The sequence below is a fragment of the Brevundimonas sp. genome (assembly GCF_016742135.1).
In the GTDB taxonomy this organism is placed as follows: domain Bacteria; phylum Pseudomonadota; class Alphaproteobacteria; order Caulobacterales; family Caulobacteraceae; genus Brevundimonas.
Genome location: NZ_JACVCG010000007.1, coordinates 1 through 54,374, shown reverse-complemented (window position 1 = coordinate 54,374; position 54,374 = coordinate 1). Strand labels below are relative to the sequence as shown.

At 66.7% G+C, this 54,374-nt stretch carries 56 protein-coding genes, 3 tRNA genes and 1 riboswitch (1 of these 60 running past the window's edge); of the genes, 26 read left to right on the top strand and 33 right to left on the bottom strand.

All coding sequences use genetic code 11. The features are described from left to right. The 8 genes from IBJ06_RS13215 to infA form a co-directional block, all read right to left on the bottom strand. Positions 1–207, bottom strand: partial view of an energy transducer TonB gene (locus IBJ06_RS13215; RefSeq protein ID WP_292161151.1) — the start only. The gene continues 513 nt to the left of window position 1, outside the view; only the first 207 of its 720 coding nucleotides appear in the window; it begins with the start codon at positions 205–207; the stop codon falls past the left edge of the window. 12 nt (positions 208–219) lie between these two features. Continuing rightward, positions 220–660, bottom strand: coding sequence for a biopolymer transporter ExbD (locus tag IBJ06_RS13210; protein WP_292161149.1), 441 nt, complete (start codon positions 658–660; stop codon positions 220–222). A gap of 5 nt (positions 661–665) precedes the next feature. Then, positions 666–1,550: a MotA/TolQ/ExbB proton channel family protein gene (locus IBJ06_RS13205; RefSeq protein ID WP_292161148.1), complete on the bottom strand. Its 885-nt coding sequence runs from the start codon at positions 1,548–1,550 to the stop codon at positions 666–668. Between the two features lie 376 nt (positions 1,551–1,926). Beyond that, positions 1,927–2,002 (bottom strand) — tRNA-Phe (locus IBJ06_RS13200). Between the two features lie 63 nt (positions 2,003–2,065). Further along, positions 2,066–2,242 carry a DNA gyrase inhibitor YacG gene (gene yacG / locus IBJ06_RS13195; protein WP_292161146.1) on the bottom strand — a complete coding sequence of 59 codons (177 nt, stop codon included), beginning with the start codon at positions 2,240–2,242 and terminating at the stop codon, positions 2,066–2,068. Beyond that, a complete protein-coding gene (locus tag IBJ06_RS13190) occupies positions 2,243–3,259 on the bottom strand; it encodes an RNA-binding protein (RefSeq protein WP_292161145.1) in 1,017 nt (338 codons plus the stop codon). It lies immediately after the preceding gene. Further along, positions 3,256–3,834: a nucleoside triphosphate pyrophosphatase gene (locus tag IBJ06_RS13185; RefSeq protein ID WP_292161143.1), complete on the bottom strand. Its 579-nt coding sequence runs from the start codon at positions 3,832–3,834 to the stop codon at positions 3,256–3,258. Before IBJ06_RS13185 ends, IBJ06_RS13190 begins: the two co-directional genes overlap by 4 nt. A gap of 11 nt (positions 3,835–3,845) precedes the next feature. After that, positions 3,846–4,064: a translation initiation factor IF-1 gene (gene infA / locus IBJ06_RS13180; protein WP_003164348.1), complete on the bottom strand. Its 219-nt coding sequence runs from the start codon at positions 4,062–4,064 to the stop codon at positions 3,846–3,848. 400 nt (positions 4,065–4,464) lie between these two features. Here infA and IBJ06_RS13175 point away from each other — a divergent pair, with 400 nt between their 5' ends. The 3 genes from IBJ06_RS13175 (at position 4,465) to IBJ06_RS13165 (ending at position 9,544) form a co-directional block, all read left to right on the top strand. After that, positions 4,465–4,650 (top strand): hypothetical protein, encoded by a 186-nt coding sequence (locus IBJ06_RS13175; protein WP_292161141.1) that lies wholly within the window; start codon positions 4,465–4,467, stop codon positions 4,648–4,650. Next, the gene (locus tag IBJ06_RS13170; RefSeq protein WP_292161139.1) at positions 4,643–4,840 is read left to right on the top strand and encodes a hypothetical protein; all 198 of its coding nucleotides are present in this window, start codon (positions 4,643–4,645) and stop codon (positions 4,838–4,840) included. The genes IBJ06_RS13175 and IBJ06_RS13170 overlap by 8 nt, the downstream gene beginning before the upstream one ends. 171 nt (positions 4,841–5,011) lie before the next feature. Further along, positions 5,012–9,544: an AAA family ATPase gene (locus tag IBJ06_RS13165; RefSeq protein WP_292161137.1), complete on the top strand. Its 4,533-nt coding sequence runs from the start codon at positions 5,012–5,014 to the stop codon at positions 9,542–9,544. Between the two features lie 54 nt (positions 9,545–9,598). On the opposite strand, the gene IBJ06_RS13160 is transcribed toward IBJ06_RS13165, so the two are convergent. Further along, positions 9,599–10,156 carry a DUF6471 domain-containing protein gene (locus IBJ06_RS13160; RefSeq protein ID WP_292161135.1) on the bottom strand — a complete coding sequence of 186 codons (558 nt, stop codon included), beginning with the start codon at positions 10,154–10,156 and terminating at the stop codon, positions 9,599–9,601. 155 nt (positions 10,157–10,311) lie between these two features. Here IBJ06_RS13160 and IBJ06_RS13155 point away from each other — a divergent pair, with 155 nt between their 5' ends. After that, the gene (locus tag IBJ06_RS13155) at positions 10,312–11,496 is read left to right on the top strand and encodes a hypothetical protein (protein ID WP_292161133.1); all 1,185 of its coding nucleotides are present in this window, start codon (positions 10,312–10,314) and stop codon (positions 11,494–11,496) included. A 21-nt stretch (positions 11,497–11,517) separates the two neighbouring features. Here IBJ06_RS13155 and IBJ06_RS13150 read toward each other — a convergent pair whose 3' ends face one another. From IBJ06_RS13150 to IBJ06_RS13130, 5 genes are all read right to left on the bottom strand, one after another. Beyond that, a complete protein-coding gene (locus IBJ06_RS13150) occupies positions 11,518–12,006 on the bottom strand; it encodes an HD domain-containing protein (protein WP_292161131.1) in 489 nt (162 codons plus the stop codon). A gap of 5 nt (positions 12,007–12,011) precedes the next feature. Continuing rightward, a complete protein-coding gene (locus tag IBJ06_RS13145) occupies positions 12,012–12,488 on the bottom strand; it encodes a UPF0262 family protein (RefSeq protein ID WP_292161129.1) in 477 nt (158 codons plus the stop codon). Further along, the gene (locus IBJ06_RS13140) at positions 12,485–12,967 is read right to left on the bottom strand and encodes a DUF2948 family protein (protein ID WP_292161127.1); all 483 of its coding nucleotides are present in this window, start codon (positions 12,965–12,967) and stop codon (positions 12,485–12,487) included. Before IBJ06_RS13140 ends, IBJ06_RS13145 begins: the two co-directional genes overlap by 4 nt. Next, entirely contained in the window at positions 12,957–14,246 is a 1,290-nt protein-coding gene (gene murA, locus IBJ06_RS13135) for a UDP-N-acetylglucosamine 1-carboxyvinyltransferase (protein WP_292161125.1), read from the bottom strand. The genes IBJ06_RS13140 and murA overlap by 11 nt, the downstream gene beginning before the upstream one ends. A gap of 102 nt (positions 14,247–14,348) precedes the next feature. After that, positions 14,349–14,519 (bottom strand): hypothetical protein, encoded by a 171-nt coding sequence (locus IBJ06_RS13130; protein WP_292161123.1) that lies wholly within the window; start codon positions 14,517–14,519, stop codon positions 14,349–14,351. A gap of 100 nt (positions 14,520–14,619) precedes the next feature. On the opposite strand from IBJ06_RS13130, the gene IBJ06_RS13125 reads away from it, so the two are divergent. Next, positions 14,620–14,694 (top strand) — tRNA-Thr (locus tag IBJ06_RS13125). A 20-nt stretch (positions 14,695–14,714) separates the two neighbouring features. On the opposite strand, the gene IBJ06_RS13120 is transcribed toward IBJ06_RS13125, so the two are convergent. The 3 genes from IBJ06_RS13120 to IBJ06_RS13110 form a co-directional block, all read right to left on the bottom strand. Further along, a complete protein-coding gene (locus IBJ06_RS13120; protein ID WP_292161122.1) occupies positions 14,715–15,314 on the bottom strand; it encodes a hypothetical protein in 600 nt (199 codons plus the stop codon). An 88-nt stretch (positions 15,315–15,402) separates the two neighbouring features. Then, on the bottom strand, positions 15,403–15,882 hold the full coding sequence (gene msrB, locus IBJ06_RS13115) for a peptide-methionine (R)-S-oxide reductase MsrB (RefSeq protein ID WP_292161120.1): 480 nt from the start codon (positions 15,880–15,882) through the stop codon (positions 15,403–15,405). A gap of 125 nt (positions 15,883–16,007) precedes the next feature. After that, positions 16,008–17,495 carry a hypothetical protein gene (locus IBJ06_RS13110; RefSeq protein WP_292161119.1) on the bottom strand — a complete coding sequence of 496 codons (1,488 nt, stop codon included), beginning with the start codon at positions 17,493–17,495 and terminating at the stop codon, positions 16,008–16,010. 212 nt (positions 17,496–17,707) lie between these two features. On the opposite strand from IBJ06_RS13110, the gene IBJ06_RS13105 reads away from it, so the two are divergent. Further along, a complete protein-coding gene (locus IBJ06_RS13105) occupies positions 17,708–19,690 on the top strand; it encodes an acetyl/propionyl/methylcrotonyl-CoA carboxylase subunit alpha (RefSeq protein ID WP_292161118.1) in 1,983 nt (660 codons plus the stop codon). Between the two features lie 3 nt (positions 19,691–19,693). Here the strand turns inward: IBJ06_RS13105 and IBJ06_RS13100 are convergent, their stop codons facing one another. The 5 genes from IBJ06_RS13100 to lipB form a co-directional block, all read right to left on the bottom strand. After that, on the bottom strand, positions 19,694–21,025 hold the full coding sequence (locus IBJ06_RS13100) for an MFS transporter (protein ID WP_292161117.1): 1,332 nt from the start codon (positions 21,023–21,025) through the stop codon (positions 19,694–19,696). Positions 21,026–21,056: 31 nt separating this feature from the next. Beyond that, entirely contained in the window at positions 21,057–21,761 is a 705-nt protein-coding gene (locus IBJ06_RS13095) for a carboxypeptidase-like regulatory domain-containing protein (RefSeq protein ID WP_292161116.1), read from the bottom strand. A gap of 77 nt (positions 21,762–21,838) precedes the next feature. Then, positions 21,839–22,111: a YdeI/OmpD-associated family protein gene (locus IBJ06_RS13090; protein WP_292161115.1), complete on the bottom strand. Its 273-nt coding sequence runs from the start codon at positions 22,109–22,111 to the stop codon at positions 21,839–21,841. After that, positions 22,108–23,709, bottom strand: a complete 1,602-nt coding sequence (locus IBJ06_RS13085; RefSeq protein ID WP_292161114.1) for an ATP-binding protein — start codon at positions 23,707–23,709, stop codon at positions 22,108–22,110. The genes IBJ06_RS13090 and IBJ06_RS13085 overlap by 4 nt, the downstream gene beginning before the upstream one ends. 47 nt (positions 23,710–23,756) lie before the next feature. Next, positions 23,757–24,464 carry a lipoyl(octanoyl) transferase LipB gene (gene lipB / locus IBJ06_RS13080; RefSeq protein WP_292161113.1) on the bottom strand — a complete coding sequence of 236 codons (708 nt, stop codon included), beginning with the start codon at positions 24,462–24,464 and terminating at the stop codon, positions 23,757–23,759. A gap of 91 nt (positions 24,465–24,555) precedes the next feature. Here lipB and IBJ06_RS13075 point away from each other — a divergent pair, with 91 nt between their 5' ends. Next, positions 24,556–24,807 (top strand): FliM/FliN family flagellar motor switch protein, encoded by a 252-nt coding sequence (locus tag IBJ06_RS13075; RefSeq protein ID WP_292161112.1) that lies wholly within the window; start codon positions 24,556–24,558, stop codon positions 24,805–24,807. A gap of 15 nt (positions 24,808–24,822) precedes the next feature. Here the strand turns inward: IBJ06_RS13075 and IBJ06_RS13070 are convergent, their stop codons facing one another. Beyond that, entirely contained in the window at positions 24,823–25,401 is a 579-nt protein-coding gene (locus tag IBJ06_RS13070) for a fasciclin domain-containing protein (RefSeq protein WP_292161110.1), read from the bottom strand. A gap of 18 nt (positions 25,402–25,419) precedes the next feature. Next, positions 25,420–26,394, bottom strand: coding sequence for a hypothetical protein (locus tag IBJ06_RS13065; protein ID WP_292161108.1), 975 nt, complete (start codon positions 26,392–26,394; stop codon positions 25,420–25,422). 160 nt (positions 26,395–26,554) lie between these two features. On the opposite strand from IBJ06_RS13065, the gene IBJ06_RS13060 reads away from it, so the two are divergent. The 7 genes from IBJ06_RS13060 to IBJ06_RS13030 all read left to right on the top strand — a co-directional run bounded on the left by IBJ06_RS13060 (position 26,555) and on the right by IBJ06_RS13030 (position 32,443). Next, positions 26,555–26,639, top strand: a tRNA-Leu gene (locus IBJ06_RS13060). Positions 26,640–26,747: 108 nt separating this feature from the next. Continuing rightward, positions 26,748–26,996, top strand: a complete 249-nt coding sequence (locus IBJ06_RS13055) for a GIY-YIG nuclease family protein (protein ID WP_292161106.1) — start codon at positions 26,748–26,750, stop codon at positions 26,994–26,996. A 101-nt stretch (positions 26,997–27,097) separates the two neighbouring features. Next, positions 27,098–28,510 (top strand): magnesium transporter, encoded by a 1,413-nt coding sequence (mgtE, locus tag IBJ06_RS13050; RefSeq protein ID WP_365812763.1) that lies wholly within the window; start codon positions 27,098–27,100, stop codon positions 28,508–28,510. Between the two features lie 98 nt (positions 28,511–28,608). Beyond that, positions 28,609–30,030, top strand: a complete 1,422-nt coding sequence (locus IBJ06_RS13045) for a lysozyme (protein ID WP_292161105.1) — start codon at positions 28,609–28,611, stop codon at positions 30,028–30,030. Positions 30,031–30,087: 57 nt separating this feature from the next. Then, positions 30,088–31,251 carry an isovaleryl-CoA dehydrogenase gene (locus IBJ06_RS13040; RefSeq protein ID WP_292161102.1) on the top strand — a complete coding sequence of 388 codons (1,164 nt, stop codon included), beginning with the start codon at positions 30,088–30,090 and terminating at the stop codon, positions 31,249–31,251. Positions 31,252–31,615: 364 nt separating this feature from the next. Next, positions 31,616–32,197: a phosphohydrolase gene (locus IBJ06_RS13035; RefSeq protein ID WP_292161100.1), complete on the top strand. Its 582-nt coding sequence runs from the start codon at positions 31,616–31,618 to the stop codon at positions 32,195–32,197. A 60-nt stretch (positions 32,198–32,257) separates the two neighbouring features. Then, complete coding sequence (locus IBJ06_RS13030) at positions 32,258–32,443, top strand: DUF3008 family protein (RefSeq protein ID WP_292161098.1); 186 nt, start codon at positions 32,258–32,260, stop codon at positions 32,441–32,443. Positions 32,444–33,411: 968 nt separating this feature from the next. Here IBJ06_RS13030 and IBJ06_RS13020 read toward each other — a convergent pair. Both IBJ06_RS13020 and ykgO read right to left on the bottom strand, forming a co-directional pair. After that, on the bottom strand, positions 33,412–33,687 hold the full coding sequence (locus tag IBJ06_RS13020) for a DUF2312 domain-containing protein (protein WP_123287087.1): 276 nt from the start codon (positions 33,685–33,687) through the stop codon (positions 33,412–33,414). A 151-nt stretch (positions 33,688–33,838) separates the two neighbouring features. Next, positions 33,839–33,964 carry a type B 50S ribosomal protein L36 gene (gene ykgO, locus IBJ06_RS13015; protein ID WP_006274063.1) on the bottom strand — a complete coding sequence of 42 codons (126 nt, stop codon included), beginning with the start codon at positions 33,962–33,964 and terminating at the stop codon, positions 33,839–33,841. A 268-nt stretch (positions 33,965–34,232) separates the two neighbouring features. Here ykgO and IBJ06_RS13010 point away from each other — a divergent pair, with 268 nt between their 5' ends. From IBJ06_RS13010 to IBJ06_RS13000, 3 genes are read left to right on the top strand one after another with little or no spacing between them, the layout of a single operon-like run. Next, positions 34,233–35,519, top strand: coding sequence for a lytic murein transglycosylase (locus IBJ06_RS13010; RefSeq protein WP_292161097.1), 1,287 nt, complete (start codon positions 34,233–34,235; stop codon positions 35,517–35,519). Positions 35,520–35,567: 48 nt separating this feature from the next. Next, positions 35,568–36,098, top strand: coding sequence for a signal peptidase II (gene lspA, locus IBJ06_RS13005; RefSeq protein WP_292161096.1), 531 nt, complete (start codon positions 35,568–35,570; stop codon positions 36,096–36,098). Positions 36,099–36,157: 59 nt separating this feature from the next. Beyond that, positions 36,158–36,730, top strand: coding sequence for a DUF3035 domain-containing protein (locus IBJ06_RS13000; protein ID WP_292161095.1), 573 nt, complete (start codon positions 36,158–36,160; stop codon positions 36,728–36,730). A gap of 21 nt (positions 36,731–36,751) precedes the next feature. On the opposite strand, the gene ispH is transcribed toward IBJ06_RS13000, so the two are convergent. Further along, positions 36,752–37,714 carry a 4-hydroxy-3-methylbut-2-enyl diphosphate reductase gene (gene ispH, locus IBJ06_RS12995; RefSeq protein WP_292161094.1) on the bottom strand — a complete coding sequence of 321 codons (963 nt, stop codon included), beginning with the start codon at positions 37,712–37,714 and terminating at the stop codon, positions 36,752–36,754. Between the two features lie 145 nt (positions 37,715–37,859). On the opposite strand from ispH, the gene IBJ06_RS12990 reads away from it, so the two are divergent. From IBJ06_RS12990 to IBJ06_RS12975, 4 genes are all read left to right on the top strand, one after another. Beyond that, entirely contained in the window at positions 37,860–38,519 is a 660-nt protein-coding gene (locus tag IBJ06_RS12990) for a Tat pathway signal sequence domain protein (protein ID WP_292161091.1), read from the top strand. Then, positions 38,516–40,315, top strand: coding sequence for an arginine--tRNA ligase (gene argS / locus IBJ06_RS12985; RefSeq protein ID WP_292161089.1), 1,800 nt, complete (start codon positions 38,516–38,518; stop codon positions 40,313–40,315). The genes IBJ06_RS12990 and argS overlap by 4 nt, the downstream gene beginning before the upstream one ends. A 38-nt stretch (positions 40,316–40,353) precedes the next feature. Continuing rightward, positions 40,354–41,373, top strand: a complete 1,020-nt coding sequence (locus IBJ06_RS12980) for an adenosine deaminase (RefSeq protein ID WP_292161087.1) — start codon at positions 40,354–40,356, stop codon at positions 41,371–41,373. 89 nt (positions 41,374–41,462) lie between these two features. Then, entirely contained in the window at positions 41,463–41,921 is a 459-nt protein-coding gene (locus IBJ06_RS12975) for a peptidase S1 (protein WP_292161084.1), read from the top strand. Positions 41,922–41,992: 71 nt separating this feature from the next. Here IBJ06_RS12975 and IBJ06_RS12970 read toward each other — a convergent pair whose 3' ends face one another. Further along, positions 41,993–42,244 (bottom strand): PepSY domain-containing protein, encoded by a 252-nt coding sequence (locus IBJ06_RS12970; RefSeq protein ID WP_292161082.1) that lies wholly within the window; start codon positions 42,242–42,244, stop codon positions 41,993–41,995. Between the two features lie 105 nt (positions 42,245–42,349). Beyond that, positions 42,350–42,447, top strand: a riboswitch (glycine riboswitch). Positions 42,448–42,579: 132 nt separating this feature from the next. On the opposite strand from IBJ06_RS12970, the gene gcvT reads away from it, so the two are divergent. The 5 genes from gcvT to IBJ06_RS12945 all read left to right on the top strand — a co-directional run bounded on the left by gcvT (position 42,580) and on the right by IBJ06_RS12945 (position 47,685). Continuing rightward, on the top strand, positions 42,580–43,689 hold the full coding sequence (gcvT, locus tag IBJ06_RS12965; RefSeq protein ID WP_292161080.1) for a glycine cleavage system aminomethyltransferase GcvT: 1,110 nt from the start codon (positions 42,580–42,582) through the stop codon (positions 43,687–43,689). Positions 43,690–43,700: 11 nt separating this feature from the next. Continuing rightward, on the top strand, positions 43,701–44,066 hold the full coding sequence (gene gcvH, locus IBJ06_RS12960) for a glycine cleavage system protein GcvH (RefSeq protein ID WP_292161078.1): 366 nt from the start codon (positions 43,701–43,703) through the stop codon (positions 44,064–44,066). A 52-nt stretch (positions 44,067–44,118) separates the two neighbouring features. Further along, positions 44,119–45,465, top strand: coding sequence for an aminomethyl-transferring glycine dehydrogenase subunit GcvPA (gcvPA, locus tag IBJ06_RS12955; protein ID WP_292161076.1), 1,347 nt, complete (start codon positions 44,119–44,121; stop codon positions 45,463–45,465). A gap of 11 nt (positions 45,466–45,476) precedes the next feature. Then, a complete protein-coding gene (gcvPB, locus tag IBJ06_RS12950; RefSeq protein WP_292161074.1) occupies positions 45,477–47,057 on the top strand; it encodes an aminomethyl-transferring glycine dehydrogenase subunit GcvPB in 1,581 nt (526 codons plus the stop codon). Positions 47,058–47,211: 154 nt separating this feature from the next. Further along, positions 47,212–47,685 (top strand): DUF6789 family protein, encoded by a 474-nt coding sequence (locus IBJ06_RS12945; protein WP_292161072.1) that lies wholly within the window; start codon positions 47,212–47,214, stop codon positions 47,683–47,685. Between the two features lie 69 nt (positions 47,686–47,754). On the opposite strand, the gene IBJ06_RS12940 is transcribed toward IBJ06_RS12945, so the two are convergent. The 5 genes from IBJ06_RS12940 to IBJ06_RS12920 all read right to left on the bottom strand — a co-directional run. After that, positions 47,755–50,235, bottom strand: coding sequence for a prolyl oligopeptidase family serine peptidase (locus IBJ06_RS12940; RefSeq protein ID WP_292161070.1), 2,481 nt, complete (start codon positions 50,233–50,235; stop codon positions 47,755–47,757). A gap of 82 nt (positions 50,236–50,317) precedes the next feature. Next, the gene (locus IBJ06_RS12935) at positions 50,318–50,839 is read right to left on the bottom strand and encodes a hypothetical protein (RefSeq protein ID WP_292161068.1); all 522 of its coding nucleotides are present in this window, start codon (positions 50,837–50,839) and stop codon (positions 50,318–50,320) included. Positions 50,840–50,854: 15 nt separating this feature from the next. After that, positions 50,855–52,258, bottom strand: coding sequence for an MBOAT family protein (locus IBJ06_RS12930; RefSeq protein WP_292161066.1), 1,404 nt, complete (start codon positions 52,256–52,258; stop codon positions 50,855–50,857). A 3-nt stretch (positions 52,259–52,261) separates the two neighbouring features. Next, positions 52,262–53,551 carry a GDSL-type esterase/lipase family protein gene (locus IBJ06_RS12925; protein WP_292161065.1) on the bottom strand — a complete coding sequence of 430 codons (1,290 nt, stop codon included), beginning with the start codon at positions 53,549–53,551 and terminating at the stop codon, positions 52,262–52,264. Positions 53,552–53,554: 3 nt separating this feature from the next. Further along, the coding region (locus IBJ06_RS12920) for a DUF459 domain-containing protein (protein ID WP_292161063.1) at positions 53,555–54,374 on the bottom strand (820 nt) is incomplete at its 5' end.

The following is a 54,374-nucleotide window of genomic DNA, read 5'->3' as shown; positions in this document are numbered from 1 at the left end:
GATCAGATCGACCTGCACGGAGTTATCCGTGTAGTCCGGAATCTTCAGCTCGAACCTGGATTTATCGACGAAGTAGAGCAACACCCCGAACAGGATGGTCACCACAATCAGAACAACGATCCAGACCCCGATCGACACCCCCATGAAGCCCTTTTTCTTCGGGGCGTCATAGCGACTGCGATGGTATTCAACGGGTGTATCGGTCATTTCGCCCGTCCTTTACTGAGGGGTTGCGTTGTCTTCGCCGACCAGGGCGACGCTGTAAAAGCCATTGTCCTGCAGGGCATTCATAACCTGCATGAAATCGCCATAGCGCGTGGTCTGGTCAGCACGAATGAAGATACGCTCTTCCTCCGGGTTACGCGTCCGGATCAGGAAGCGGAGATTGTCACCAATCTCCCCGACCGTGGTCCGGTTGTCGCCGATGAAGACACCCCCATCTCTCTGGATGGAGATGAACACCGGGGTGGGCGGGTTCTCCTGCGGTTCGGCTGCGGCGGTGGGCAGTTTCACCTCCACCGACACGGTGGCCAAAGGCGCGGCCACCATGAAGATGATGAGGAGAACCAGCATGATATCAACGAAAGGCGTAACGTTGATCTCGCTGTTCTGCTCGACGTGATACTTTCCGCCGCCGCCTCCTGAGAGTTTCGCGGCCATGAGGCTTACGCTCCCTTGTCGAGCTGACGGGAGATGGCGTTGAGCAGTTCAGCAGCAAAGCCGTCCGAGCGCGTGCCGTAGGCGGCGATGCGGGTGTTGAAGTAGTTATAGAAGATAACCGCCGGAATAGCCGCGAACAGACCGATACCCGTGGCCAGCAGCGCCTCGGCGATACCGGGGGCCACGACGGCCAGGTTGGTGGTGTTCGACTCGGCGATACCGATGAAGGAGTTCATAACCCCGTACACCGTACCGAACAGACCGATGAACGGAGCGGACGAACCGGTCGAGGCCAGGAATTGCTGGCCGCCCGACAGACGATTGGCCAGACCGGACTGAACGGCCGAGACCGCCGTGGCGGCGCGGGTCATCGCCGAATCGCGGTGCTCGCCGGTGACCGACAGGCCCGCCTGACGCGACAGTTCGACTTCTTCGGTGGCCGCGGCGGCCATGTCGGCCAGCGGGTTACCGTCGAACTCGTCCGAGGTCGCGATCTTGCGCATGTCCGCGATCGAACGGGCACCGCGGAAGTTTTCCAGGAAGCGGTTGGTCTTGGCGTTCAGGCCACCGAACTCGATCATCTTGATGATCAGGATGACCCACGTGAAGATCGAGGCGACCAGCAGGCCGACCATGACGACCTTAACGACGATGCCCGAGTCCATGAACATCTTGATGGGGGTCAGCGACTCGCCGCCGTGTCCGCCGACCGCTTCGGCAACGGTTTCCGGGGATTCGGGGGCGGCAGCGGCGTCAGCCGGCACCGTGGTGGCCTCGGCCGTGGCCGGGGCGGGAGCCGTAGTGTCCTGAGCCAGGACCGGCGAGCTCGCCATGAGGACGGCAGCGCCGACCATTGCGAGGAGGATGTTCGTCTTTTTGCTATCGCGCATAGTTCGCCAGTTCCTGCGTTGTGGTCTGACCATGAAACCCTAAAGGACCCGACCACAGCGGTCGTATCCCAGTTAAATTCTGACTTCTCGACGTCGAACCCGGGGGTCCGGCATCGAAACGCCTTCGGATGCGCCCGGTTGCCGAAAGGAACCGGTGTCGGTGACAGATGGCTCCGAACCTCGGCCCGAACCCTTCTGACGACGCCCACCCAAGAAAGCAGTCACGCTCCCTTTGGCGAACGCATACCAGAGCGTCAAGTGCGCGAAGGTGCTTTTCCCCCGGCGCGAGAACGCTCCTTGTTGGGGCACAACCTTGCCCCGGAAAGCGACATTTTCATGATATCTGGAATTTCCTTCCGCGCCGGGCGCGAGGAAGTGGTGCCTGGGGGCGGATTCGAACCACCGACACGCGGATTTTCAATCCGCTGCTCTACCAACTGAGCTACCCAGGCGCGCTCCGGCGGGCGGGAGCGGGGTCTATAGGCGAGCGGATGCGGGGTGTCCAGCACCCTTCTTCATCGTTCGCTTCCGTCGCCCGGCGGGTCGTCCTCACCGCCCTCGGCGGGCTCTCCCGGAAGCACATATCCGCCGGTCAGCCAGCGCTGCAAATCGACGTCTGAACAGCGTTTGGAACAAAACGGTCGATAGTCCGCGTGGGTGGAATTTTTCTTGCAGATCGGACACTTGGCCATTCAGCCCTCCCGCAGTTCGTAGGTACCGGCCGCCAGATCCGGGTCCGCGACAAGGCGCGCCCTCGGGCCGATCCCGACGATCAGCGCATCCATGTCTTCGCGCTCTCCCTTCGGCACCGCCAGGGTTACCCAGGGAGAGGTCCGGTCGGTGGCCAGCGCATGCCGTAAAGTTCGAACCGCCTCGATCTGGTTCGCCCGCTTCCGGCGCGTCCCCGAAACCCCGAACAGCGACTCCTCAAATGGTGCCCGCGTCCACGGCAGGGACAGTTGCAGGACCCCGAAACGGCTCAGTGGCCCAAAGGTGACACCGGTGTCCTGAAATGAAATTTTGGCTGCGGCCATTACCGGCTCGGGCGGAAGCGCGGTGCCGACCAGATCAATCGCGACCAGACCCCCCCAGTTTTTCAGCGCGATCCGTCGCGCGGCCAGGGTCAAACCGCGTCGATTCGCCGCCAGACGGGCGCTCATACCGTCGCGCCCGGCCTCTCCCGCATGGTCGATGTCGACGGTCACCATGGCGCGGGTGCGCTCAACGGCCACATCCAGTCCGCCTTCGAAGAAGGTGGTGGCCAGCTGCAGCTCTCGCGCCTCGCGCACGACCTCAATCGCGACGGCCCCGGTCCCGGGCTCGACGCCCGGCGCCGCCCGGGCCAGCCACTCCCCCACGTCCGGCCCGGGCTTCAGCAAGCGTGGCGGCCCCTCCCCGGTCCCGATCCGCTTCAGCGTCGGCCCCTTGCCGCCCCGCGGCTCGGCCGTCACGGCCACATGGACGGCCTCGCCCACCGCCGCCGCGCCCTTCGGCAGGAATCCGAACGGTTCTCCGGTCCCCAGATCGACAAAGGCCCCGCCGCCCCCGGGCAGCAGGGCGGTCACCCGGCCGATGCTCGACGCCTCAAGTCGGTTCGCAGGCTGATCCTCGTCGCGCGACAGGAAGATGCGGCACGGCTCGCCGTCCTGGCACACCACGCCCCAGGTCTCGCCCGGCGCCTCATCCAGAAATGTCTCGAGGCTACTCACCCGCGCCGGTACCCGACGCCTTCCAGCAGGCTGACGGTTTCATAGAGCGGCAGTCCCATGACCGCCGGGTGGCTGCCGACGATCCGCCGGACAAAGGCGCCCGCCGGTCCCTGTATGCCATAGGCCCCGGCCTTGCCCTGCCAGTCACCGCTGGCGACATAGGCGGCGATCTCGGCCTCACTCAGGACCTTGAGCGACACGCGCGTCTCGACCACCCGCACCGAGATGCGATCGCCCCGGGCGACGGCCACGCCGGTGTGCACCCGGTGGTTCCGGCCCGACAGCAGCCGCAGGAAGCGCGCGGCCTCTTCGGCATCGGCGGCCTTTTCCAGAAAGCGCCGCCCCAGCGATACGACGGTGTCCGCCGCCAGCACCACGGCCTCGGGATGCAGGTCGGCCACTACGGCCGCCTTCGACCGCGCCAGGCGGTCCGCCAGCTGCGCCGGGGTTTCGGATTTCAGAGGGGTTTCGTCGATGTCGGCGGGCTCCACCCGGTCCGGAACGATCCCGACCTGGGCCAGCAACTCACGCCGGCGCGGACTGGCAGAAGCCAGGATGAGCTCAGGACGGGCCATCCCGCCCGGCCTTACTTGAAGCGATAGGTGATGCGACCCTTGGTCAGGTCGTAGGGCGTCATTTCGACCAGGACCTTGTCGCCGGCCAGCACGCGGATGCGGTTCTTGCGCATCTTGCCCGCCGTGTGGGCGATGATCTCGTGGTCGTTCTCGAGCGTCACGCGGAACGTGGCATTGGGCAGCAGTTCGCTGACCACGCCGGGAAACTCGAGCAATTCTTCCTTAGCCATGCGGCCTCTCGCACCCGGGGAAACATTGAACGGTACCAAGTCGGGCGAAACACGGACCGTTGAGGTCGCGCCCTATGCATTAAAATGCATGAATAGTCGAGAGGTCAGGGCTGATGGTAGTCCCCTAATTTGAATCGAAGTTATGATTCCTGTTGCGAAGGGCGTTTGCGGCCGATGAATGCGTGATCCTGCATTTTGAGCAGGAGAAGTAGATGCGGCATCGCACAGACATTATCATGACCCCGATTGGATGGGGTCGGCTTTCGGTTCGCCGGGAAATCATCGACGGCAAGCTGTCCTTTCAGGGATGCGTTGACGGGCGCGCGTGTGTTTCCGCCCTGACGTTCGAAGCTGCGGCTCAGGCTCTTCTGCGTCGCGCGCTTCACAAGGTGCGTCTCTGATGCGCCCGTATCTTTCATTTCATCTTGGCGGTTCGCCGATCGAGATCAGCCTGGGCGTTGATGGTCAATGCCACGGGTGTTGGCTGGGCATGACGTTTGTTGGGCCGAGCGCCGCCGCCGTCGTTTTCCAGATCATCACGCGACATCGCGCCCGGATGTCGGCTAAGATGAAGTTCGATGAGTAAGAAGCGCTCCACTTCCAGCCGCAATGACGCGAAGACGGCGCAGGGGCTGGAGGGGTTCGAATCTCCATCCGACCCGGCGGACCCGGACATCCTGGAAATCGTGGAGCGCATGGTGGAAATGCGCCGCCATCGGCTAAGCCAAGCGCGTTCCACGCGTTCCGGGAAACCGAAGCCCAGCGGCGAGGATTGAGTCCGGCATCGGCGACCATGCCGCCTCGTCGAACCGTCGCGTCCGCTGCCAGGGCGGCAGCGACGTAGCCGGTCCATCTGAAACTTGGCTGTTCTCTGTCGCCTCGACATCCTCTCTGATATCGATGTTCATGAACCATGCGAGGATCGGTCGGGTTGGTGGAGGGCGGTAATGCCGGAGTGGTCTCATCTCTTCGTAGGACGGGAAGCGGAGCTTGAGGCGCTGAAAAACGCCTACGCCGAAGCGGCGTGGGGCCGCACCCGCGTGGTGGCGATCATCGCGGAGAGTGGTTTTGGCAAAACACGCCTAGTCCAGGAGTTCTACAACTGGCTGTCCACCCATCACGACGGCGTGGGATCGGAAGGATATTGGCCCGACCGCCTGCTGAAACGGGAAGACAACCTGATGGTCAATCCCGACGTCGGAGAGGCCGGAGCCAATGGCACCTCCATGCCCTTCCTTTGGTGGGGGCTGCGTCTGCATGACCCGGACGCCAGGAATGAAATCGTGTCGCGGGCGCTGTGGTCCGGCCTGGACATCCTGAAGGCACATCTCGAACGCTATTCTCGTGCGGCCAGCAAGGAGGGCCTTCGCAGTCGATCCGACAAGGCTCTGCTCAAGGGGGCCGTGGACCTGGCGGTAGACGTCGCGGGCAACCTGGCGTCCTTCGGCCTCCTAGGGGTTGGAAAGACACTGCTGGAGAGTGGCAAGACGCTTTACGACCTTGATCGCGAGCGGCGCCTCATGGAGCAACTCGATACCTCTCCGGCGGCTGCCGATCGGCGAGCCAATGACGAACTGACCCAGACCATCCTGGGCGACCTGGCGCGCTTGACGAAATCGCCGCCCCGGGGGCTCTCGCCCATTCCCCTGGTGATCGTCCTGGATGATGCCCAGTGGCTTTCGCACGACGAAGGAACGACCGCCTTCGCCGAGGCCTTGGTGAGACGGGCCAGGCTGGAGAACTGGCCGGTATTGGTAATTCTGACCAGTTGGGAGCGAGAGTGGCGGGCCAGCGAGCGCTCGGGTGCGGCCCCCGCCTCATTGCTGGCGGTCGAGAATGACGATCCGGCCCTTTATCTCGGCCGTGCGCCCGAATTGGCCGAGGTCGTCACAACGGCGTTTCCGGGCCTGACGGAGCCGCAACGCACGACCATCCTGGACCAGGTGGACGGCAACCCCCGCTTCCTGGACGAAGTGCTGATGTATCTGGCGCGGAACCCTAAATATTTCGAAGGCCGCGACTTGACCGCCCCCCTGACGGACAGGGGCCTCCAAGAAGTGACGCGACGAGAATTCCCCGACTTCGTCGCCAACCGTTTCGCGGAAGCCCCCGACCACGTCCGCCGCGCCATGAGCCTGGCCAGTCTGCACGGAACGGCTTTTTCTCCTCGCCTGGTGAAATTCATGGCCGAACACTTGGCGCTCGAAGGCGCGGCCGAGGGCCTGGCGGAGGGCGAAGACCCCCATGGGTTCGCCAGCATGGAGCCGACCCACGGCGAGGGCGAATTTCGCCTCCGTGCCTATCGCAACGCGGCGTGGGATGATCTGGGCAACCATGTGGATGAGGAAGCGGCCGGGGAGGCGCTGGCTGCGGCGTGCGCGCTGGCCATCTCCGATCCTTCCGTCGCCAGCGATCGGGACCTGTTGCTGGTCCTGGGAAGGAAAGAGTCGAAAAGTTCGATCGCCGCCGCCGCCGAACTGATCAGGCGGGCGTATGTGCGGTATGATGCACGCGCCGCCGGGACCGCTGCAAAGGAAGTTCTGCCGCTGGCGCTTGATCATGTGGAATGGGCCGATCCCGCCCAACTTGTCCTAATTCTTGACGCGCATCAGGAGTGGGCTGGACCGACCCGCCAGTTCGTCACCCTTTACACTGAGCTCGTGAATCGAACGCGAGCTGACGTGGCGCACGACGCGACCCGCCAGCATCGAAATACACTTGCGAAAATCCTGTCTCTCTTCGGGCGCACGGTGGAGGTCCTTGACGGCCATGCCGCCGCTCGGTCCCTGCGCGAGGAGGCGACTGCGATCTTCAGAGCCCTCGCCGAGGAGCGGTCGACGCCCGACGCACATCGCGAACTGGCCATTGCGCTGTCCCGCCTCGGAAACACAGTTGAGGCCCTGGACGGCCCTGCCGCCGCCCGGCCCCTGCGCGAGGAAGAGACCGCGATCTTCAGAGCCCTGGTCGACGCGCAGCCCACGCCCAGCGCGCGCCTTGACCTGGCCGTCGCCCTGTCCCACCTCGGAAACACAGTTGAGGCCCTGGACGGCCCTGCCACCGCCCGGCCCCTGCGCGAGGAGGCGACTGCGATCAGCCGAGCCCTGGTCGACGCGCAGCCGACCCCCGGCGCGCGCCGCGAACTGGCCGTCGCCCTGACCAATCTCGGCGACACGGTGGAGGCCCTGGACGGTCCGGCAGCCGCCCAGCCCCTGCGCGAGGAGGTGACTGCGATCAGCCGAGCCCTGGCCGACGCGCAGTCGACGCCCAACGCTCGCCTTGACCTGGCCGTCGCCCTGACCCGTCTTGGAGATACGGTGGAGGCCCTGGACGGTCCTGCCGCTGCTCGGTCCCTGCGCGAGGAAGAGACCGCGATCAGCCGAGCCCTGGTCGACGCGCAGCCGACGCCCGGCGCGCGCCGCGAACTGGCCGGCGCCCTGACCCGTCTCGGCGATACGGTGGAGGCCCTGGACGGCCCTGCCGCCGCCCGGCTCCCGCGTGAGGAGGTGGCTGCAATCAGCCGAGCCCTGGTCGACGCGCAGCCGACCCCCGGCGCGCGCCGCGAACTGGCCGTCGCCCTGTCCCGTCTCGGAAACACAGTAGAGGCCCTGGACGGCCCTGCCGCCGCCCGGCCCCTGCGCGAGGAGGCGACTGCGATCAGCCGAGCCCTGGCCGACGCGCAGCCCACGCCCGGCGCGCAAAGCAACCTGGCCGTCGCCCTGACCTGTTTCGGCGACACGGTGGAGGCCCTGGACGGTCCCGCAGCCGCCCGGCCCCTGCGCGAGGAGGTGGCTGCGATCAGCCGAGCCCTGGTCGACGCGCAGCCGACCCCCGGCGCGCGCCGCGAACTGGCCGTCGCCCTGTCCCGTCTCGGAAACACAGTACAGGCCCTGGACGGCCCTGCCGCCGCCCGGCCCCTGCGCGAGGAAGAGACCGCGATCAGCCGAGCCCTGGCCGAAGCGCAGCCGACGCCCGGCGCGCGCCTTGACCTGGCCGTCGCCCTGTCCCACCTCGGAAATACAGTAGAGGCCCTGGGCGGCCCTGCCGCCGCCCGGCCCCTGCGCGAGGAGGCGACTGCGATCAGCCGAGCCCTGGTCGACGCGCAGCCCACCCCCGGCGCGCGCCGCAACCTGGCCGTAGCCCTGACCAATCTCGGCGACACGGTGGAGGCCCTGGACGGTCCGGCAGCCGCCCAGCCCCTGCGCGAGGAGGTGGCTGCGATCAGCCGAGCCCTGGTCGACGCGCAGCCCACGCCCGGCGCGCGAAGCAACCTGGCCGGCGCCCTGTCCCGCCTCGGAAACACAGTAGAGGCCCTGGACGGCCCTGCCGCTGCTCGGTCCCTGCGCGAGGAAGAGACCGCGATCAGCCGAGCCCTGGTCGACGCGCAGCCGACCCCCGGCGCGCGAAGCAACCTGGCCGGCGCCCTGACCCGTCTCGGCGATACGGTGGAGGCCCTGGACGGCCCTGCCGCTGCTCGGTCCCTGCGCGAGGAGGTGGCTGCGATCAGCCGAGCCCTGGTCGACGCGCAGCCGACCCCCGGCGCGCGCCGCGAACTGGCCGTCGCCCTGTCCCGTCTCGGAAACACAGTTGAGGCCCTGGACGGCCCTGCCGCCGCCCGGCCCCTGCGCGAGGAAGAGACCGCGATCTTCAGAGCCCTGGTCGACGCGCAGCCCACCCCCGGCGCGCGCCTTGACCTGGCCGTCGCCCTGTCCCGTCTCGGAAACACAGTAGAGGCCCTGGACGGCCCTGCCGCCGCCCGGCCCCTGCGCAGCAAAGCCGAAATAATCTTTGTGGGCCTTAAGGTCTCGGGCAATGAAGCGCCTGAACAGACGCTCTGGCGGCTTGTCAACGCTAGTGACATCCTATGGGCTGAAATTATAGGCGATCACCCTTGGAGTCGCTGTTTTGCTTTTGAAATTTTGAATGCCGACATAGCGGAGGGCCTTGTCGGCCGTTTTGAAGTTCTCGTCGACGAATACCGGGACTGGGCTACCAGCTCCGGTCCAACCCAATCCTTGGGATGGACGGAATCGATCCAGTTGCTTGTTGCGAGATGTCGCCTTGCGATGGGCGACTATGCGGGGGCTTTGAAAATATCAGAGCAGATCACACCCGTTTTCGCCCAACGAGCCGAAGGCGGCGAGCCAAGTTCTCTTCGGCAACTTTCTGTAAGTCTGATGGTTTCCGCTCGTGCCCATGAACAGCTTCGGGATGTCGACACCGCCGAGCGGCTGTTCGCCGAGGCGCTCGAAGTCCACAGGCCGGCGCTGAAAAGCGGCGTCGCTTCAGCGTACCGACAACACGCCGCCGCCGCATGGTTTCTGGCGGAATGTCTGGAGCGGCGAGGAAAGGGGGACTCTGTTGCGCCGATTTTTCAGGAAGGCCACGAAGCCGCGAAGAAGTTCGCCGAATTCGGTATGCAAGACGGTGCCGCCATCCTCTCAGCCTATGATGAAAAGGCCAGGGAACTCGGAACTGGATAATAAACCCACTGCTTGGAAGCGGCGCCTGAAAGGCTGCTGAGGCCCAACCTGATCCTAGGATCGCCTCGCCAGCGGCGTCCCCGGCAGGGCATTGTAGCGGCGACACTCAATGCAGCGGGCGACGACGTCCTCGCCTTCGAACTGCGCCTCGACCTCCTCCATGGTCCAGCCATACATCATGGGCGCGCCGCAATTTCCGCAGCGGAACTTCAGTTCTCCTTCCCTGTCAGGGTATTCGTCCGTGGGCATGGAAATGACCTCGGCCGCCGGTCGGGGGTTGTCGTGCCACCACTTCAGATTGACCACCCATTGCAGGGTTCCATCGAGACCCCGTTCCTGCTCTGGAACTCCGGTCGTCTGTTGACGCGCCTGTGATCGCACGAACTCCAGCATGTCGAGCCGCAGGTTGGTGACGCCGATGGCCTCCAGGCACTGACAGAAGAAGACCGCGCTGAAGGTGCCCCTGGCGATCTTGTTGCGCAGGTTGCGCTCGTTCTCATCGATGCCCAGGGCGACAAGGCGGCGCGTCAGGTCGCCATAGGTCATCCCCCGCTTGTCCAATTCGCCCTTGATCGTGCCTTTGACCCATTGCTGAGCGACCAGTTCGTCCATCACGGCCTCCGTTAAGCATCAAATTTGATGCATACGCACTTGACGTGAGCGCAACCTTGCGGCATTAGCATCATATTCGATGCAATCGCACAGGAGGGGTTTTGGCGCAAGGGGGTATCATAAGGCTCGGCCGGTTTCAGAGAGGGAGGCGCTGAATGGCGAACGTCCTGCCTCTCGAAAAGCAGGAACAAATCCTGCGCGGCCTCGGCATGGGAACGCCCTTGTCTCACCTGGCCCACATCCTGGACGTGGCCCCGGACACGGTCGCCCGTTATGCGCGCCTGGCGGGCGACATGGCGATCGCCTTCCTGGACGCCCAGCAACGCGACCTCGAAGTCGCCCGCGTGGAAGTGGACGAATATTACTCCTACTGCGGCGCCAAGCGTGAGAACGTCGATCGCATGAAGAACCGCAAGGAAGGGGATGGCGAAGTGCTCCATTTCCTGGCGGTCGTGCCGGGCACGGGCGGCTTCATCCTTTCGCATCTGGCGGCGCCGTCCAACGACCTGCACTCCACCCAGCCGTTCATCCGCGATCTGGGCGAGCGTCTGAAGCGTGACGAGAATGGCGACTTCATCGTCAGGCCCACGATCGTCAGCGATGGCCACGGTTCCTACAAGCCAGCCATCGAGGCCGAATGGGGCGCGGCGATGACTTACCTGCGCCTGAACAAGCAGAGGTCGAACCAGACCGCCGACGGCAAGAAGACCCGCTGGAGGTTCATTGGCGTTAGCCGGGAGGTCGTTATCGGAGAACTTGAGGGCGATGAGGAATTCTGGACGAATAATGTCGAAGCCGTGAACCGGACGGCCCGCGCCCGAAACCGTCGCGTGGCCCGCAGAACCAACGCCTTCTCAAAGACGTTCGAGAACCACAAGCGCCAGTTCGCCTATTGGGTTTTCTATCACAACTATTGCCTGATCGCGAAGCGTCGTGACATGACCCCGGCCATGGAGGTCGGAGCCTCGAAACGCCTCATCGAGACCAAGGGCATCATTGAACTGATCCACCACTATCATCGCCGGATCGAAGAGGAAGGTCTGATCGATGACACGCTGGATGAGGCTGAGGTCGACGATGGCGTCAACAACGACGAGATCGCCCCCTTCTGGCTGTATCGCAACTTCAACCTGAACACGGTGAAGGTTCACCGATCAGGCTGCTGCAACTGCCGCAACGGCAAAGGCCGGAATGGTCAGCAGGGTCGCAGCGGCGAATGGCATCCCATCCGCACCACCCTCCAGGACGCCCTGGATCGCGCCGAACGCCTCGAACCCAAACGAGTCGACGTCTGCCGCATATGCATCAGCGAATACCAGACCCTCGGACGGCGTATATGAGTGCGCCGAAAGTTATGAGATTCAAACTAGGGGACTACCGGGCTGATACGCCGCTTCCATCCGTGTCCAGGCATCAGCCGGCACATACGGTCGGATGGCTTTGGCAAAGCCTTCGTGTTCACCCAAATAGCGTTCGAGATGTCTCGATCCCGGGCTTGCCGCCTCTACATTGGCGACCCGATCAGCCAGCTTTACGAGGGCAGCATCCGGATTTTCTGCAATCTTGCGATATATGGCCGACATCTTGTCAGCACGATTTTCGCCCTCTGCGGTCACCGCCCACACCAGACCCGCCACACGCTTTCCGAAAAGTCTCATCAGGTCGTCACGAGACGTGTCGGTATCCTCGATCGTGTCGTGCAACCAGGCAGCTGCCAGAAGATCGGGGTCGTCTGTCCAACTCTGCAAGATTTCCACGACCTGCGAAAGGTGATGTTCGTAGGGATGCTCGTCGTACCGCTGCTCCCCATGCTTTCGGATGGCAAAGGCCCTGGCTGATTCCGGCCCCATGGGTCTCACCGCCGATAGAGGGCGCACACCAGCGTAAACAGCCGGCGCGAGGTCTCGTGATCCATGTCGATCTTGCCGTCCAGGCGGGCCTTCAACGTCTCTGCCCCCTCGTTGTGCAGGCCCCTGCGGCCCATGTCGACCGACTCGATCTGGCTGGGCGAGGATCCGCGCAGCGCCTCATAATAGCTGTCGCAGATCATCAGATAGTCGCGCAGCACGCCCTTCAGCGGCGTCAGCGACAACACATGGGTCCGCGCATGCTCCGGACCGGTCACATCGAACACCAGCCGGCTGTCCTGCAGCGACAGCTTCAGCGCGTAGGGGCCACCGGGGGCCCCGGCCGGCCGGAAGGAATTCCGCTCGACGAGGTCAAAGATCGCCACCCGGCGCTCATGCTCGATCTCGGCGGTTGCCGCCGGCAGGGTCGCCGCGTCCAGCTCGACCGAGGCCAGGCGTTCGCTCTCCGGCCGGGCGTCCGTCATGCCGGGTCCACCGCATCATCCATGTCGGGGTGGCTGGGCTTTTCCCGGGCGGGCCAGCGGTCTGACAGATCCGCCAGCACCACGTCCAGGCACTCGACATCGATCCGCAGGTCCCCGCCCCCGGCGAACATCAGATAGACCTGACCCGACGGCGCCTCCGACGGCTCGAAATGCAGGGCCAGCAGTTCCAGCGCCTGTTCGGGCCCGCGCGGCAGCTGTCGACTCTTGACCGCGGTTACATCCCCGAACTGCATGGCCGCCATCACCCGCGTGCCCCCGCATTCCCAGCAAAAACGGCTCAGCGTCAGCGTCACCTGCCGGCTCGACCGCTCCCAGACGATGTCGATCGGGCGCAGGATCGCGTCCTGCAGCGCCGCCGAGATGAACTGCAGGTCCTCGACGTCCATGGCCAGCAGGCGCAGCGGCTCCGGGGGCGTGGTCGGCTGCGGCGGCGTCAGGGCATCCGGTTCAGTGCTCATGACCCTCGCCCCTGATCCGGCGGATGTCGGCCCCGCACCGGCCCAGCTTTTCCTCCAGCCGCTCGAATCCGCGATCCAGATGATAGACCCGGCCGATGGTCGTCTCGTCCTCGGCCACCAGCCCGGCGATCACCAGACTGACCGAGGCGCGCAGATCGGTCGCCATGACCGGGGCCCCGCGCAGTCGCTCGACCCCCGTCACCACCGCCTCGCCGCCGTGCACGGCAATCTCGGCGCCCAGCCGCGCCAGCTCGGGTGCATGCATGAAGCGGTTCTCGAAGATGTTCTCATGGATGCGGCTCTGACCCTCGGCGGTGGTCATCAGCGCCATGAACTGCGCCTGCAGATCGGTGGCAAAGCCCGGATAGACCTCGGTGGTCACATCGACCGCCTTCAGCCGCACCGCCGGATCGCGCCGCACCCGCACGCCGTCGTCCGTCTCGGTCACGTCCACGCCGCTCTCGCGCATCTTGGCCGTCAGGGCGGTCATCAGCTCGGGCCGGCTGCCGGTCAGGGTCACATCCCCGCCTGCCATGGCGGCCGCCACGGCATAGGTCCCCATCTCGATCCGGTCGGCGATCACCGGCCAGTCCGCTCCGCCCAGCGAGGCCACGCCCGTGATCGTCAGCGTATGGGTATCGATGCCCTCGACCTTGGCCCCCATGGCCATCAAACACCGCGCCAGATCGCCGATCTCGGGCTCGCGCGCCGCATTGTTCAGCACCGTCGTGCCCTCGGCCAGGACGGCCGCCAGCAGCGCATGCTCGGTCGCCCCGACCGAGATGAACGGAAAGGTGATCTCGGCACCCTGCAGCCCCCTGGGCACCCGCGCCTCGACATAGCCTTCGTCCAGTTCGATCTCGGCTCCCAGCGCCTTCAGCGCCATCAGGTGCAGGTCGACCGGCCGCGCCCCGATGGTGCAACCGCCCGGCAAGGACACCCGCGCCTCGCCCGTCCGCGCCAGCAGCGGCCCCAGCACATTGAACGAGGCCCGCATCTGCCGCACCAGATCATAGGGGGCAAAGGTCGAGGTGATCTTCGGCGCATGAAACAGCGTCTGCTGCGCGCCGGCGTCACCCGTCTCGGTCACCTCGACGCCCAGCTGGCGCAGCAACTCCCCCAGGAATCGCGTATCGGCCAGTCGCGGCATATTGGTCAGGCGCAGCGGCTGGTCGGTCAGGATCGAGGCCGCCATCAGCTTCAGCGCCGAATTCTTGGCCCCGCTGATGGGAATGCTGCCGTTCAGGGTGTTGCCGCCGCGGATGGCAATACTGTCCATGTCGATCCTGATGCCTGACCGCCGGCACCTGATCGCGCTGCGGGGGACCGGTTATCTAGCGCGACCCGCCCCCCCGATGAAAGGGCCCGGCGGGGCCGATCCTCAGCTTTCTTCGTCGGACCCGTCCAGGGGCCCGGCGGAGGCGGCCTGCGCCCGTCCCGCCTGCTTGCGCCGTTTCAGATTGGCCCGCAGCGCCTGCGCCAGCCGGGCCTCACGGTCCGGCTTTGCCGCCTGCGCGGGCTTGCTGGCCCTGGTGTCGTCCGCTTCGCTCATGCCACTCATCGACCACCGAACGCGCTTTTCGGCAAGAGATTGCGTTTAGGGGCTTTCGCCCGCACCCCGCTTTGGCTATACGCCCGGTTCCTCAGATTTGGCCGCCGTAGCTCAGTGGTAGAGCGCATCCTTGGTAAGGCTGAGGTCGTGGGTTCGATTCCCCCCGGCGGCACCACTTCCCGATCCTGAACGACGCTACCGCTCCGACTCCGGGGCGGCACGCGTGCGTCGATAATCGCGCCAGGCCCTGCGACGGTCCGTGCTGCGGTCGTCGCGCGCATCCAACAGAGGCAGGCCGATCTCCGAGCGCCACGGGGTGACCACCGGGTCCATCCAGTCGGGGTCATAGCCGTAACCATATCGACCATAGGCCGGATAGCCGTTCTTGACCTCGCTGTAGTGCAGGTGCAGGTGGCCCCGCTCGCCCAGCGGCACCGAGACCGAGGCCCCATACTGCCGATAGCCTTCCGTGCCAATGCCGACACTGAACTCGCTGCGCACGCGCCGCTCGCTGTCCCAGCCGATTCCGTCCACCGGACCATCGTAGGCCGCGCCCACATCCGAAGACACAGCGGGGGCCTCGGCCAGCCAGCGGCGGATCTGCTGGTCGGTGGTCAGGCCGTGGGGCGCGGAGTCCTGCACTGCGGCCGGGGCCGGGGTTTCGGCGTCAGCGGCCACCTTGCCTTCCGCCGCCACGGTCTCGGCAGATACCGTCGGTGCGGTGGCCGTGCGGATGATCTCGTCCGGGTCCTGGGGATCGGGGCTGCACAGGGTGAGAAGGGCGACGCCGGCCATTATTGTGATCATCGTCAGACCTTCCCCTGTATCCGGGCGGGCTGCAACCGCGCCTGCCGTAGCGACTCATCCTGGGTGCGAAATGTGTTCACGGTCGGGCCAGACCTTCGCCCCGGCCCAGAGGGTCCGGCAGGGCCTCGCCCTCAGGGACAAAGCTGAGCGCCGCCGAATTGATGCAGTAGCGCAGGCCTGTGGGCGGCGGGCCATCCGGAAACACATGACCCTGATGGCCGTCACAGCGGGCGCAGCGCGTCTCGATCCGCACTATGCCATACGACGTATCCCGCACCTCGCGGATGTGGGCCGGATCAAAGGGCCGGTCGAAACTGGGCCAGCCGGTGCCGCTCTCGAACTTGGTTCTGGTCTGGAACAGCGGCAGGCCGCACAGGCGGCAACAGAACACCCCGGCCCGCTTCTCGTCCAGCAGGCCCCCGCAGAACGGGGCCTCGGTGCCATGCGCCAGCAGGATGCGTTCGGCCTCGGGGTCCAGATCGGCGATCAGTCGCTCGCGCTGATCCTCATCGGGCGGGGTCAGGTCAAAGCCGGAGGCGGAGATCATCTGCGTCATGCCCCGGATATAGGAAAGGCCGGCCGGGGTTCCCACCCCGACCGGCCCAGGTATTCAATCTCGCCCGCTTCTACCCGACGCACTCAAGCAGCGAGCCTCCGCGAGGCGAGCGTAGCGCTCTGGAATCAGCCTCCGAAGAGGCTCGAAACCCAGGTGCGGACGGCGGCTTCATCCGCCGGATTGCCGGTGTAGCGCAGGCCCTGGGCCGGCACATGCGGCTCATTGTTGCCCCGCTGACGGCTGGTCCACACCTTGTGGCCATAGGTCAGGTCGGCATAGTTCGACGGCAGGCGGACAACGGTCGGTTCCACAAAGATGGAGTCCTCGGCCGTGGTCGATCCGGCGATACGCACATTCGGCAGGTTCACCAGCAGGTCCAGAACGTCCAGGCAGCCGCCCGAGCAACCCGAGTCGACCAGAACGATCACCGGCCCCTGCACAGGGTTGGGCGCGCCCGTATCCGCCACCGGCGCGCGGCCCGGCAGGACAAAGCTGTCCTGACCGGCGGCCATGGCGGCGTCGAAAGCCTCGACAATGGCCCGGGTCTCTTCGATGACGATCGGGTTTTCCTCGACGAACAGCGGGTCGGCCTCCATCCGGGCCAGGGTGTCGGCGAACCAGTCGCGGTTGTCCTGGCTGACGCGATAGGTGACCTCGCCCACCGCCGGCTGACGGCTGACGGTGAACTCGGGCGTCCAGATCCGGTTCGCGACGCCATAGGCACGACGCGAAGCCGTGAACTCGGATCCGTTGGCACCCCGCAGGTCCAGCACAAAGCCCTGCGGTCCCCGGATCGATTCTGCTTGCGCCAGCAGCGCTGCATTGAACGCGGTCCAGTCCGCGTCCTCGCTCAGCGAGTGCACATGCACCCAGGGCCGCCCGTTGACCTGTTCAATGGCCAGCGGCACGTCACCGGGCATCCAGACGGTGGCGCGATAGGCAGCTTCCAGCGCCTGGGGGCTGACCGGGTGAATCTGCAGCTCGACGTCGCGCGAACGGCGTCCTTCCTGGAATTTACAGGTCTGGGGCAGGCCGCGGGTGAAGGGATTGTTGCGGTTCCAAAGCAGATAGGGCGCCGACCGGACGCGACCGGCCTCGGTCGTCAGGTCCGCTTCCCAGCGATCCAGCTTCTCCATGGCGAACTGCTCGATCGGAACGCCGTTGCATTCGGTCACCACCGACCCGACCCGGGGGCCGCGACGCACGCCATCGGCGACGTGGGTCACGACATACTGACCATCGCGCCAGCCCGTGGTCACGCCGCCCCAGCTGATACCGAAGTACGGGCCCAGCAGGTCGAAGGTCGGCGTGATCCGCAGGTTGGAGTCACGGAAGCCGCCCGCGAAATAGCGCATCAGATAGGCGTGGCTGTCGCCGCTGTTGACCTGACCGACCAGGGCCTGGGCTTCGGCAAGTCCCGTGTCCAGATAGGCGCGGAAGGCGGCGGCTTCAGCGCCCCCGGCCACCAGCGCCGGGTGATTCTCGCGAATCTCCTGCTGGGCAGTCACCAGGTCCTGCGAGGCGAGCGCCCGGAAGTCCTGGGCCGCGACCGAGGTGGCGACGGTAACGGCGAGGGCCGCGGCCGTAACGGCGGCATACGGTCTGAACGTCATACGAAAGGCTCCAGTGGTCGTGTCAGGGGAGATACCCGGACGTTAAAGCCGATCAGGCAGGGGCTTGCCAACCCCGAACGCCGATCAAGCGAACCCCCCGGTCCGTAAGCCGGTTTACTCGCACCGGATCACGGCCTAATCGGGGCCGTCGCCTCAAGGCGAGATCACAGTGCGTTGATCTCCCACATCCGGCGATGTCGATGGAACCGGGAATGTTCGCCAAGATTCTGATCGCCAACCGGGGCGAGATCGCCGTCCGTATCATCAAGACCTGCCGCCGCATGGGCATCCGGACGGTCCAGGTCTATTCCGAGGCCGACGCCGGATCGCTGGCCGTCGAAATGGCGGATGAGGCCGTGTTGATCGGCCCGGCTCCCGCGTCTGAATCCTATCTTCTGGCCGACCGCATCGTCGACGCCGTGCGACAAACCGGCGCAGAGGCTGTACACCCCGGCTTTGGCTTCCTGTCGGAGAACGCGGGTTTCGCCCGCCGCCTGCGCGACGAGGGCATCGCCTTCATCGGCCCCAATCCCGAAGCCATCGAGGCCATGGGCGACAAGATCAGCTCGAAAAAGCTGGCCGCCGAGGCCGGGGTCTCGACCGTGCCCGGCCATATGGGCCTGATCGAAACGCCGGAAGAGGCCGTCCGCATCGCGCGTGAGATCGGCTATCCGATCATGATCAAGGCCTCGGCTGGCGGCGGCGGCAAGGGCATCCGCGTCGCCCACTCCGATGCCGACATGGCTGACGGCTTCTCCTCGGTGAAGGCCGAGGCGAAATCCGCCTTCGGCGACGACCGGGTCTTCCTCGAGAAATTCATCGAAAACCCCCGCCACATCGAAATCCAGGTGATGGGCGACAAGCACGGCAATGTCGTCCACCTGTTCGAGCGCGAATGCTCGATCCAGCGTCGCAATCAGAAGGTCATCGAGGAGGCCCCCTCCCCCCTGCTCGATGAAAAGACCCGCAAGGCCATGGGCGAACAGGCCATCGCCCTGGCCAAGGCCGTGAACTACGACTCCGCCGGCACGGTCGAATTCGTCGCGGGTCAGGACAAGAGCTTCTACTTCCTCGAGATGAACACCCGGCTGCAGGTCGAGCACCCGGTCACCGAGCTGATTACCGGCGTCGATCTGGTCGAACAGATGATCCGCTCGGCCTGGGGCGACCCGCTGAACATCACCCAGAAGGACCTGAAGATTCGCGGCTGGGCGATCGAGAGCCGCATCTATGCCGAGGATCCCTATCGCGGCTTCCTGCCGTCGATCGGCCGGCTGGTGCGGTATGAACAGCCGCGCGAGGGCGAGCAGGACGGCTATCTGGTCCGCAACGATTCCGGCGTCCGCGAGGGCGACGAGATCAGCATGTTCTACGACCCCATGATCGCCAAGCTGTGCACCTGGGGCGAAACGCGCGAGGCCGCCATCGACGGCATGGCCCGCGCGCTGGAGGACACCCACCTTGAGGGCGTCGGCCACAATGTTCCCTTCCTCGCCGCCGTCATGGATCAGGAGCGCTTCCGCTCCGGGGCCCTGACCACCCGCTACATCACCGACGAATTTCCCGACGGCTTCCACGGCGTGCCCGTGGCCGGTTTCGGCCGCGACGTCATGCTGGCCGCGAGCCTCGCCATGAAGGCCGTGCAGGTCGAACAGTCCGGCGATCCGGACAGCCGCAGCGACTGGACGGTGCTGGTGGGCGGCGAAACCGTCCCGGCCAGCCTCGCGGTCGATGAGGATGAAAACCTGGCTGTCACCCTGCCGGATGAGGAGCGTACCCTGATCCTGTCGGAAATCGACTGGTCGCCGGGCCTGGCCCAGTTCCGCGCGGTTCTGGACGGCACGCCGTTTACGGCCGAGGTCGCCCGCGTGCCTGACGGCTTCACCATCCGCCACCGCGCCATGCGCGCTCGTGTCCGCGTCCTGTCCCCCCGCCACGCCGAACTCTACGCGCGCCTGCCGGAAAAGGTCCCACCCGACACCTCCAGACTGATCCAGTCCCCCATGCCGGGCCTGGTCGTCGCCGTGCCCGTCACCGTGGGCCAGGAGGTCAAGGAGGGCGAGACCGTCGCCATCATCGAAGCCATGAAGATGCAGAACATCCTCAAGGCCGAACGCGATGGCGTGGTCAAGACCATCGGCGCCCAGGCCGGCGACCCCGTCGCCGCCGACGACGTGCTGGTCGAGTTCGAATAGGGCTCAGCCCCCGTTCGGCTCCGCCTTCACTCCCCTCGCGTACGCCGTCGACAGCTGGCGGAAGTAGCGTGAGTTCCAGGCGATCAACGTGACGATCAGGCCCAGCACGCCCGCCACGGTGAAGACCAGCGCCATGCCGCGCTCGGGCCCGCGCCCGTACCAGTCGCCGATCAGATCGGCCCCCCAGCCGTCCGTCATCAGCGGGATGAAGACGAACTGGGCCAGCGGCGCGATCAGGAAAGCGGTCAGGGGTGAGGCCGCCTGTTCCACCGACTGGGCAAAGCCGAACACCCGCCCCTGTCGCTCGAACGGCACCACCTTCTGCAGGGTCGTATGCTCGGCCGCCTCGGCATAGGGGCCCAGCAGCATCCACATGAAACAGCCGATCGCCAGCAGCACGATCGACGACTGGATGGTGAACAGCGCCGCCACCACCCAACAGATCACATTGACGATCATCAGCGTGCGCAGCGGATTCTTCCCCAGCCCGGTTCGGGAGATGATGATCCCGCTCAGGATGAAGGCGGTCGATACCCCGGCCCAGAAGAAGCCCCAGGCCTCGACCGGCATCAGCGACAGCCCATAGGCGTCCATCAGCGCCATGAAGACGCCCCCGAGGAAGTTGTTGAAGGTCGCGAACAGGATCAGGGCGAACAGGCCCGGTACCACCCCGATCACCTTGATTGTCCCGCGGATGTCCACCTTGGCGGGCCCGCTCTGCCCGGCCTCGGCCCGCAACACCGCGGGGTCCGGCTCATCCACCGGCACGAACCGCAGATGCAGGAACACCGGCACGATCAGTGCCAGGGCGAATACCAGCGCCCCCTCCATCCCGGCCCAGGCGACCAGCAGGCCACTGATCACCGAGGTCGTCAGAAAGCCGATCCCGGTCACCATCCCCACCAGTCCGTTCGCCCGGTCGCGCCGGTCCTCGGGGATCAGGGCCGTCACCAGCGTCGGCAGGGCGATGCTACGGATGTTGCCCGCGATCACGCCCAGCATCACCACCCCGATGAGGGCCCACAGCCAGCCGCTCGCCACATCCGCCAGCGCCCCCTCGGGTGCCAGCGCCAGCACCCCGAACGACACCGCATACAGCCCCAGCGACGCCAGACTGGACGCCAGCATCACCTTCTTCTTGCGATGGTGATCCACCAGACTGCCGAACCAGAAGGCCAGCCCCGCCGTCAGCACCAGATAAAGCCCCGCGATCATCCCGGTGGCGAACACCGAGCGCGTCTCCAGAAACACCCAGAAGGTCAGGGCGAACCACACCGTGAAGTTGACGATGTTGGCCACCAGATTGTTGACCAGCACATGGTGGAAGGCGCTCATGACCCGCTCGCTCGATCCGCCTCGGCCATAGTCAGGGCATTTCCGGGGCATAGCGGGACGCCCGAACCGTCCCCAGCACCTCGGTCTGGCTAACGTACAGGGCCCAGGCCTCACTCATCCGGGCGCACTCCCTGAAGCCCGACGACGGCAGCACCTGGCTCAGATGCTCTTCCAGCGCCTCGGCGGTATCCGAGGTCAACCAGTCCGGCATATCAGCCGCGTCGAGGCCTGCCACATAGGCGACAATCCGCAGGGCATGGTGCTGCTCAGGGCCCTCGACACAGTCCTGCATCAGGGCATGAAGCGGGGTTTCCCCTGCATCCGCCGGAAACATCAGCACGACCACCGGATAGATGGCCGGCCTCGGCTCAACGGGCGGTCCCGGGCGAATTCCATTGATGAAGCCGACGGTGGCATAGCCGTCCGGCAGGCCCGGTGCCGACACCTGCACGCGGGCGGTGTCCCGATACACCCCGCTGACCGGCAGCACCAGGCCCGTGCGCCGCTCGACGCGCCCGTCCAGACTGAACCGCCCGTCCGCCCCGGTCCGAACCGGCGATACCCCCTCAAGGACGACGTAGCGAACCTCCGCCCCCGCAAGCGGCCGACCGGTCGCCGTGTCGATCACAAGCCCTTGGGCATCCGGCGCCAGAATATACTGGCCCGTGGTCACGCACGACGCGAGGCACAGGCCCATCACGAGCGCCCCGGCCAACTTCACCCCCCGATGCGTCATGAACGCGCCCTCCAGCCGCTACAGATGGCAGGCTAGCGGCGCGGCAGACGTCTGCAAAGATGCGCACGAGCGGGGTGTCAGACGCGCTCGCCTCCCCGCTCCCGATGCGGGCAGCCCGGCCAGCAGCAGGGCCGGCGCTTGCCGGCCGCCAGATTTTCCAGCGCCTGGGTGACGTGTTTCGCCCGCGTCTCGTCCCGCTTGACCGAGATGGTCCAGCAGATCCATTCGTTGCGGGCCAGGGGGGTGATGTCTTCCCAGGTCTTCAGCGCCGCCGGGTCAGAGGCCAGGGCCGCGCCCAGATCATCCGGAAGGTCATGAACCACCCCGCCGCTGATCGAGCCGGCGCTCACGCCGCCACACCCAGGCGCATCGCCGCCTCCAGCGCGCCCAGCAGGGTCGCCGGCGTCACCGGTTTGGAGACGTGCTGGTCAGCACCGGCGTCTTTCGCCTGCTCCAGATGCCGGGGCATGGCATTGGCGCTCAGCATGATGATCGGCAGGCGACGCCCCGCATCTGTCGCGCGGATGGCGCGGGTGGCGGCCAGGCCGTCCATCACCGGCATCTGCATGTCCATCAGCACGACATCAAAGGCGCCTTCGGCCACGGCCTCGACCGCCAGGGCACCGTTCTCGACGATGGTCAGCTCATAGGGCTGCCCCGCCAGCATGGCCTCCACGACGCGCTGGTTGACCGGATGGTCCTCCGCCAGCAACACCCGCACGGGCGCGTCCGCCCGGGTGCGAAGCGGACGCAGCGGGATCATTTCGGCCCGCGCCTGATCGGCTACCTTGCCGGCGTCATAGGCCTCCAGCGACCGTGTGCGGCACAGCGGCAGGGTGACGGTAAAGGTACTGCCCTGACCGGGGACCGAGGTCGCCCGGATGTCGCCCCCCATCATCTCCGTCAGCGACCGGCAGATCGACAGGCCCAGGCCCGTCCCCCCGAACCGGCGGGTGATGGTGCTGTCCGCCTGGGTAAAGCGCTCGAACAGGCCCTGGCCGGCCGTCGCGTCAAAGCCGACACCCGTGTCCCTGACCGTCAGGGTTAGCTGGCTGACGTCAGGCTCCGGCGTGTCGTCCTCGATGTCCACGGACAGGGCAACCTCACCCGCCTCGGTGAACTTGACCGCATTGGACAGCAGATTGGTCAGCACCTGCCGGATCCGCCCGGCATCGGCCAGAAACCGGCCCCGCGCCCGCGGGCCGATGTCGACGACAAAGGCCACGTCCCGCGCCTCGGCCCTGGCCCGGGCCGTGGCGATGGCCGGCTCCAGCTCGTCCAGCAGATCCATGTCGACCGGCACGATCTCCAGCTGGCCGGCCTCGACCTTCGAGACGTCCAGAATGTCGGAGACCAGGCGCTCAAGGCTCTCGCCCGACCGGGCGATCAGATCGACCAGTTCTCGCTGGCGCGGGGTCAGATCGTCCGCCTGCAGGGCGCCGATCAGGCCGATGACCCCGTTCAGGGGCGTGCGGATCTCATGGCTCATATTGGCCAGAAAGTCGGACTTGGCCTGGCTGGCGGCCTCGGCGGCCAGCTTGGCGGCTTCCAGTTCCTTGCGCGCCGCCTCGCGTCCGGTCACGTCCCGCGCCACGGCGTAGATCTTGTCGCCATAGCGCCGGGCCTGCCATTCCAGCTGGCGATAGCTGCCGTTCTTGTGGCGATAGCGATTGATGAAGCCGCTGACGAAACCGCCGGCAGCCAGATCCTCGACCTGGTTCACCGTGACCCGGGTACAGGGCTCGTCATCCGGATGCAGCAGCTCCAGCAGATAGCGCCCTTCCAGCTCCTCGGGGCTCCAGCCCAGGGTGGTTTCCCACGAGCGGCTGACCTTGACGACCCGGCCCTGCAGGTCGCGGATGCACAGCATGTCCAGCGAGACGTCGAAAAAGGTGCTGGCATCGACCAGATCGTCGGGAACAGAGGAAAGCGCCGCCAGCGAAGACATGAACTGATCTCAACCCCCTGATTCTGGAGGAGGATGCCACTGCAAGGTTAAGGTTGCCCTGCGACCGTTGGGCCGAATTCGCGCTCGAAGCTGGTTTTCAGCGCCGCGTCGATCTCGTCCATGCTCGCCAGAACGCCCAGATCGTGCAGGCTGGTGACGCCGTGCTCCCGGATGCCACAGGGCACGATCCCTCCGAAATGGTCCAGGTCCGGCTCCACATTCAGGCTGATACCGTGAAAGCTGACCCATTTGCGTACCTTGACCCCGATGGCGGCGATCTTGTCCTCGCGCGACCATCCGGGACCCTTGCGGGTGACCCAGACGCCCACCCGGCCGTCCTTGACCTCGCCCTCGACGCCGAACTCGGCCAGCGCCCCGATGATCCAGCGCTCCAGCCCGCGAACAAGGCCCCGCACGTCGCGTCCCCGCTCCGCCAGGTCCAGCATCACATAGGCCACTCGCTGTCCCGGCCCGTGATAGGTGAACTGCCCGCCCCGCCCCGTTCGGTGGACCGGAAAGCGGGGGTCGATCAGGTCGTCATCCTTCGCCGAAACCCCGGCGGTATAGAGCGGCGGATGCTCCAGCAGCCAGATACGCTCGGCGGCCTCGCCCGCATGAATGGCCGCCACGCGGGCCTCCATCGCGGCCTCCGCCTCCCCGTAATCGGCATGTCCCGTCGACACCACCCATTCGACGGGACGGGAATCGGCGCGCAACAAGGGCGAATCGGCGGAGCTTAAGGCTTGGGAAAGCATGACCCCTCCAATGTGGCGCTCGGGGGTCCCCATGCAAGCTCCAACCCGAAGCCCATCCAGTAGCAGCCCATCCAGTAGCCCTGAGTCCGTCATGAGTCAGATCAACGCCGTCGATGTCGAGATTTCCGTCGTCCTCGGTCGCTCCGTCCTGCCCATGGCGCAACTGCTCAAGATGGGCCGGGGTGCCGTCATCCCGCTGAATGCCACCGAGTCGGACGAGGTCTGGATCCTGGCGAACAACCACCCGATCGCGCGCGGCGAGATTTCGATCAGCGACGACCGCATCGCCATCACCGTCACACGCCCTGCCGACGTCTACGACTATATGGCCGGCTCGGCCTGATTTCAGGCTGCGGCGTTACTCCGCCGCCTCGATCCTTACCAGGACCGCGTCAATTGGCTGGACCACGCCGTTGCGGGCCTGAACCTCGGTCCCGGCCAGACGCGCGGATGTGCCCTCCGAAGCGGAAACCACGATCGTCTCGCCCTCCCGGGTGAAGGTCAGCAGCCCATCGTCCATGGTCCGCATGCGGGCCTGACCATCTGGGGAGGCGTCGATCGCGGCATTGATGTCAGCCCGACCGACGACACCCGGGACGATGTGAGCGCGGACCAGCGCGGCCGCCTCGGCGGACCTGGCTTCGTCCTTGAGGCCGTCGGCATCCGCACCCATGGCCGGGTCCGTAGGCGCGAACACGGTATAGGGACCCACGCCCTCCAGGACATCGGCGAGACCCGCATTGTCCAGCACCTGCCGAAACTGGGCCACATCGGCCTGACTGCCCAGCGCTCCGGTCAGGGTCCGCTCCGACCCTGTCGACGCAACCTCAGCTCCCGTCCCGCCCTCGCGGGGTGCCGGATCACAGGCGGCCAGCGCAATGCCGAGCCCGCCCACAACGGCGACCGAGACCAACAGTCTGTGAGAATATATCCGCATCCTCAAACTCCTTTCGGCTTATGCCAGCAACTCGATTACGGCCTGCACCAGCCGGGTCGTCGGGTCGACCTGATAGACATAGCCGTCGCTGTACCGGTACCAGGACTGCGGACTGTCGACGTACTGGCCGCGATAGGCATAGGGCACATTATAGATGTCATAGCCTTGCGGCATGGCCTGTCCGACCGTCCATGGCTGGCCCGTCAACAGGGCCACCACCGACTGGATCGCCTGGGTCTGCGGGTCGACCCCGTACAGCACCCCATCGGCGTAGCGGTAACTGTAGCGGTCGTTCAGGCCATAGTATTGGCTGTAGTACTGCGGCGCCGGCTGATAGCTGTACTGGCTGGGCCAGACATTGCCCATGCCGAGTGCCCCGCCGAGGGCGGGCAGCCAACCGGTCAGCCCCCCGTTGCGGTCGTAGCGGTACAGGTAGCCGTCATCGTAACGATACCGATAGCGGTCATCCGCGCGCAGCCAGTAACCGTCGTAGCGGCCCCATGCCTCGCGCCGCATCTGGCGCTCCTGACCGGGCGGCAGACAGCCGTTGTTCTTCCGGGCCAATCCGGGGGGGCAGCCCCTGATCAGACCCGGGGAGGTCGCACGACCGTCGCGGAACAGGGTCATCACCGGCTCGGCGCGATCATCGCGCCGTCCCGGCACCGTCACCGGGCCGGGCATATCCGGCCGCCTTTCCGCCTTTCGGTCATCCCGGCTGGCGTCGCGAGCCGGTCCTCGCGCCGGGCCCTGCGGCGGCACGGGGGCGTTGCCGTTACCGCGCGCCGCCGGGGGACCACGGTCATCCTTGCGGGCGTTGTCATTGCCGCGCCCGGGATTGCTCCGGTTGCCATTGCCCGGGCCGCCCTGCCGCTCGGCCCGGGCGTCCTGTCCCCGGCCGTTGCCGTTTCCGCGATCCTGATCCGCCGCCATGGCGGGCAGGGCCAACGCCGCCGACAGCGCAAGGATGGACGCCAGGGTGATGTGGGATTTCATGATGCTCCGTCCTGTGAAAGACGCCCTTCTGTCGGATCAGGAAACGTGATCCGCCGGGGGACGTTCCGCTGAGGGCAGCGTTTGGGCTGGCGTGCGGATGCCGGGCGATCCCCCCTTCCCTTTCCCCGCGACCTGCGCTATCGCCCCCGCTCCGATGCGAGCGGTCGTGGCGGAATTGGTAGACGCGCAGCGTTGAGGTCGCTGTGGGGCAACCCGTGGAAGTTCGAGTCTTCTCGACCGCACCATCCTGCTTCGCCCCGCTGGGGCTTCGCAGGACAAGTCTGTCGGAATGAGGTGAAGCAGGATGCCCTGCGAAGCCTCGGCGTAGCAGGGCCGTCGGACGCGAGGGCGATATGTACTATGTGTACCTGCTCGAAAGCCTGTCGATACCTCCTCATCGCTATGTGGGGGTGACCGAGGACCTCAAGGCGCGGCTGGCCGTGCACAATGCGGGAGGCTCGCCCCACACGGCCGCGAACCGACCGTGGCGGGTCGTGACCTATCTTGCCTTCTCGGACAAGGCCCGGGCCCTCGCATTCGAGCGCTACCTGAAGTCTGGTTCGGGTCATGCCTTTGCCCGCAAACGCCTCTGGCCATCTTGACCCACCCCACCGCATGGCCGACAGACACCCTCAAGGGTTTCGGCGGGCCAGCTCCGACCGCAACCGCAATCTGACGAGCCAGGATCAGGGGAGGACGACGCGTGATCACCACCGCAGACGCCCCCCTGTCGTCCCTCCCCCAGGATGAGATCGAGCATGTCGCCCTCGACGAGGATTATGTGCTGACGGCCGCCTTCGTCGAAAAGGTGGTCGATGCGGCCGATGACGGCGCCGGCCTGCGTCTGCGGGGGTTGCTGGAAGATCTGCACCCCGCCGACGTCGCCGACCTGATGGGCTTTCTGACGGCCGAGCACCGCGCCGTGGTGACGCTCTGGCTGCCGCCCGAACTCCTGGCCGAGACCCTGCCCGAGCTGGACGACGGCATCCGCGAGGAGGTGCTGGAGCGTGTCCCGCACCTCATCCTCGCCGAGGCGCTGCAGGAACTGGACTCCGACGACGCCGCCGCCGTCGTCGAGGATCTCGGGGACGACCGCCGCGAGCGCGTTCTGGCCGCCATGCCCGAGATGGACCGGGCGGCGATCGAGAGCAGCCTGGGCTATGCCGAGGACTCGGCCGGTCGCCTCATGCAGCGCGAGGTGATGGCCGCCCCCCAGTTCTGGAGCGTCGGCGACACCATCGACCACGTCCGCGCCCAGGGCGAGGAGCTGCCCGAGCTGTTCTTCGACATCTATGTCGTCGACCCGCTGAACCGGCCCATCGGCGGTGTGGCGGTCAGCCAGCTGCTGCGCGCGCCCCGCAGCGCCGCCCTCACCGACCTGATGGAGCCGATCAACGAGATCGCCGTCGACCAGGACCAGGAAGAGGTCGCCTATGTCTTCGAGAAATATCACCTGATCTCGGCGCCGGTGATCGACTCGGCGGGGCGGCTGGTCGGCCAGATCACCGTCGACGACATCGTCAACATCATCCAGGAAGAGAACCGCGAGGACATCCTGCGCCTCGCCGGTGTGTCAGACGAGGACCGCGGCTCCTCCATCCCCGAGATCGTACGGGGTCGTGTGCCCTGGCTTGCCATCAATCTCGGCACGGCCGTTCTGGGCGCCAGTGTCATCTCCTGGTTCGGGGCCACGCTGGAGCAGATCATCGCCCTGGCGGTGCTGATGCCGATCGTCTCGGCCATCGGCGGCAATGCCGGGACCCAGGCCCTGACCGTGACGGTGCGCGCCCTGGCGACGCGCGAGCTGAACAGTTCCAATGCGGTCCGGACCTTCTGGAGAGAGATGGCCGTCGGCCTGGCCAACGGCCTGATCCTGTCGCCCCTGATCGGGATTGCCGCAGCCCTGTGGTCGGGTGACTGGCGGATCGGCGGAGTCATCTCGGCGGCCATGATCCTCAACCTGATCGTGGCGGCCACCGTCGGGGTCCTGACGCCCCTGACGCTGTCACGCCTGAAGTTCGACCCGGCGGTCTCCTCGGCGGTGTTCGTCACGGCCACCACCGATTTCTTTGGGTTCCTGATCTTCCTCGGCCTCGCCACCCTCGTCCTCCTGTAGACAGGGCCGGTGGCGCGGGCCTTGCTGAACGTAGGGCACGGCGACGGTCGCCGTCTCGAATTGGGTCAATTGCGGTGTCTGAAGCGATCCGGCACAGGATGAAGGTCTCCCGCGAGGGGGTGGTGCTCATCAAGAGCTTCGAGGGCTTTCGCGCCACGGCCACCCGCGACGCCGACGGACACTGGGTGATCGGCTATGGCCACCGGCTGACCGCGCGCGAGGGTCTGACCGTCGGCGAGGCCGATGCCGAGTTGCTGCTCCAGTACGACCTGCTGCCAGTCGTCAGGGCGCTGAACGCGGCCATGGACGAGGGCCGCATCCCCTCGCTCAACGCCCACCAGTTCGACGCCCTGGCCAGTTTCGCCCTGTCGGTCGGCATCGACACCTTCCTGGCATCCGACGTTCTGGAAACCTTGGGACGCGGCGCGACAGGCGAGGCCGCCGATGCCCTGGTCCACTGGCCGCAGCCGACCTCGCCCCAGGACGGCCTGCGCCGCCGCGCTGCCGAGCGCGCCCTGTTCATGGCTGATCCGGGACAACCCGTCGCCCTGGCGGCCCTGTTGTCCGCCCCCCTGCCGCCGCCGATCCCCCAGCCGGAACCAGAGCCGGAACCTGCGCCCCAACCCGACCCGGCATCGATGCCGGACGCCCGGGCTGAAGCCGTCGCGGTCCTGCTCGGAGAGGCGGAGGACGACAGCGCCGGGACCGAGGTCGCCCCCCTCAACATCCCCAATTTCGGCCCGGTCGCCCTGGACTCCGATGCGCCCGCCGAGCCCATGGTGGGCACGCCCGGCGAGACGGATCGCGACAATGACCCGGATCCCTCCGACGCGCCGCTCAGCCTGTCGCTGTCGGGCCCGTCGCAGTCCCGTCAGATGGACCCCGCTGTCCAGCGCTATTCACCCTATGCGGTTCAGGTGGTGGGACCTCTGCCGGTTCTGGCACGCGCGGCCCACACTGCGGCCTCCATTGCGGCCCCCGCCGAGGCCCCCATCGAGGCCCACCTGGTGGCCCCCGAGATCACACCCGAGCCTGCGCCCCAGCCCGAACCCGCTCCGCAACCGGAGCCGGTGCCCGAGGTCCAGCCCGCGCCCGCCCTCGAACTGACGCCCCCCGGCGAGGCTGACGAGCCCCAGCCGCTCCGCCCCCTGTGGACCGACGCCGACCGCAATCCCGACTTCCAGCTCGACCAGTCGCCCCTTTTCATCGATGACGGCACCCAGACCGGTGTCCTGGTCCATGAGACGCCCGACGAACCCGCACGCCGCTTTGACTGGCGCGAGACCGGGGCCTTTCTGATCATGGGGGGCGTGGGCCTCGCCGCCTGCACGGCCTCGGCCGCGGCCTTCCGCCTGTCGGTCGATCAGCCCTCGCCGATGGGCGAGACCACTCTGATCGCCGGTGTGCTGGCCGTCATCGGTGCGTCGTGCGTCGGCGTCTCGGCCTGGAACCTCTATGCCCGCTTCGGGCCCGGGCGCGGGGCGACTCCTGCCGAGCCGACCGAAGACGAAGCGGCCTGACGTCGCACGGACCGGAGGGTCTTCGCGGACTGCGGGATCGGTGCTAACCCGCTCGGCATGAGCATTCCCAACGCCCCCCAATCCATGGAATTCGGCCTCGGCGAGACCGCCGACGCCATCCGCGACACCACCGCCCGCTGGGCCGCCGACCGGCTGGCCCCCCGCGCCGCCGGGATCGACGAGAAGAACGAGTTCGCCCGCGACCTCTGGCCCGAGATGGGCGAGCTGGGCCTGCACGGCATCACCGTCGAAGAAGACTGGGGCGGCCTCGGCCTCGGCTATCTGGAACACGTCGTGGCCATGGAAGAGGTCTCGCGCGCCTCGGCCTCGATCGGCCTCAGCTACGGCGCCCACTCCAACCTCTGCGTCAACCAGATCCGTCGCTGGGGCACCCCGGAACAGAAGGCCAAATACCTGCCGAAACTGATCTCGGGCGAACACGTCGGCTCGCTCGCCATGTCCGAGGCCGGCTCCGGCTCCGACGTCATGTCGATGAAGACCCGCGCCGAGAAGAAGGGCGACCGCTACATCCTGAACGGCACCAAATTCTGGATCACCAACGCCCCGCACGCCGAGACCCTGGTCGTCTATGCCCGCACGGGCGAGGGCAACGGCGGCGTCACCGCCTTCCTGATCGAGAAGGGCATGAAGGGGTTCAGCGTCTCGAAAAAGCTGGACAAGATGGGTATGCGCGGCTCCGACACCGCCGAACTGGTGTTCGAGGACTGCGAGGTCCCGGCCGAGAACATCATGGGCGGCGAGGGCCGTGGCGCAGCCGTTCTGATGAGTGGCCTCGACTATGAGCGCGCCGTGCTGGCCGCAGGACCTCTGGGCATCATGCAGGCCGCCCTCGACGTCGTCCTGCCCTACGTCCGCGAACGCAAGCAGTTCGGCAAGCCGATCGGCAGCTTCCAGCTGATGCAGGCCAAGGTCGCCGACATGTACGTCGCCCTGAACAGCGCCCGCGCCTATGTCTATGCCGTCGCCCGCGCCTGCGATCAGGGTCTGACCACCCGCTACGACGCCGCCGGCGCCATCCTGTTGGCCAGCGAAAACGCCGTGAAGGTCAGCCTCGAGGCCGTCCAGGCTCTCGGCGGCGCCGGCTACACCAAGGAATGGCCCGTCGAACGCCTCGTCCGCGACGCCAAACTCTACGACATCGGCGCCGGAACGAACGAAATCCGCCGCTTCCTGATCGGGCGGGAGCTGCTGGGGGGATGACGCCTCCTTGGCCCCTTTTTCTTTTGGTCGCGATCGGTCAGGGCCTCGCAATGATCGCAGCTATGCAGGCCTGGCCGCTCCTTCGGCGGATGGAGCGAGACGGCCTCCTGAAAAAGCCGGTCCCGGATCTGTTTCAGGGCAATACGAATACATGGCGGACCGGGGCACTCTTGTGGGCCACGCCGATCCCCTCGGACCGCAGACGGCTGAGGCGCTGGCTCCTCATCCATCGCATCGCCCAGATCTCGTCATTCGGCCTGATTTTGACGACAATCGTCGCATTCTCGAACGGGTCGCCAAACGCCACGCCCGCCGACCCCGGCGCGGCGCCTGCGGTTCGCCTCGACGTACACGGGCCCTCGAAATGATCCCACGCGCCCTCCTCGCCGACCTGCAAGCGCGTCACGCCGAGCCGCAGCGCCACTATCACACCTGGGCGCACATCGAGGCCCTGTTGGGCTGGTTCGGCCAGCGCCGGGAGCATCTGCACGATCCGGCTGCTGTCGAGCTGGCCATTCTGTTCCACGATGCCGTCTATGATCCCACCCGTTCCGACAATGAGGCCGAGAGCGCCCGGTTGCTGATGGACGCAGACCTGCCGGACCTCGACCACGCTGTCCGCGCACGGGCCGTACGGATGATCGAGGGCACGGCCCGTCACGAAATCCCGGACGGCCTCAAGCCCGACGACCAGAGCGACATGGCCGAGTTCCTCGACATGGACCTCTCCATCCTCGGCGCCCGGCCGGACGTGTTCGACGCCTATGAACAGGCCATCCGCCGCGAATATGCCTTCGTGCCGGAAGCTCTCTATCGCGAGGCGCGGCGCGGGATTTTACAACGGTTTGTCGAGCGCCCGTGGCTCTATTTCAGCGACTGGGGCCGCGAGCGGTTCGAGGCAGCCGCCCGCACCAATCTGGCCGCTTCTATTGCCGCCCTCGGCTGAACGGCCCACGGAACCAGCCGCGGCCTGACCTCTTTTCCTTGAGGAAGGAAAGGAGCCCCCATGCCCGCCAAATCCAAGGCCCAGCAGAAAGCCGCCGGTGCCGCCCTTTCGGCCAGGCGCGGCGACACCCCCAAATCCGAGCTCAAGGGCGCGTCGAAATCCATGGTCGAATCCATGACCGAAAAGGAACTGGAAGACATGGCCAGCACCTCTCGCAAGGGTAAGCCCGAACACGCGGGCGACTGAGGTCGCGCTCGTCTCCTCCCCATCGTGATGGGGAGGGGGACCCTGCGTAGCCTTGGCGAAGCAGGGTGGAGGGGCTCTTGGCCGCGCTCCGACCTCCAGAACCCCTCCGTCACGGCGCTGACGCGCCGCGCCACCTCCCCATCTGCGATAGGGAGGAGACAGTTGATAGGATAGCCGCCCCGCAATTCCCCAGTCCTTTCAACGCCCCTTCCGTGTCTCGCACCGTTCTTCCCGACCAGGTCGCGAGCTGTGCAATCCTCAGAGCGTCCCGTCGCGCGGAGGGCTCGTAAGGCCTGCGACCTTGCGGCGGCGGGAGCGGATGGAGCGGGGTTGGCGGCGGAGCTGTCCGGCTTCCAGGTCTCAGGGAGGCTTCGGCAGCCGGGCGCAAGGCCCGCCGTCAACACTGGGTCGAGGGGGATACTCGATCGTCCGGGACTGAACGCAGGTTCAGCCCGCCCGCCGGGGGCGCTGCGGTAAGGCGATAACACCGCCACCCGACGCAAGCTTCCGGAAAACCACCCGCGCGGAGCGTCAGCCTTCGTCGAAACGGTAAACTCTATTCACTCCGGGCGAAGGCCCGGCGCTCCGCCTGCCCTCCAACCCGCCGCGCCAACGGACGGGGGCGTTCGCGTGGCCCTACCCCCTGGGCCGCTTCCACGGCGGCAGCTCACCGCTGGCCTTCCTCGTGATTTCCTTGAGCTTGCGGCCCTGCAGGGTCGACAGGGCCTTGCCCGGGGCGCCCTTTTCCGGGTCGGCGAAGGCGCGGCCGTGTTCGGTGATCCGTTCGGACAGGGAGTCGAGGAATTCGCTCTCCCACTCCGACAGGTCGACGCCCTCGGCCTCGGCGGTGCGGCGGGCCTTTTTCAGCGCGCGGAGGGCGGCGCGTTGCGCGGCCTTTCGTTCGGCCGTGCGCAGCTGCTCCAGCGTCGGCCGTTCCGGGCGGTCAGGCTTTGACCGCCGGATCAGGGTCAGATCTCGCCGAGGGCGGACAGATAGAGGTCGAGGATGGCCTCTTCCTCCTGGCGCTTGGCCTTGTCCTGCTTGCGGATGCGCAGCACCTTGCGCAGCACCTTGACGTCATAGCCCTCGCCCTTGGCTTCGGCGAAGACCTCCTTCATGTCGCCCATGACGGCCTGCTTGTCCTCTTCCAGCCGCTCCAGCCGCTCGATCAGGGTGCGCAGCCGCCCTTGGGCGGTCGAGGTCAGCACATCGGGGCTGGATTCAAAGGCGGCGTCGTCGGCCATGGGGGTCTCCGCGGGCGGCAAGGAACAGGGGAACAGGCTTAACGTCCGGGCGGTCACCGCTCAACGTCAGGCACGAAAAAGGCCGCGGACATCGCCCGCGACCTGTGGATGGATCAACCGGCCACAGAGGTGGCCGGCCAAACCGCCGTGCTCAGCCCTGCTTGGCCTTGAAGCGCGGATCGGTCTTGTTGATCACATAGACCACGCCCTTGCGGCGCACGATCTTGCAGTCGCGGTGGCGACCCTTGAGCGACTTGAGAGAGCTGCGGACCTTCATGGTCTTTTGTCCTGCGGGCTGGTCAGAATAGAAAAAGCCACAAGGCGGACTTGCGGCGGAGCGGTGCGTATAGAGAGGGGCGGCACGGACGTCAACGCCCCTGTGGGGTCAATCCGCCGGGCGCGGCCGGGGGGCCTCACGCCTCTGTGTTCCGGATGCCGCACCGGTCGCCCGGAATCCGCCATCATGGCAACGCTTTGTTGGGGCGGCGCGCTTACACTCCAACTCCCTGAAGACCCTTCGCGACAGGACCCGAAACCTCGTGATCATGCGTATCTCTACCCGTCTCATCCTGATCGCTACCGTCGCGGCCTGCGCCCCCATGCTGCCCGAATCGCCCTTGCCGCAGCTGCCGCAGCCCGAGACCTCGCAGCCTGCCGCGCCCGCGACGCCGCCGCCGGCCACGCCCGCACCGACGACGGCCGCACCGGCCCCGGACCAGGCCGGCTTCGACGGCTGGAAGCAGGGCTTCCTCGACCGTCACGGCGGCGCCCGCCGCGCCGCCTATGAGCGCGAACTGGCCGGCCTGTCGCCCGACCCCACCGTCATCCGGCTGGACGGCAACCAGCCGGAATTCTCGCGTCCCGCCGGCGCCTATGTCCAGAATGCCGTGACTCCCGCCCGAATCGCCCAGGCGAAGCAGCGGGCCGACCGGGTGCCCTGGGCCGTCGTCCAACGCTTTGGCGTCCCGACCGAGATCCTGCTGGCCATCTGGGCTCAGGAAAGCGCCTTTGGTCAGGTCCAGGGCGATTTTGACGTGATCCGCTCGCTGGCCACCCTCGCCTATGACGGTCGCCGGCGCGACTGGGCCGAGGGCCAGCTCAAGCATGCGCTCGACATCGTCATCGACGGGCGTCGCGCCCGCTCGGGTCTGAAGGGCAGTTGGGCCGGGGCCATGGGCCAGACCCAGTTCATGCCCGACAACTATCTGCGGCTCGGCATCGATCAGGACGGCGACGGCCGGGTCGACATCTGGGGCTCGGATGCCGACGCCCTCGCCTCAGCCGCCAATCTGCTGGCCCAGGCCGGCTGGAAGCGCGGCCAGGCCTGGGGCTATGAGGTGATCCTGCCCGCCAATTTCGACTATGGGCTGGCCGAAGGGGCGCGCCACGACTGGGCCTTCTGGAGCGCGCGCGGCGTGCGTCTGGCCCACGGCGGCGAGCCCAGCGCGGCCGAGCGGGCCGAGGGTGCCACCATCCTGCTGCCCCAGGGCGCGCGGGGGCCGGCCTTCCTCGCCCTGCCCAACCACTATGTGATCCGCCGCTACAACAATTCGGTCTCCTATGCCTTGGCCATCGGCCTGACCGCCGACGGAATCCAGGGCAGGCCGGGCCTGACCCGCGCATGGCCGGATGACGCCCCCCTGTCCCGGGAGCAGCGAACCGGGACCCAGCGCGCCCTGACCAGCCTGGGCTATGACACCCAGGGCATCGACGGGGTGATCGGCGCCAATACCCGCGCCGCCCTTCGCCAGTGGCAGATCGACAACGGGCGGCTGGCCGATGGCTATCTGACCGCCGAACTGGCCGACGAACTGATCCGCATGGCCCGCTGACGGTTTTCGCTTCGCCTGATGCCGCCTTCCTGCTAACCGCCTGCGATCATGAGCATCCCGCGCATCTCCTGGGCCGCCTACGGCTTTGCCCTGACGATCATCATCGTCGACCAGTTGACCAAGGCCTGGGTCCTGGCCCGGCTGGGAACGACCGACCTGTCGCTCATTCCCAATGGCTTTCGTCTGCTGGATATCTGGCCGCCCTATCTGCGGTTCACCTATCTGCTGAATGACGGCGTCAGTTTCGGGCTGTTCGGCGGCGGCGCCGGCCGCTGGATCCTGTCGACCTTCTCGGTTGTCGTGGCCGCGGCGCTCGCCTGGTGGGCCACCCGCGCCGACCGCCGCCTGCTGATCACCGCCATCGGCCTGGTGATGGGCGGCGCGCTGGGCAATGTCATCGACCGGATCCGTTTCGGCGGCGTGGTCGACTTCATCGACTTCTCGGGGACGGGCCTGTTCCCGTGGGTCTTCAACATCGCCGACAGCGCCATCACGATTGGCGTGATCCTGCTGATCGTGGACGCCTTCCTCTCGGAGCGTGACGCCCGCGAGGTTGGCGTCGCCAACGAAAAGTCGTAATCACAGGGTCTTCACTAAGATCCCAGGTGCCCGTCGCGCCACAGGAGCCGAGCCTATCCATGCGTAGCCGTAAAGTTCTCGCCCTCGCCGTTGTCGCCGTCGCCGGTCTCAGCCTTCAGGCCTGCACGGGCTTCCGCCAGAGCGTCGGCCTGACCAAGGTCACCCCGGATGAGTTCCTGACGGTGTCGCGCGCGCCCCTGTCGGTCCCGCCGGAATATGGCCTGCGCCCCCCCGTCCCGGGCCAGCCGCGGCCGCAGGACGTCACGCCCGAACTGGTCGCCCGCCAGATTCTGGCCTCAGAGCGCCAGTCCGTCACCCGTTCCGCCGGTGAACAGGCGCTGGCTGGCCGCGTCGGAGCCGGGACCGGCCAGATCGACGGCACCATTCGCTATGTCATCGATGACCAGTTCGGCGATATCGCCCACAAGGAAGAAAACTGGGCCAACCGCGTGATGTTCTGGCGTCGCGAGGACCCGGCGACCCAGACCGAAACCCGCATGCTGACCGCCGACGGCGTTGTGCCGATCGATGCCGCTTCGGAATATGAGCGTCTCCAGGCGCTGACCGGCGGCCAGAACGCAATCGTCATCCGACCGCGTCGTTCGCCGGGTTTCAAGCTTCCGGGCCTGTAAGTCTCGCTGCCTGCAAGCCGGTCAGTCCACGAGGGCTCTCGGCAACTTGAAGGTGACGCTTTCGCGCACCCCGTCATCCTCGACGACGGTCGTGTCGAAGCGCGTTCCGATGGCGTCCACCAGATCGGTGATCAGCTTCTCCGGTGCCGAGGCCCCGGCGGTGACACCCACCGTCTGCACCGCATCGAACCACTCCCACTGGATGGCCGTGGCGTCATCGACCAGCCGCGCGTCACCGGCGCCCGCTCTCAGGGCCACCTCGACCAAGCGGGCCGAGTTGGAAGAGTTGGCGGACCCGACGACCAGCACCAGGTCACTACCCTCGCCCAGCCGCTTGACGGCCTCCTGACGATTGGTCGTGGCGTAGCAGATGTCCTCCTTGTGCGGATCCGGCAGTTCGGGAAAGCGCGCCTTGAGCACCGACAGGATTTCGGCCGTGTCGTCGACCGACAGTGTCGTCTGGGTCGCATAAGCCAGGGGCTGGTTACCGGGGCGCTCAAAGGTCCTGGCATCCTCGACCGTTTCGACCAGCGAGATGGCTCCGGGCGGTAACTGTCCCATGGTCCCGACCACCTCCGGATGTCCGGCATGACCGATCAGGATGATGTGCCGACCCTCCTCGTAACGCCGCTCACACTCCACATGCACCTTCGACACCAGGGGGCAGGTGGCATCCAGAAAGAACATGTCGCGGGAACGGGCCGCCTCGGGCACGGCCTTGGGCACACCATGGGCCGAGAACACCACCGGCCGATCGTCCGGACACTCGTCCAATTCCTTGACGAATACCGCGCCCAAGGCCTTCAACCGCTCGACGACATGCCGGTTGTGGACGATCTCATGGCGTACGAAGACGGGCGCGCCATACTTCTCGAGGGCGCGCTCGACGATCTGGATCGCCCGGTCGACCCCCGCGCAAAATCCGCGTGGCGTCGCCAGACGCACGACCAGCGGCCGACGGCCAGAGGGAGCAGAAGCAGACATATCCATGCCCCCAAACTAGGCATCTTGGGGCGTCCGCGCCACCAGCCGTTTGCGGTGCCTCGCTTTAGCCGTTATCAGCGGGATGTTGTTGCCTTCGGATGCCGGGCAAATGGCCCAACCAGACCCGGGAATAGTTGAGACACAGATGCGTCGCGTTCTTGCCCTTGCCTTCGTCGCCGCCATTTCGCTGGCCGTACTTCCCGACACTGCCCAGGCCCAGAGCCGACCGCAGGGAGGGGGCCAGAACGCCGACGGCTCTCAGGCGCAACCTCGTGAGCGGGCCCGCATCCTGCCACTGGGACGCCAGGCCAATGCCGGTCCCTGTCCGATCGTGCGGGTGCTGTACGACGCCGCCCGCTATGTAGAACTGGCCGACAACCGGGCCCTGGCCGCCAATGTCGGCTACACGGGCGAGATCGAGGGCGTGACGTCGGACTGCCGCTATCGCAACGACGACCCCATCGTGGTTGACACCAATATGCTGTTCTCGCTCGGCAAGGGACCCAACGCAGAGGGCGACGGCCGTACCTATCGCTACTGGGTGGCGGTCACCAGCCGGGATACGGCCGTGCTCGCCAAACAATATTTCGATCTGCCGGTTCAGTTCGGCGGCCAGGATCGCACCCGCGTCAGCGAATCCCAGACCATTGTCATCCCGCGGGCCAATGCCCAGACTTCGGGGGCGAATTTCGAGATCCTGATCGGGTTTGACGTGACGCCGGAAATGGCCGCGTTCAATCGCGTCGGCAGCCGCTTCTGCGTCGATGCCACGGCCACCAGCCCCGGGACCTGCATCAACCGATGACCGATCTGAAATCGCGCCTCGGCGAAGCGGTCGCGGCCGCCTTCGCCGCCGAAGGCGTGGCCTCGGACAAGGTTCGGGTCACCGCTTCGGATCGTCCCGACCTCGCGGACTTTCAGTCCAACGCCGCCATGGCGGTGGCGAAGGCACATGGCACCAATCCCCGCGACCTGGCCGGGCGGGTCGTCGCGCGCCTCAAGGGCCATGAGGACCTGACTTCGGTTGAGGTGGCCGGTCCGGGCTTCATCAATCTGGTAGTCTCTCCCGCCGCCCTGACCTCACGCGCCGCCGAGGTGATGGCCGACGACACCCGCCGGGGTGCCGAGCCGGTCGACCGCGCCCGCCGGGTGATCATCGATTATGCAGGGCCGAATGTGGCCAAGCCGATGCACGTCGGCCATCTGCGTTCGTCCATCATCGGCGAGAGCCTGAAGCGCCTGTTCCGCTTTCGCGGTGACAAGGTGTGGGGCGATGCCCACTTCGGCGACTGGGGCTTCCAGATGGGCCTGCTGATCGTCGCCTGCGCGGACGAAGGGCTCGGCACGCCCTTCATGGCCACCGACGGCCCCTTTCCGGCCGACAGTCCGGTGACGCTCGAGGACCTGGAGCGCCTTTATCCCGCCGCCGCCGCCCGGGCCAAGGCCGAGCCGGAGTTCCGCGACCGCGCCCGCAAGGCGACCGCTGAGTTGCAGGGCGGTCATGCCGGCTATCGCGCGCTGTGGGCCCATTTCGTCGCGGTCAGCCGCTCCGCGCTGGAGCGCGAGTTCGGCGCCCTGGGGGTGACCTTTGACCTGTGGAACGGGGAATCCGACGCCGATCCGCTGATGGCGGGCATGATTCTGGATCTGGAGAAAAAGGGCCTGCTGGTTGAGGATGCGGGCGCCCGCGTCGTGCACGTGGCCGGCCCGGGCGAGACCCGCAAGAAGAAGCTGGACGACGGCTCGGTCATCGAGGTGCCCAGCCCGCCGCCCCTGCTGGTCGTCTCGTCGGAGGGCTCGGCCATGTACGGCACCACCGATCTGGCCACCATTCTCGATCGCCGCAACCGGATCGACCCGGAGCTGGTGCTGTACGTCGTCGACGAACGTCAGGCCGAGCATTTCGAGCAGGTGTTCCGGGCCGCCCGGCTGGCCGGCTACGCCTCTGAGGGCGAGCTGGAACACCTGGGCTTCGGCACCATGAACGGCCCGGACGGCAAGCCCTTCAAGACCCGCGCGGGCGGCGTGCTGAAGCTGCACGACCTGATCACCATGGCGACCGACAAGGCGCGCGAGCGGCTGAAGGAAGCCCGTCTGGGCGACGACCTTTCGCCCGAGGCGTTCGAGGACACCGCGCACAAGGTGGCCGTCGCCGCCCTCAAGTTCGCCGATCTGTCGAACGCCCGGACCACCAGCTACATCTTCGACCTTGATCGCTTCACCAGCTTCGAGGGCAAGACCGGCCCCTATCTGCTGTACCAGTCGGTGCGCATCAAATCCCTGCTGCGCAAGGCCGGGGACGGCGTGCCCGCAGACGCGGCGATCCGCGTGGATGACCCGGCCGAGCGCGATCTGGTGCTGACGCTGGACGCCTTCTCGGGTGCCGTGGCCGACGCCTATGACAAGCGCATGCCGCATCTGGTGGCCGAGCATGCGTATCGACTGGCCCAGTCGTTCTCGAAGTTCTACGCGGCCTGTCCGATCCTGGGCGCGGATGATGCCACGGTGCGAGCCTCGCGTCTGGCCCTGGCGCGGACGACTCTGGCCCAGCTGGAACTGGCGCTGGACCTGCTGGGCATAGCGACACCTGAGCGGATGTAGCCTAGTCTACCCGGGCCGCACGTCCCGGGAGACCCGCCATGTCCATGCACGACTTCATCGCCGGCCTGCCCAAGGCCGAACTGCATCTGCACATCGAGGGCTCGCTCGAGCCCGAACTGATGTTCGAGCTGGCCAAGCGGAACAGGGTGTCCCTGCCCTTCGACAGCGTCGAGGCGGTGCGGGCCGCCTATGACTTTTCGAACCTGCAGGACTTCCTCGACATCTACTATGCCGGAGCGGATGTGCTGCGGACCGAAGAAGACTTCCACGATCTGGGTCTGGCCTATTTCCGGCGGGCGGCGGCGGACAGTGTGCGCCATGCCGAGATTTTCTTCGACCCCCAGACCCACACGGATCGCGGCATCCCCTTCCAGGTAGCGATCGACGGCCTGCTGGGCTCGATGGACCGGGCCGAGGCAGAGCTGGGTGTCACCTCGCGGCTGATCCTGTGCTTCCTGCGCCATCTGGACGAGGACGCGGCCTTTGCCACCCTGAAGGCCGCCGAGCCTTGGCAGGACCGGATTCTCGGCGTCGGTCTGGACTCCTCGGAGGTCGGCCACCCTCCGTCGAAATTCCAGCGGGTGTTCCAGCGCGCTGGAGAGATAGGTCTCAAGCGTGTCGCCCACGCCGGCGAGGAGGGCCCGCCCGCGTACATCTGGGAGGCACTGGACCTGCTGAAGGTCGACCGCATCGATCACGGCAACCGGGCCATGGAGGACCCGGCCCTGATCAGGCGCCTTGTCGAGGAAGGCATGACGCTGACGGTCTGCCCCCTGTCGAACCACAAGCTGTGCGTCGTCGACGACCTGGCGCGGCACCCCCTGCCCGCCATGCTGGACGCCGGGCTGAAGGTCACCCTGAACTCGGACGATCCCGCCTATTTCGGCGGCTATGTGAACCGCAACTATGAGGCCATGGCCGACCTCGCGGGCGTGACCCGCGAACAGCTGGTCGAACTCGCCATCAACAGCTTTGCCGGATCATTCCTGACCGAAGCCGACAAGGCGCGGCATATCAGTGCCGTGGAGGCGTACGCTGCCCAAATCGCGATGAGATAACGCTGATAAGTTTGCGTTGCGAGCGGATCACCAAGCGTTACAGTAAGCGGGCTGAGACAGGCGATCATGCCGGTCCATGGAGATAGCGAATGAAGACGTCCTTGTTGCTCACGACCCTTGCCGGGTTCTGCCTGGTAGCCTCGGCCGCCAGCGCCCAGGATCCCTCTGCCAGCCCTACCTTCGGCCAGGTGCGCCTGTCGGCTGGCTTCACCAATGACCCCTATACCGTCGAGGTCTTCGCGGGCGGTCCCGTCAATGGTGGCGCGCTCCCCGGCGCCTGCGTGGGCAATATCGGCGAAGCTCCCGACTTCCGTCTGACCTTTAACGGCAACGGTTCCACGCCGCTCTTCATCCGGACGATCTCCGGCTCTGACACGACCCTGATCATCAACGGACCGGACGGTCAGTGGTACTGCGACGACGACAGCTTCGGCGACGGAGACGCCCAGGTCCGCTTCGGCCGTCCCCAAAGCGGGGTCTACGACATCTGGGTCGGCGCGTTCAGCGGCAACCCGGAAACCATTCTGGTCATCACCGAGATCGAATAGGCCCGAACACCCGAACTGAAACACCCTCCGGCAGCGCTACCGGAGGGTGTGGTGTTGGCGGGCAACTCAGATCAATCGTCGTCGATGTCGATTTCGCGGACCGTGCCGTCGTGGTTGATCTCGACCTCGATTTCACGGCCATCGGCCGTCCAGCCCTCAACCTCCCACCCGTAGTCTTCGCGATCGACGTCTTTCAGCCGGACCATTCCATGGCGCTCGGCAATCGAGATCGCCTGTTCCTCGGTGACGGGATCCTGGGCCTGCACCATGGTCGGGGTGGCAAGAAGCCCGAGCGCTGCCGCGGCAATCAGTACATTACGCATCATTCTTCCTGTGTTCATCATTGTCCTCGCCTGAGACAAGCCTCAGGTTTGCCGAACGGTTCCGCACGGACGCTTGACTCCAGTCGCGGCTACGCACAGGGAAGACGGGCTCTCGCGGGAGAGATCGGGGTCATGGTTTGGGTCCCGGAGCCGAAGGCGCAACCGCCCCGGAAACGCTCAGGCAAAAGGACCGCGAGGCGCACCAGACGCTGGAAAGAGCCCGGCAGGGCTCGCCGACGGAGCAAGGCGAACGCGTTCGCCGGAATCTCTCAGGCTTCGAGACAGCGGGGGCTTTACGGGACGGGCGACCGTCCGCGAGTGAGAGCCCGACACCGATGACCGAGCTGAAGACCACACCCCTGAATGCGGCGCACCGGGCGCTGGGCGCCCGCATGGTCGGCTTCGGCGGTTACGACATGCCGGTGCAGTACGAGGGTGTCCTGGCCGAGCACCGCTGGACGCGCGAGCACGCGGGCCTGTTCGATGTCTCGCACATGGGCCAGGCGCGCATCACGGGTGCCGATGCCGTGAGCTGGTTTGAACGCTTCGTCCCCGGCGACTATCAGATCCTCAAGGCCGGCAAGCAGAAATACTCCCTGCTGCTGAACGACGACGGCGGCATCATGGACGACCTGATGGCGGGCAAGCCCGACCATGCGGGCCTCTATGTCGTCGTCAATGCGGGCAACAAGGACGCGGACTTTGCCTGGCTTCAGGCGCGACTGGAAGGCGACGTCACCCTGACGCGTCTGGAAGATCGCGCCCTGCTGGCCATCCAGGGGCCTGAGGCGGCCGAGGTGATGGCTGCGCACGAGCCCGTGCTGGCCGAGATGGGCTTCATGGATTGTGCCCGTCTGATGATGTTCGGATGCGACTGCTTCATCTCCCGGTCGGGCTATACGGGCGAGGACGGTTACGAGATTTCGGTGCCCGGCGATCAGGCCGAACGCATCTGGAATACCCTGCTGGAAGACGCCCGCGTCAAGCCGATCGGTCTGGGCGCGCGGGACAGCCTGCGTCTTGAGGCGGGCCTTCCCCTGCACGGCCATGACATCGACCCGACCACCAGCCCGGTGGAGGGTAACCTCACCTTTGCCCTGTCGAAGTCGCGCAAGGAACGCGCGGACTTCCCGGGGGCCGAGCGTATCCTCAAGGAATTGGCGGACAGCCCGGCCCGGGTCCGCATCGGATTGCACGTCAAGGAAGGGGCTCCCGCCCGCGAAGGCGCCGAGATCGCCGATGCTGACGGCAAGGTTATCGGCACCGTCACCTCGGGTGGCCCGTCGCCGTCCCTCGGGAAGAACATCGCCATGGGCTACGTTCCCCCGGCCTTTGCCGAACTCGGCACGGACCTGAAAGTTATCGTGCGCGGCAAGCCTGCTGCCGCCACCGTCACCGCCATGCCCTTTGTGGCGCAACGCTATTATCGCAAACCGAAAGCCTGAGAGATCAGACCATGAAGTTCACCAAGGATCACGAGTGGGTCAAACTGGACGGTGACGTCGCCACCGTCGGCATCACCAAACACGCCGCCGACCAGCTGGGCGATGTCGTGTTCGTCGAGGTGCCCGAGGTCGGCAAGACCGTCGGCAAGGGCGACAGCTTCGCCGTCGTCGAAAGCGTCAAGGCGGCATCCGACGTCTATGCCCCCGTCTCGGGCGAAGTGGTCGAGGCCAATGACGCCCTGTCCGGCGCCCCGGAAACCGTCAATGCCGATGCCGAGGGCGAGGGCTGGTTCGCGAAGATCAAGGTCTCCGATGCCGCGCAGCTGGATGGCCTGATGGACCGCGCCGCCTACGACGCCTTCCTCGCCACCCTCTGACCCCGCTTCCGGGCAGCTGATTAAGAGTCAGCTGCCCGGCCAGGAATCTGCCATGCGCTACCTCCCCCTGACGCCCGACGACCGTGAGGCCATGCTGGCCGCCATCGGTGTGAAATCGATCGATGACCTGTTCGTCGACGTGCCGGAAGCTGCCCGTCTGGACGGCCCGGTCGACCTGCCCCGCGTGGCAGGCGAGCTGGAGGTCGAGCGGGCGCTGGGCGCCATGGCGGCAAAGAACGCCACGGCGGGCACGGTGCCCTTCTTCTGCGGCGCAGGGGCCTACAAGCACCATGTGCCGGCGACGGTTGACCATGTCATCCAGCGGTCGGAGTTCCTGACCAGCTACACCCCCTATCAGCCGGAAATCGCCCAGGGGACGCTGCAGTATCTGTACGAGTTCCAGACCCAGGTCGCGAACCTGACCGGCATGCCGGTGGCCAATGCCTCGCTCTACGATGGCTCGACCGCCATGGCCGAGGGCGTGCTGATGGCCACCCGCGTGACCCGCCGCAACAAGGCGGTGATCTCGGGCGGGGTGCATCCGCACTATGTCGCCGCGACCGAGACCGTGGTCCACGCCGTCGGGGTCGAGACCCAGGTGCTGGCCGCCGCCGTCGACGCCGAGGCCGCCGTGATCGACCAGATCGGGCCGGACACCGCCTGCGTCGTGGTCCAGACCCCGAACGTGTTCGGCACGGCGACGGACGTGACGAAGATCGCCGAGGCGGCCCACGCCGCCGGCGCCCTGCTGATCGTGGTGGTGACCGAGGCCGTGTCCATGGGCCTGCTGAAGTCGCCGGGCGAGATGGGCGCGGACATCGTCGCCGCCGAGGGCCAGTCGATCGGCAACGCCCTGAACTTCGGCGGCCCCTACGTCGGCCTGTTCGCCTGCCGCGAAAAACTGGTCCGCCAGATGCCAGGCCGCCTGTGCGGCGAGACCGTGGATGCCGACGGCGAGCGGGGCTTCGTCCTGACCCTGTCGACGCGCGAGCAGCACATCCGCCGCGACAAGGCGACGTCGAACATCTGCACCAACTCGGGCCTGTGCACCCTTGCCTTCACCATCCACATGAGCCTGCTGGGCGAGACGGGGCTGCGGAGGCTGGCCCTGCTGAACCATGAGACGGCGGTGAAGACGCGCGACGCCCTGGCCGCGATACCGGGCGTGGAGGTGCTGACCCCGCGCTTCTTCAATGAATTTGCGGTCAGGCTGCCGAAGCCGGCCGCGGAAGTGGTCGAGCAACTGGCCGATCAACGTGTCCTCGCGGGCGTGCCCTACAGCCGCCTCGCACCCGGGGCCGGCATGGACGATGTCCTGCTGGTCGCCGCGACCGAGACCACCACCGAGGCTGACATCAAGATCCTGGCGACCGCGCTCGCCAAGGTTCTGGCGAACTGAGGACCGGACCGATGAGCACCATGAACACCGTTGGCCGTCCGACCACCCCGAACCGTGTTGAGTCGAAGCCCGCCACCCTCACCGGCGGTCGCGGCCTGTTGCAGAACGCGGCCCTGATCTTCGAGGGCGAGGGCTGGGGCAAGACCGGCGTCGATCTGCCCGAGCCTCAAGGCGATGCCTCCGACCTGGGCGATCTGGTCCGGCGCGATCCGATCGGCCTGCCGGGCCTGTCGGAGCCCGAGGCCATGCGCCACTATGTGCGGCTGAGCCAGAAGAACCACGCCATCGACCTGGCCATTTATCCGCTGGGCTCGTGCACCATGAAGCACAACCCGCGCCTGAACGAGAAGATGGCGCGCCTGCCAGGCTTCTCGGACATCCACCCCCTGCAGCCGCAGTCGACGGTCCAGGGCGCGCTGGAGCTGATGGATTCCCTGTCGCACTGGCTGACCACCCTGACCGGCATGCCCGCCGTGGCCCTGTCGCCCAAGGCCGGGGCCCACGGCGAGCTGTGCGGCCTGATGGCCATTCGCGCGGCGCACCGGGCGGCGGGCCACGGCCTGCGCTCCGACAAGCCCCGCAACAAGGTGCTGGTGCCGACCAGCGCCCACGGCACCAACCCCGCCACCGCCGCCTTCGTCGGCTATACGGTCGTCGAGATCGCCCAGACCAATGACGGGCGCGTGGATCTGGCCGATCTCGAGGCCAAGCTGGGCGATGACGTCGCCGCCATCATGGTGACCAACCCCAACACCTGTGGCCTGTTCGAGCGCGACATCCTCGAGATCAGCCGCCTGACCCACGAGGCGGGGGCCTATTTCTACTGCGACGGGGCCAACTTCAACGCCATCGTCGGCCGGGTGCGGCCGGGCGATCTGGGCGTCGACGCCATGCACATCAACCTGCACAAGACCTTCTCCACGCCCCACGGCGGCGGCGGACCGGGCGCGGGCCCGGTGGTGCTGTCCGAGGCGCTGGCCCCGTTCGCCCCGACCCCCTGGGTGGTCGGCGGCAAGGACGGCTTCAAGCTGGTGGAGTTCGCCGAGGATGAGGCGGAGCAGGCCTTCGGCCGCCTGTGTGCCTTCCAGGGCCAGATGGGCATGTACGTCCGCGCGCTCAGCTACATGATGAGCCACGGCTCGGACGGCCTGCGTCAGGTCGCCGAGGACGCGGTGCTGAATGCCAACTACATCAAGGCCCGCCTCGAGGATCTGATGAGCCCCGCCTTCCCCGAGGGGCCATGCATGCACGAGGCCCTGTTCGACGACGAATGGCTCAAGGGCACGGACATCACCACCCTGGACTTCGCCAAGGCGATGATCGACGAGGGCTTCCACCCGATGACCATGTACTTCCCGCTGGTCGTTCACGGGGCCATGCTGATCGAGCCGACCGAGACGGAGTCGAAGGCCGAGCTGGATCGCTTCATCCACGCCATGCGCGCCCTCGCCGAAGCCGCGAAGGCCGGCGACGTGGACCGTTTCAAGGGTGCACCCTTCCACGCCCCGATGAAACGTCTGGACGAGACACGGGCCGCGCGTCAGCCGGTGCTGCGCTGGACTGCTCCCGACGGCTCCAACCGGGCGGCCTGACCCGCACCACGCCTTCGTTCTCCCTCCGACATAAGCCGGGCTTCCGGCTGATCAGACCTGCGTGCACGGCATTGTGAACGCAGCGTCCGCTGATGCGCGTATGATGGCCCTGCGTAATCAGAACCCAAAACAAGCGTTGGGAGGCGCAATGGTCATGATGTCACGCGTTTACAAGGGAATGATCGCCGGATTTGTGGCGGCACTTGCAGTATCCGTTCTCGAGATCGTTCAGTATCTGGTCGGCCCTTGGGCCGTCAGCTTTCCCCGACTGGTCACCGTCATCCTCAATACCGAGTCCATGATCTGGACCGGCTGGGCCGGACACTTCGCTTTTGCGACCCTGATTCTTGGGCCCCTGTTCGGTATCCTGTGTCCGCGACTGCCCACCGAAACACCCGAGACCAAGGGCATCGTCTTTGCCGTCGGGGCCTTTCTGCTGATGGGGCTGACCGTCGCCCCCCTGGGCGGGATCGGCCTGTTCGGCGTACTGGCCGGCTTCGTCAGCGTGGCCTGGCTGGTGCTGACCCACGCCGTGTTTGGCGCGGTGCTGGGCAATGTCTATGCCCGGCTGGTCGGCAAGGGCTGGCGGCAGGAACGGGTCCGCGACCACGTCCATCTGGCGCATTAGCCGCAGGATGCGAAACGGCCCCGGAGAGTCCCTCCGGGGCCGTCAGTGCAGGGTCGTTGTCCCAGGCCCCTAGCGGCGCGGGCCGGCGTTCTTGACGTACTGGTCCAGCCAGCGGGTCATTTCCCACAGGGTGTGCCCGACCGATTCCCGCGCGCGATAGCCGTGCGCTTCCAGCGGCAGGACCACATAGCGGACCGTGGCCCCCTGCCCCTTGAGCGCCGCATAGAAGCGCTCGGACTGGACCGGGAAGGTGCCGGAATTGTCGTCCGCCTCGCCGTGGATCAGCAGGATCGGCTCATTGACCTGATCGGCATAGGTGAAGGGCGACATCTGCGTATAGGTGTCGGTCGCCTGCCAGTAGGTTCGCTGCTCGGCCTGGAAGCCGAACGGGGTCAGGGTCCGGTTATAGGCCCCGGAGCGGGCGATCCCGGTCCGGAACAGGTCCGTGTGGGCGAGAAGGTTGGCCGTCATGAAGGCGCCATAGCTGTGTCCCCCCACCGCGATCCGGTCGCGGTCGGCGACGCCCATCCCGACCACCGCATCAACCGCCGCCGACGCCGAGGCCGACAGCTGTTCGATGTAGGTGTCATTGGGCTCCGCCCCGTCGACGCCGATGATCGGCATGGAGGGATTGTCGAGGATGGCATAGCCCTGAGTCAGCAGGAACAGGTGACTGGAGCCGCCCGGGCGCACAAAGCGGTTGGCGGTATCGACCACCTGGCCGGCGACTGCGGCGTCGGTAAACTCGGCCGGATAGGCCCACATCAGCAGCGGCAAGGGACCATCGCGGTCCTTGTCGTAGCCGGCCGGCAGATAGAGGGTGCCTGACAACTGAACCCCGTCGGCGCGCTGATAGGTGATCAGCTGGCGACTGACACCGGCCAGTTGCGGCGCCGGGTCGGGGAAGGCCGTAAGCGCCATCCGGCTGCCGTCCGTGAGGTCGCGCAGATGGATGTTGGCCGGCTCGGTCAGGGTCTCTCGCCGGGTCACCAGCCGGGTGCCCTCGGCGTCGAGGAAGCCCACGACGGTTTCATATTCGCCGGTGGCCGAGCGCCACAGTTCGGTCCGCTTGCCGGTCTCAAGATCCATGCTGGCGACGAACGGATACTCACCCTCGCGCGTGGCCCCCGCGCCCGCCATAATGATGGCCCTGCCATCGGCCGAAAAGCGGATCAGAGACCGCCCCTGACCGTTTGGTTCGGTCACTGGGAAGCCCGGGTCATTGTAGCGATCCTGATAGTTGCGATCGATCAGCTTGCGCCCCTCGCCCGGATTGGAAGGATCGACAACAAACCGCATCTCGTGACGGGTGTTGAACCAGCGAGTATTGACCAGGGCCACATCATCGCGGCCCCACTGAATGCCGGCATAGCGCTCCGGCAGGTCAATCAGGGTGGTCGGCGTGCCCCGGAAGGGCGCGTCCAGCATCAGCACCCGGTCGCGGGTAACGGCCTCATTGGCCGGATTGCCGCCGTCCAGCGCCTCGACCCAGACCAGGGTGGCGTCGGCGTCGGCCCGCCACTGGACCGAGCGCGGGCCCGTCGGAACCGCGTCGAACGGCGTCGGCACATTGTCCCGCAGCGGCAGGTCTGCGACCCGATGGACGACCTGTCCGTTCAGATCCGTGACCACCACGTCCGCCGGGAACAGACTGGCCGGCACCACATAGCTGAAGGGCCGCTTGGCCACGGTCTGCAGGATGAAACGGCCGTCAGGCGACAGCGAGGCGCTGAGGATCACACCCGGCTGGCCAATGCGCTTCGGGCTGCCTTGCAGCGGCACCAGCATCAGCTGGCTGGTGAAATAATGGTCGAACAGCGCCTCATCGCCGGGATTGGACAGCAGGTCCTGATAGGTGCGGACCGGCGCGGCGCGCCCCATGCTCTCCTCGACGATCGGGCCGGTCGGTGGCCGGCTCACGTCGGGTGCGGCCCCCCGACCTTCCGGAATGGCCCGCACCAGCAGACCGGACCCGTCGGGCAGCCAGTCGATGCCGGTGCCGGACGCGGCATTGATCACAGGCGGGGTCAGACGACGCGCCGCGCGGCTGTCCACATCCACCACCCACAGGGCCAGGCCCTCCGGCTCATCCATCAGAAAGGCGATGCCGTCCCCGTTCGGCGACCAGCTGGGCGAGGTAAAGCGTGCACCCTCGGGCAGGGCTACGGCCTCGGCCTCGGCGCTGTCCAGCCCCTTCAGGCTAAGTCCCGTCAGCCAGCTGACCCGGCTGTTGGCCGGACCATTGTTGCGCGGATTGATGCGATAGCCGCCCAGCCGCAGCATGGGCTCGGCCAGTTCCGAGATCGGCGGGAGGTTCGACCGGTCGAACAGGGCCAGGGTGTCGCGGTCGGGGCTCAGGCTGGGTGTGGCGCTGGGCAGGGTGTCGAGGATCTGGGCGATGGGGGCCGGCGGTTGCTGATAGACGATCGGATCCGTGGACGCCGCCTGCGCCAGCGCCACCGACGGGGTGATCGCCGCCAGCGCCATCGCCGGTACCGCGGTCATGACCGCCAGAGCCGAAAGTCCGTTCATCCAGTGACGACGCCGCATGTGATCCACCCCGAAAGCACCCCCACGCGAGGGCGGGGCAAGCTAGGGGGCGGGGGTCGCGTGGGTCAAGCGCGCGTTTGCCTCAGGCCGGGTCCTGACCCGGAAAGCGCGCATCGTGGGCGTCCTGATAGGTCTCGCGGATGCCCTGCCGCGGCGTGTCGGCGCCGAGCTGTGACACCTGGGTCATCCAGACATCGGCCACTTGCTGGACGGTCACCGTGAACCAGTTCGGGGCCTGTTGACGGGCCCAGTTCTGGATCGAGGCCCCGTTGAAGATCAACATGAAGACGGTGACGATCAGAATGACCCGGCTGGTCCATCGAAGATCCCGGGCGGCGAGGGTCTCCTCATCGGCGGGCGGCGGCGGTGGAAAGGCCAGTTGGCCCAGTATCTTCAAACGACTGGGCCGCTTCGTATTCAGCGGAAGGTCGTGGGCATCGGCCCGGGCGTTCCAGTCGCTGGGCGGATCGGTCGGATCCACGGGCCTCTCCCCCTGCGGCATGGTCTCCTCTCCGACGGGCGGAAAGCGCGAGGGCGACGGCTCCGGGAAATCCGTGGGAAACGGATCAATCGGATCGTTCGGGTCATCGGGGTGATCAGCCATGCGCCCTACCCTCCCCTAGAACTGGAAATAGATGAAGGGGGCCACGCCGTCCGGGCGCATGGCCTCGACCAGCAGGAAGGCCGCGCCGACCAGCAGGCCCAGCGTCAGGGACGGTGCCGCCTTCAGGCGCACAGCCAGCCCCTCGGCCGCACGCGGCGGCAGCCAGTGCATGCCCAGACCGATGACGATCAGGCCCAGCATGAAGGGCGTGGTCAGGGCCAGCGGCCCCATCCGGCCCAGACCCTCCAGCATGGCCACGGCCAGGTCGAAGGTCTCGGCCCGGAACAGGATCCAGCCCAGGCAGACGATGTGGAAGGTGATCAGCACGCCGACCACCGTCGGGATCACCTTGCGGTCCCCGAATGCGGCCCGGCCGAGCCGCTCGATCACCTGCACCCCGCCGTGCAGCGCCCCCCAGGCCACGAAGGTCCAGGCGGCACCGTGCCACAGCCCGCCCAGCAGCATGGTGATCATCACATTGAGGCTGGACGACCACAGGCCTTTCTTGCCTCCACCCAGCGGCACATACAGATAGTCACGCAGCCAGCTGGACAGGCTGATATGCCAGCGCCGCCAGAACTGCTGCAGGGAACTGGCGCGGTAGGGCTGGTCGAAGTTGCGCGGAAAGGAATAGCCCAGCAGCAGGGCGATCCCGATAGCCATGTCGGAATAGGCCGAGAAGTCGCAATAGATCTGGACCGCATAGCCATAGACGGCTGCGGCAATGTCGAACGCTCCATAGGCTGAGGGGTCGAAGAAGACCGGATCGACCAGATTGACGGCCAGCTCGGATGCGATGACCGTCTTCTTGAACAGGCCCCAGACAATCAGCAGCAGGCCCAGCGTCGCCGCTTCCCGTGTCAGACGCGGTGTCCTGGCGAACTGCGGGAGCAGGTCCGAAGCCCGCACGATCGGCCCGGCGACGAGATGGGGGAAGAAGCTCATCAGCAGCATGACGTCGAGCAGGCTGTTGGCCGGCTCGGTCTTTCGCCGGTGCACGTCGACGACATAGCTGATGCCCTGGAAGGTGAAGAAGCTGATCCCGACGGGCAGCACCACCTGCAGCAGCGGCAAATCCCGCTCCCACCCGACGCGGGTCAGCAGATCCGCCATCTGCTCGATGAAGAAGCCATAGTATTTGAAGAAGCCGAGGATCAGCAGATTGATCAGCACGCCCAGCGCCACCAGCCATTTGCGCTGAACCGAACTGTCATTGCGGGCGATCAGGGCGGCGACGCCCCAGTTCAGCACCGCCGACAGGATCAGCAGGCCGACAAACCGCCAGTCCCACTGGGCATAGAAGAACCAGCTGGCCAGCAGCAGGAAGACCTTGCGACGGCCGTTCTCACGGTCCAGCGACCACGCGGTGAAATAGACGAACAGGAAGAAGACGCCGAAGGCGAGCGTCGGAAACAGCATCGATCAGTCCCCGCCCGTCCGGCCGGCCCGCCAGCCGTCGTAGCCAGACATCAGATCATCCGCGAAGACATCGCCGATCCACTCGGCTCCAGCGGCGGTGAAATGCACCCGGTCGCCGCGCATCAGCGGCTCAGGCCCCCCTGCCAGTCGATCCGCCGAACACGCCCCGCCCATACGCCCGTACCAGTCCCAGAATGCCACACCCAAGTCCTCGGACACGCGGCGTTGCACATCCCGGACCAGCGCCAGGTTCGGCGGCGTCTGCCACTCGCCCTGGGCTCCGCAGCTCTGTGACCAGGGTTGTGGACCTGCGGACGGGGAGGTCCGGCGTAATCCGTCCGGTGCCCCGAGGATCATGATGGCGGCATCCGGCACCGCCTGCCGCAACCCCGCGATCCGGTCTCGCAGCGCGCGTTCATAGGCGACAATATCCAGCCCGCCATCGAAGCCCTCATTGACCCCATAGGCCAGCAGGATCAGGTCGGGCGGATCGGTCTGCAGCTGGGCATCGACCGTCGCCGCATCCCGGCCGTCCAGGTCCATCAGGGTTGAGCCGACGACGCCGAGATTTGACAGGCTCAGCCCCGCGTCGCTCCACAAGCGGACATCGTCCAACACCACCGGCGCGTCCACGGCGACCAGGGTCAGGCCAGCACCGCCGGGGGACAGGTCGATCCCGGCACACAGGGGGCCAGCAAGGTCACGCCGAAACGCGATGGTCCGGGGCAGGCCGATATCGGGGATGATCTGCAATCCGCCCCGGTCCGGCCCGGCCTGTCCGCATACGCCCACCGAGGTCAATGGCACGCCCGGATCGACGGTGATCGACAGATGGTCCCCGGTCTCGAGCCGTCCCTGTCCTCCGGCCAGACCCATTGACACCCGCGTGCCACCCGCCGCCAGCGGGGCCGGCAGATAGCGGGTTCCGGTCGTCGCAATCATCACCTGGCGCGGGGCATAGCCGGCATAGGGCAGCCCCGGCGGCAGTATCCCCCGCCCGCCCCGCCCGAAACGGGCCTGCATGCGGCTGCGGACCCGGCCACTGATCTGGTCCCCCGCCGTGTGACTGTCGCCAATCTGCAGAATATGAACGCGGCCGCCGCCCGGGGCTTCGAGGGCTTCCAGCTTCAGGAAAGCCGGTGCCAGAAATTCGACGCCGCAGATCGGTGCGCCGCAGACCGTCTCGCCCGGAGCGGGCCGCTCGACCGGCATGTAAGGGGTCTGGGCGCGACAAACCGCTGCGCCCACCGCCAGGGAAAGGATCACAGCTGCCGCAGCGGCCTGGATCGCCATGGATCAGGGTGTGTCCGGCCCGACCGACCGGGTCTCATCCACGCCCATATCGGCCTTGAGCCGGTCTGCGACCGGATCGGCCATGCGCAGATAACCGCTCATGCTCATATGGATGCCGTCGCCAGCCCGCATCAGACGACGACGCCCCTGATCGTCGCTGAGGTAGGCCTCATAGCCGCCCGCCTCGTTTGAGGTGAGGGTAACGGTGTCGAACCAGGGCACGCCCAGGGCCGTCATGCGCGCCTCCACGACGTCGTTGATGAGCGCCATGCGTCCGTCAAAGCCGCTGCTCTTCATACGCGGCAGGCCGACCCAGTAGACCTCGGCCCCGCGCGACCGCATCAGTTGGACCAGATTGTCGACGCGCCGGGCGTAGGCGGCCTTCCAGCCGTCGCTGCCAAACGGGTGGATCTGGCCGTCGATGACGATGGCCTGGGCGTCATTGGTGCCGAACAGGATGATGGCGACATCGACCGGCTGCCCGGCCAGTTGACGCGTGGTCTTGGCCTGGATGTCGACATAGTCGTAGCGGCTGAGACCGGTCGAGACCTCGCTGAACTTGACCACATCGACACCGTCCAGATCGCCGAGATCGCGGTACAATGCCGCCCACAGGCCGTCGGCCATGGAGTCACCGAACACGCCGATGGTCAGTTTGCCGTCGGCATAACGGGTCTTGAGACTGCTGGCGGGGACAACCGGCGCCTCAACCTCGACCGGCGCTGCTGCGACGGCGGTCCCGGCGGCACTGGCCGAGGCATTCGCCTGCCCGCCCAGCATCAGGGTGGGATTGCTCAGCCAGGCGCGACCGTCGGGGGTCAGC

What these genes read in the sequence shown, in the direction of transcription:
- IBJ06_RS13210 (WP_292161149.1), bottom strand. Translation starts at nt 660, where the DNA reads ATGGCCGCGAAACTCTCAGGAGGCGGCGGCGGAAAGTATCACGTCGAG.
- IBJ06_RS13205 (WP_292161148.1), bottom strand. Translation starts at nt 1,550, where the DNA reads ATGCGCGATAGCAAAAAGACGAACATCCTCCTCGCAATGGTCGGCGCT.
- yacG (WP_292161146.1), bottom strand. Translation starts at nt 2,242, where the DNA reads ATGGCCAAGTGTCCGATCTGCAAGAAAAATTCCACCCACGCGGACTAT.
- IBJ06_RS13185 (WP_292161143.1), bottom strand. Translation starts at nt 3,834, where the DNA reads ATGGCCCGTCCTGAGCTCATCCTGGCTTCTGCCAGTCCGCGCCGGCGT.
- infA (WP_003164348.1), bottom strand. Translation starts at nt 4,064, where the DNA reads ATGGCTAAGGAAGAATTGCTCGAGTTTCCCGGCGTGGTCAGCGAACTG.
- IBJ06_RS13175 (WP_292161141.1), top strand. Translation starts at nt 4,465, where the DNA reads ATGCGCCCGTATCTTTCATTTCATCTTGGCGGTTCGCCGATCGAGATC.
- IBJ06_RS13170 (WP_292161139.1), top strand. Translation starts at nt 4,643, where the DNA reads ATGAGTAAGAAGCGCTCCACTTCCAGCCGCAATGACGCGAAGACGGCG.
- IBJ06_RS13165 (WP_292161137.1), top strand. Translation starts at nt 5,012, where the DNA reads ATGCCGGAGTGGTCTCATCTCTTCGTAGGACGGGAAGCGGAGCTTGAG.
- IBJ06_RS13160 (WP_292161135.1), bottom strand. Translation starts at nt 10,156, where the DNA reads ATGGACGAACTGGTCGCTCAGCAATGGGTCAAAGGCACGATCAAGGGC.
- IBJ06_RS13155 (WP_292161133.1), top strand. Translation starts at nt 10,312, where the DNA reads ATGGCGAACGTCCTGCCTCTCGAAAAGCAGGAACAAATCCTGCGCGGC.
- IBJ06_RS13150 (WP_292161131.1), bottom strand. Translation starts at nt 12,006, where the DNA reads ATGGGGCCGGAATCAGCCAGGGCCTTTGCCATCCGAAAGCATGGGGAG.
- IBJ06_RS13145 (WP_292161129.1), bottom strand. Translation starts at nt 12,488, where the DNA reads ATGACGGACGCCCGGCCGGAGAGCGAACGCCTGGCCTCGGTCGAGCTG.
- IBJ06_RS13140 (WP_292161127.1), bottom strand. Translation starts at nt 12,967, where the DNA reads ATGAGCACTGAACCGGATGCCCTGACGCCGCCGCAGCCGACCACGCCC.
- murA (WP_292161125.1), bottom strand. Translation starts at nt 14,246, where the DNA reads ATGGACAGTATTGCCATCCGCGGCGGCAACACCCTGAACGGCAGCATT.
- IBJ06_RS13130 (WP_292161123.1), bottom strand. Translation starts at nt 14,519, where the DNA reads ATGAGCGAAGCGGACGACACCAGGGCCAGCAAGCCCGCGCAGGCGGCA.
- IBJ06_RS13120 (WP_292161122.1), bottom strand. Translation starts at nt 15,314, where the DNA reads ATGGCCGGCGTCGCCCTTCTCACCCTGTGCAGCCCCGATCCCCAGGAC.
- msrB (WP_292161120.1), bottom strand. Translation starts at nt 15,882, where the DNA reads ATGACGCAGATGATCTCCGCCTCCGGCTTTGACCTGACCCCGCCCGAT.
- IBJ06_RS13110 (WP_292161119.1), bottom strand. Translation starts at nt 17,495, where the DNA reads ATGACGTTCAGACCGTATGCCGCCGTTACGGCCGCGGCCCTCGCCGTT.
- IBJ06_RS13105 (WP_292161118.1), top strand. Translation starts at nt 17,708, where the DNA reads ATGTTCGCCAAGATTCTGATCGCCAACCGGGGCGAGATCGCCGTCCGT.
- IBJ06_RS13100 (WP_292161117.1), bottom strand. Translation starts at nt 21,025, where the DNA reads ATGAGCGCCTTCCACCATGTGCTGGTCAACAATCTGGTGGCCAACATC.
- IBJ06_RS13095 (WP_292161116.1), bottom strand. Translation starts at nt 21,761, where the DNA reads ATGACGCATCGGGGGGTGAAGTTGGCCGGGGCGCTCGTGATGGGCCTG.
- IBJ06_RS13085 (WP_292161114.1), bottom strand. Translation starts at nt 23,709, where the DNA reads ATGTCTTCGCTGGCGGCGCTTTCCTCTGTTCCCGACGATCTGGTCGAT.
- lipB (WP_292161113.1), bottom strand. Translation starts at nt 24,464, where the DNA reads ATGCTTTCCCAAGCCTTAAGCTCCGCCGATTCGCCCTTGTTGCGCGCC.
- IBJ06_RS13075 (WP_292161112.1), top strand. Translation starts at nt 24,556, where the DNA reads ATGAGTCAGATCAACGCCGTCGATGTCGAGATTTCCGTCGTCCTCGGT.
- IBJ06_RS13070 (WP_292161110.1), bottom strand. Translation starts at nt 25,401, where the DNA reads ATGCGGATATATTCTCACAGACTGTTGGTCTCGGTCGCCGTTGTGGGC.
- IBJ06_RS13065 (WP_292161108.1), bottom strand. Translation starts at nt 26,394, where the DNA reads ATGAAATCCCACATCACCCTGGCGTCCATCCTTGCGCTGTCGGCGGCG.
- IBJ06_RS13055 (WP_292161106.1), top strand. Translation starts at nt 26,748, where the DNA reads ATGTACTATGTGTACCTGCTCGAAAGCCTGTCGATACCTCCTCATCGC.
- IBJ06_RS13045 (WP_292161105.1), top strand. Translation starts at nt 28,609, where the DNA reads ATGAAGGTCTCCCGCGAGGGGGTGGTGCTCATCAAGAGCTTCGAGGGC.
- IBJ06_RS13040 (WP_292161102.1), top strand. Translation starts at nt 30,088, where the DNA reads ATGAGCATTCCCAACGCCCCCCAATCCATGGAATTCGGCCTCGGCGAG.
- IBJ06_RS13035 (WP_292161100.1), top strand. Translation starts at nt 31,616, where the DNA reads ATGATCCCACGCGCCCTCCTCGCCGACCTGCAAGCGCGTCACGCCGAG.
- IBJ06_RS13030 (WP_292161098.1), top strand. Translation starts at nt 32,258, where the DNA reads ATGCCCGCCAAATCCAAGGCCCAGCAGAAAGCCGCCGGTGCCGCCCTT.
- IBJ06_RS13020 (WP_123287087.1), bottom strand. Translation starts at nt 33,687, where the DNA reads ATGGCCGACGACGCCGCCTTTGAATCCAGCCCCGATGTGCTGACCTCG.
- ykgO (WP_006274063.1), bottom strand. Translation starts at nt 33,964, where the DNA reads ATGAAGGTCCGCAGCTCTCTCAAGTCGCTCAAGGGTCGCCACCGCGAC.
- IBJ06_RS13010 (WP_292161097.1), top strand. Translation starts at nt 34,233, where the DNA reads ATGCGTATCTCTACCCGTCTCATCCTGATCGCTACCGTCGCGGCCTGC.
- lspA (WP_292161096.1), top strand. Translation starts at nt 35,568, where the DNA reads ATGAGCATCCCGCGCATCTCCTGGGCCGCCTACGGCTTTGCCCTGACG.
- IBJ06_RS13000 (WP_292161095.1), top strand. Translation starts at nt 36,158, where the DNA reads ATGCGTAGCCGTAAAGTTCTCGCCCTCGCCGTTGTCGCCGTCGCCGGT.
- ispH (WP_292161094.1), bottom strand. Translation starts at nt 37,714, where the DNA reads ATGTCTGCTTCTGCTCCCTCTGGCCGTCGGCCGCTGGTCGTGCGTCTG.
- IBJ06_RS12990 (WP_292161091.1), top strand. Translation starts at nt 37,860, where the DNA reads ATGCGTCGCGTTCTTGCCCTTGCCTTCGTCGCCGCCATTTCGCTGGCC.
- argS (WP_292161089.1), top strand. Translation starts at nt 38,516, where the DNA reads ATGACCGATCTGAAATCGCGCCTCGGCGAAGCGGTCGCGGCCGCCTTC.
- IBJ06_RS12980 (WP_292161087.1), top strand. Translation starts at nt 40,354, where the DNA reads ATGTCCATGCACGACTTCATCGCCGGCCTGCCCAAGGCCGAACTGCAT.
- IBJ06_RS12975 (WP_292161084.1), top strand. Translation starts at nt 41,463, where the DNA reads ATGAAGACGTCCTTGTTGCTCACGACCCTTGCCGGGTTCTGCCTGGTA.
- IBJ06_RS12970 (WP_292161082.1), bottom strand. Translation starts at nt 42,244, where the DNA reads ATGCGTAATGTACTGATTGCCGCGGCAGCGCTCGGGCTTCTTGCCACC.
- gcvT (WP_292161080.1), top strand. Translation starts at nt 42,580, where the DNA reads ATGACCGAGCTGAAGACCACACCCCTGAATGCGGCGCACCGGGCGCTG.
- gcvH (WP_292161078.1), top strand. Translation starts at nt 43,701, where the DNA reads ATGAAGTTCACCAAGGATCACGAGTGGGTCAAACTGGACGGTGACGTC.
- gcvPA (WP_292161076.1), top strand. Translation starts at nt 44,119, where the DNA reads ATGCGCTACCTCCCCCTGACGCCCGACGACCGTGAGGCCATGCTGGCC.
- gcvPB (WP_292161074.1), top strand. Translation starts at nt 45,477, where the DNA reads ATGAGCACCATGAACACCGTTGGCCGTCCGACCACCCCGAACCGTGTT.
- IBJ06_RS12945 (WP_292161072.1), top strand. Translation starts at nt 47,212, where the DNA reads ATGATGTCACGCGTTTACAAGGGAATGATCGCCGGATTTGTGGCGGCA.
- IBJ06_RS12940 (WP_292161070.1), bottom strand. Translation starts at nt 50,235, where the DNA reads ATGCGGCGTCGTCACTGGATGAACGGACTTTCGGCTCTGGCGGTCATG.
- IBJ06_RS12935 (WP_292161068.1), bottom strand. Translation starts at nt 50,839, where the DNA reads ATGGCTGATCACCCCGATGACCCGAACGATCCGATTGATCCGTTTCCC.
- IBJ06_RS12930 (WP_292161066.1), bottom strand. Translation starts at nt 52,258, where the DNA reads ATGCTGTTTCCGACGCTCGCCTTCGGCGTCTTCTTCCTGTTCGTCTAT.
- IBJ06_RS12925 (WP_292161065.1), bottom strand. Translation starts at nt 53,551, where the DNA reads ATGGCGATCCAGGCCGCTGCGGCAGCTGTGATCCTTTCCCTGGCGGTG.